Source organism: Streptomyces sp. NPDC037421, assembly GCF_055602105.1.
In genome coordinates this window covers 580,833-638,503 of sequence record NZ_JBVJWV010000001.1, presented here as the reverse complement: position 1 = coordinate 638,503, position 57,671 = coordinate 580,833, and the positions used below count along the sequence as shown (strand labels likewise).

Sequence of the window (57,671 nt, the reverse complement as noted above, 5' to 3'; positions counted from 1 at the left end):
CTCGACCATGACCTCGTCGGCGGCGAGCGGGAAGTGGTCGTGCAGCAGGCACAGGCCGAAGCGGTCCAGGTTCCCGTGCTTGTCGAGGACCTCGACGAGGTCCCGCACGAACGCCGCGTCCGAGGGCCGCAGACCTTCGGCTTCCTCGAAGCGGGGGAGCGGCTTCCTTGCGATGGCTTCCTTCGGCTGGGTCATGACACGTCCCGTGGATCGTGGGCAGGAACCCCCGATCCCATCCTCGGCCGTCGACCGGTGTTCTGCAATCCGGATGGCGGCGGCCGGGCGGGTGAGGGCGGGGTTTCACGGCCCGCGTGTCCGGATGGAACGGGGCCCGGGGCGTGATAGGGGTCCCATGACGGGGTGCTGAGCGAGGCGATGCGGCGGACGGGGCGCGATCGTGAAAACCCGGTGGTGTTGTCTGTTCCTCCTGCTGATGGCTGTGGTCGTGGGGTGGGGAGGAGTGGCACAGGCGCGCGGAGCGGTCCCTGACCCCTGCCACAGGGACCGGCTGAAAGCCCGCAACGTGTCTGCCAAGATCGATTTCGATTACCACGATCGTATTTACGCCCAGGTGACCTCGAATTTGACCGTCAGTGTCTCGGCGGATGAGTGGCCTCTTGCCGGATTTCTGGCCAGCAGCGAGGCATCGCTTGAATATCAGACGGCCATGCGCTGCCTGCTGCGTGACGATGACGAACAACCTCGGAATCGCGAGTGGCGTTACCGTGATCCGCTGGTATTGGTGCGGGGCAAAACGGTCACCGTGGATTATGAGGCGACTGCCTGGATTGAACAGAATCGAGGATTCCGGCTCGGTCCATGGGATATTGGCGTCGATCCGAAGGGCGAAAAATGGGTCGTTCATCTTCTGCCGCCCAAGGCGCTGCTGAATGCCAAGTGGGGGCAGATCGAGGTCAAATTGAAGGGGCTCGAAGCCCATGACATCTTTCCCAAGGTGGCATCTGCCGACTCGGTCCGCTTGGTATGGTCCGATCCAAAGCCCGTCTGGGTACAGGTCTATGTGGATCCGCCCTGGCAGCGCTCGTTCAACGTGGGTGAGAGGTGGGGGTCGCTGGGATGGGCGGGTGTCGCCTCCTGGTGGGTGTTCACCTGGGGTTTGATCGTGCTGGCCGTCTACCGCACCGCGCGAGCGCAAGCCTCCGTTCCGTCCGGGCCGCAGGGGCGGAGCGTCCTCGCCCGGGTGGTTCTGCTCTGGGTCGTTTTGAGCGCCGGGGCAGTGGTGGCGCTGTATCTGTCGACGTCGCACCCGGCCGCGCTCAGTCAGTCCTGGCGTTACCTCGCCGCCATCGCGCTTGGTCTTGCTCTGGTGTGTGTGGCCCGACCGTGGTGTCGCATCGAGCCTTCCCCTACCGCGGAGAAGCCCGGAGTCGAGGGCGGGGGGAGCGAACGCCGTCAGGCCTGGGCCGTGATCGTGACCGCTTCAGGCGTGGCGGTGTTCGGCTTCTTGCTGGTCGTCGCCGTCCGGTTGCCGCGGGCCGACACTCCCCATTTCGTCGGGTTCGTGCTGCTGGCGCTCGCTGTGCTGTGGCTGTGGTTCGCCGCGATGGCGGCCTGGGCTTGGCGCTTCGCGCGGGAGGGGGACCTGGTTCCGCGCTCCTGGAGCGCCGCGTGGGACAAGGCGCCGGTCCGCTGCACGGTGGCAGTGGGGGCTCTGCTGGCGGCTGCGGCTGCGGCCCTCGTCGCCTCCTGCTGGTGGACGCGCGAGCGCCAATGGCGGCGCGCCTACTGGCTCATCGATCCGTCCGGGACCGTCCGCAACGAAAAGCGGCTCCAATTCGTACAGGAGGCCGCCTACATCGGTCTCACGTGGGTCTACGCCTACGCCTGGCTGCTGGCGGGTCTCGCGCTCGTCGCGTTGCTGCACCTCCGTGTCAAGGCTCGGCGAGAGCGGCCTGATGACGGGAATCAAGGGATCTCGATCGGGCCGGCCGATGCCGATCTCCTTCTGACCGCCGCGGTCTTCGCCTTGGCCGTGGGGTTGAGACAGGTCGAATTCGCCGGTTCCAACGTGCTGTTCGGTCTCTGGCTCCTGATGATGGTCGCCTCCCTGTATGCCGTGGTCGCGGCCGGTCGGCGGGTTTCCGTCCTGGGGCGAACGGGGGAGCAGTTCTGCATTCGGAGGCTGGGCACGAGGCGGCGTCGAAACCTATTGCTTGTGAAGGCCCATGAATTCCGCAACCTGCATCATCAGATCTACCACTTGGACCGTGGCCGTGGAGAGGGGGGCCTGAAACGCGAGGAGCTGGAGACGAAGCTGGAGGGGATCCATGCATGGCTGTTCGACGGGTGGGGCCGGGGGCGTCCGCCGGCCCAGATCTCCGTGCTGGACACCGCTCTCAGCTGGGGACCCGGTCAGGACTGGTGGGACAACGCCAAGCATGCCGCGCGCCTGGCCTTCTGCTTCGGGCTCCCGGCCAGTGTCGCTCTGGTCTGGCTGGGATACCTCGGGGACCCCCGTATCCGGATGGCGACGTTCCAAAGCCCCAACGGGTTGCTGGAGATCGCGGCGAAGTTCCTCGCATGGCAGGTCGCATGGGCCGGTGCGGGCCTGGCCCTGGGGGCGCTGTGGCGTCTGCTGCCCGGGCGCCGCAGCCCGGTCCGTGCGCTGAGCCTGACCGCCGCCTACGCCATCCCCATCTGCGTCGGCGCCTTGATCACCCAGATCACCGACACGGAACTGGGATACGTCTTCCTGCACGTCGCGCTCATGCTGCTGGTCCTGACGCTCACCAGCATCTGGATGGACATGGCGACCTTCAGCGAGGAGATGAAGTTCTGGCCCAGTCGCGTCGCGTTGCTCCTGTCCGTCTACCAGCTGCGCGGCCTGTCCACGCAGGTCGCCTACCTGGCCGCCCAGCTGGCGATCGTCGTGGGCGTGTGGCGCAGCCTGGCCGGCAGCGACTCCCGGCCGAAGTAGGGCCCGCCCCCTCAGTCCAGCGCGTCCCGCAACCGCTCCTCCACCGTCTCCACCAGCCCCGCGATCACCCCGTCCGGCGACGGGCTGTAGTGCGGCACCGCCCACCGCGTGATCCGGGCGTCGATCAGCGCGGGCCGGCCCGAGGCCAGGGCCGCGCGGAAGGCCTCCTCGAACTCGGCCAGGGTCTCCACCCGGTAGCCCTCCGCCCCGCACGCGCGCGCGTACGCCGCGAAGTCCGGGTTCCGGAACTCGACCAGCGCGGACTCGCCGTACGTGACCAGCTGGAAGAGCTTGATCAGCTTGAACTGCCCGTCGTTGAAGATGACCCAGATCACCGGGATCTCGTTCTCCACGGCCGTCATCAGCTCGAAACCGGACAGCGAGTAGCACCCGTCGCCGCAGCCGACGACCACCGTCCGGTCCGGATGGGCGACCTTCAGGCCGATGGCCCCGTTGACGTGTCCGGCCATCGGCCCGAAGGAGCCGGCCTTGCGGAAGTTCTGCCCTTCCTCCAGCTCCACGTAGTACCCGAGCCACGCCAGATGGGCCCCCGCGTCGGCGAGCAGCACCCCCCGCGGCGGCAGCATCCGGCCGATCGACTGGGCGAGCTGCCCCGGGTGGATCCCTCCCGTCAGGTGGGTGATGTGCCGGGCCTCGTAGTCCCGCCCGTCGACCTCCACCGGCGGGACCTCGCCGACCCTCCGCTCCAGCGCGTCGGTCAGCGCGGCCACCGCCGGCCGAGCGTCGGACAGCAGCGCGTGGTCGGGCGGGTAGGCCTTGCGGAACTCGCCCTCGGAGATGTTCACGTGGATGAGCACCTTGCCCTCGAACAGGTCCGGGCGGTAGTTGAACGTCGCGTGCTGGTTGAGGGAGTTGCCGACGCACAGCACCACGTCCGCCTCGCGGAAGGCCTTCCACGCACTGGAGTGGCCGCTGTCCGCGAAGACGCCGACCGCGAGCGGATGCCCCTCGGAGACGATGCCCTTGCCGTCCAGGGTGGTGAGCAGCGGGATCCGGAAGCGTTCGATCAGCCGCTTGACCTCGGGTCCCGCCCCGCTGCGCACCGCGCCGAAGCCGACGAGCGCGACGATCCGCCGGCCCCGTGCGAGGGCGTCCGCCAGTACGTCCGCGATCTCCTCGACCCGCGCGGGATCGGGCAGCACCGGCGCCACGTCGAGCCCGACCGGCCGGAAGTTCCGTACCTCCACGCCCCGGTGGGTGAGGTTCTCGGGTACGTGGATGTGCACCGGTCCGGGCCTGCCCTCGAAGGCGGTGTTCACCGCCTCCTCCAGGACGTCGCAGGTGTCGGCGGCATCGGTGAGCAGGAAGGACTTCTTGGTCGTGGCGGCGAACATGGCCTGGGAATCGGGCGTGCGGTTCAGCCCCGAGGTCTCGTTGAGCGAGCCCCATCCGCGCCATTCCATCGAGGCGTACCCCGAGACGGCGAGGACGGGATAGGAGTCCGACATGGCCACGGCCAGCCCCGAGAACAGGTTGAACGCGCCCGGCCCGGCCGTCGCGAAGCAGAACCCGAGCCTGTTGGTGTACATGGCGTAGCCGCAGGCCATGAACGAGGCGGCCTGCTCGTGGCGCGTGATGACGGGCCGGATCAGCCGCGAGTGCTTCAGCGCCAGCATCAGGCCGGCCGCGTTCTCCCCGGCACCGCCGAAGGCCGCCCGCACCCCGATGCCCTCCAGCCCTTTGACGATGGCCTCGTAGACCCTCATCGCCTCTCCCTTCCGGTGGGGCTACCCGTCCCAGTGCGCGGCGTGCCGGCGGTGAGCCTCGGTTAGCCCGCCCCGGAAGAACCGGTCGTAGTACTCGGATTCGACGTGGTGCGTCTGCAGCCAGACGCCGGGCACGTGGATGGCGTCGGTGTGCGCGGGGAAGCGGCCGTGGGTCTCGTGGATGTACACGCAGATGTCCCGTGCGCAGTCGATGACCTGCCGGTCGTACTCGCTCGCCTCCGCGAGGTAGCGCTGCGCGTAGTCGTCCTTGTAGACGCGGCCGAAGAGCTCCTTGTCCGCGTAGACGCCGTCCTTGCCGAACTTGGACCGGACGACGGAGTCGACGGCTTCCGCCATCGACGGGTAGTGGGGCGGGCAGGCGGCCTTGATGAGGTGTTCGCCGCCGGCCCGCAGTCCCACCGGGTGGGCGCGCAGGGCCGCGTACTTCGGCAGCGGTACCTGCCAGCGCAGGACGTCGAGGGGGCGGAACCTCGGGGTGACGAAGTCGAAGCCCAGCATCCGGCCGTAGGCGCGGGAGAACTTGGGGTCGCCGAGCATGATCTGCGGGCTGATCGTGGCGTGGATCCAGGCGCCGAGCCCCATCGCGTCCGCGACCAGCATCATGTTCTGGAGCAGCAGGTCGGCTTCGATCTGGGTGCGCATCGGCCCCAGGGCGCCGAGCGGCATCTTGATGCCGGGGTTGAGGAAGCCGTTCTCGACCCACTTGCGCACCCCGGCCGGGCGGTAGAAGTTGCGGTCGTCGACGAGGGTGGGCCGGGCTCCGTCGGGCTGGGTGAGCAGGTACATCAGGGCGTTGACGTACTGGTGGGAGAGGTCGACCACCGGCAGGAACAGGGTGGTGCCCGGCAGGTTGGACAGGAACCGGTTGGAGTCGAGGTAGGCGGGGAAGTCGCGCATCCCCTCGGCGACGTCCAGCCGGTGGTCCAGTACCCGTACCTTGGCCAGGCGCGCCCGCTCGACCAATGTGTCCGGGTCGAAGGGACGCCCCGGGGCGGGCGGCAGTTTGCGCAGGTAGTACGTGCCACTGTCGTTGATCATGAAGAAGTGGGTGGCCTGCGCGTTGTCGGGGCTGCCCGCGGTCCGCCCGGTCATGTTCAGGTTCGGCTTCGCCATGATCGGTTTGTGGTCGCGCGGGTCCTCGAAGGGCCGGTCGGGCATGGTGAGCCCGGAGGAGCCGGTGAGCGCGATCAGCACCGCCTCCTCCAGCTCGTCCAGCGGCCGCGGCCGGTGCGGGGAGCTGTAGCTCATCGACCCGGCGGGTACGGAGGCCCCCCGGCTGACCCGGTGGGTGCGCCGGCCGAAGACCGTCTCCAGCAGCGGCCGGGCGAGCAGCTCTTCCAGGCCGGGGTGGCGGCGGCCGGGGCCTTCGGGTGCGGACATGGCCTCTCCCCGTTCAGCCGCGGCCGTCGTGGTTGCGGACCGGCTGGACCGGGCGCCAGGGCGCGAAGGCGCTCGCCCCGCGCGGCAGGACGCCCGCCAGCTCGGGGCAGTGCCGCAGGATGACGCTCGTCATGCCGTTGCGGGCGATCCAGTCCATGCCGAGCGGCGTGTAGATCTCGGGCCGGAAGTCGACGGTGAGGAAGCGGTCGCTCTGCAGCCGCCGGCTCGCCATCAGGATGAAGACGCGGAAGGCCGTGTCACTGAAGCCGAACCCCGCGGGCGGGTTCTCGGCGAAGAGCCCCACCACCGTGTCGACGTCGTCCACCGAACGGTAGACGTCCCGCAGCCGCGCGACCGTCTCCGGATCCTGGGACAGGTCCTCGAACCGGCGGATCCGCGGCTTGTGCAGCCCGGCCCGGAAGTCGTTGTAGCGGGGGACGCCGCGGCGGCGGGTGCGCACCAGGTCGACCACGGACAGGTCGATCACCTCCCCGTCGCGCCGGAACGCCTGGAGCGAGCGCGGGAAGTTGTGCAGGGTGATGGCTCCCGGGTTGGCGATGCCCAGCGAGTAGAGGGAGTCCACCAGACCGGTCTTGCGGATGAGCGGCTCCGCCGCGGCGCCCTGGAGGTCGTCGAAGCCGAGGGTGTCGAGCCGGCGGCCGAAGCGGTGGTCGACGAACTCGTAGTCGTCGGGGATCAGCGGGTGCATCCGGTAGACGGTGACGAACTCCTCCGTGAGGGCGTACGGGGCCCCGTGGTGCTCGGGCAGGGTCCTGGGGATGCCGCCCTTTCCGTTCGCCTCCAGCAGCCAGACGCCCAGCTGGTCGAGCCAGTTCTTCGGAGGCCCCTCCCAGTTCGTCCGCATCCCGATGTCGAGCGTCTTGGTGGCGAGGATCGCGGGAGTCCACTCCACCGTGTGGATCTTGGCGATGAGGGCGGAGACGACCAGCCGCGCCGTGTGGTAGATCCGGTCCTCGTCCAGGTGCGGGTACTCCTGCCGCAGGGCCTCGCACACCGCGTTGTGCTCGCGGGCGAAGAGGGTGTGCACGGCGCTCAGGCCGAGCCACCAGTTGTCGCTGAACCCGGTGACCGGCAGGCCGTCCGCGCTCGTCGGCAGGTGCCCCCGCTCCAGCCGCAGCCCGGCGCCGCCGCCGGGCTCGCGCAGGGACGTGGCGACGGCCTGGTCGCCCCCATACACCTCCGAACCGTCCCACCAGTGCGACACGCCGCCGGCGAACACGATCGGCGGCCGCCCGCTCCCGGCCGCGTCCAGCGGCTCGTCGTCACCGAAGCGCATCACCTTCTCGCGCGGTCCGCCCGGGGTGTTCTGCCAGTCGGTGCCGGGCGGCAGCGGCACCTCGACGCTCCTGGTGCCCACCGGGAACCGCTTGTGGTTGACCCAGTCGTGCACCTGGAACTGGATCCAGGCCGCGGCGATCACGTTCAGCGACTTCGCCGGGATGAAGGCCTCGCGCCGCAGCAGCTCCCTGCTCACGGTCACCGGGTTCGGGGTGTCGAACCGGTCCGGCCGGTACACCGGCGGCATGGAACGCCCGAAGGTCGCGCCGACGGCGCCCATCCGGGGCTGCGACAGGTCGTTGTGGCTGCCGTCGTAGCTGCGCCTGACCAGCAGCTCCTCGTCCACGGGCGGCTCCACCGGCCCGGCCTTGGGCGGCGCCTCGTGCGCCTCGGTGTCGATCAGGTTGTGCCGGCGCAGCGTCTGCCGGAACGCCATCAGGTTCAGCAGCGCGACCGGGGTGGGCAGCCGGTGCCACGGGACGACCCGGTTCACGGAACGGAAGGCGGCCCGCAGCGGGGTCCCGAGCAGGGCGTTGCGGCGCGGCTCCACGGTCACGAAGCGGCGGCCCAGACGGTGCGCGCTGCTCGCCTCGTAGGCGAGCTTGCGGGCACGGTTGAGGTTCCCCAGCGGACGGAAGCCCTCTGCGGTGTGCCACGGGTTGAAGGCCAGCAGGTCGACCCGGGCCTCGGCGGCGCGCGCCTCGGCCGTGTGGACGTCCTGGCGCGGGACGGTCAGCGTGGCCACGGGCACCACGGGCGCGTCCCGCTCGCTCCACTCGGCCGCACCGTCCTCCACCGGGGTGCGCCGCGGGTCGACGTAGCGCTGTACGCACAGCTCGAAGACGACGTCCCCGGCACCCAGCCTCCGCGCGAGCTCGCGCCGCAGGCCGTCGGGACCGGCCGGCGGCCCCGCCGGGGCCGGGGCGGCGCCCGGAGCGGGCCGCAGCTGGTAGCGCACCGGCCCCGCGCCGCCCCACAGGATCGCGCCCCGGCTCCAGTACGTCTCCAGCGCCAGGCTGGACACGGTGCGCCTGGTTCCCGCGATCACGTTGCGCCGCATCCGGCCCGCCGTGGACCAGCCGACCGCCAGGGGCAGCTTGACGAACAGCGCGAACCCCTGCGCGGGCCGCGACTCGGCGCCCGCCATGGCCTTGGCGAAGGCCACGAACTCGCGCGCGTCGCGGGCGTGGGAGACCGGGAAGCTGGTCATCAGCAGATCGTGGGCCTCCTCGGGCCCCACCTCGACGCGCAGCGCCGCCCCGCGCAGATCGGGCGCGGAGTCGGGCCGGCGGACCCCGCTGGCGTTGGACAGCCGGACCGTCACCGGGTACTCGGCCCCGGGCCGGGCGAACCCGGTCCGCAGCGGCTCGGGCAGGTCGTCGCGGAACCGCAGGCGCCCGTTCTCCACGCCGAGGACCGCCTTGGCGTGGAAGGTCCGCTCCAGGGCGGCGGCGCCGCTGCGCCGCTTCACCTTGAGCTGTACGCGCAGGAGCTCCTTCGCCAGCCGCTCGAAGGCCAGCCGCTCGGTCTCCGGGCTGCCGCCGACGTAGCGCTCGTACCGCTCGACCTCGTCCATGCGTGCCTCTTCACGAAGGGGGCTTCCGGGGGCTTCCTTGCACTCCCCACGACGTTTCCCTACGCGCGCGGCGGTGTCGTGCGGAGCGGGGCAGACGGGTTCCCGGCGTGGCCCCTTCGGGTGGCCCGGGCCCCGCCCGAAGGCGCACCGGGGGCACGGAGTGGCGTCCGCGCGTCCGGGAGGGGCAGGCTGTACTCATGAGAGCGCCCTTGCGCTCGCCCCCGGGACCGGGAGCCGGCGGTCACCACCAGGTCCTCTTCGTCCTCGCGGAGTGCGTGCCCTTCGCGATCGCCCTGCTGGTGCTCCTGATCGAGCTCACGCCCGCGCACGTCGTCTACACGGGGCCCCTGCTGGTCGCGACACCCGCCCTGGCGGCGGTGACGACGGGCCCCAGGGGCACGCTCGCGGCGGCGGGCGTGGCCGTGGTCGTCAGCGTGATCACCGCCACCCACAACCACGCCTGGGGCGGCCAACAGGTCTACACCAATTTCCTCGCCCTGTCCCTGGTCACGGCGGCGAGCTTCACGACGAGCCGCGCCGCCCGCACGCGCCGGGAGAGCCAGCTCAACCAGGTCCGCCGGATCGCCGCGGCCGCCCAGGAAGTGCTGCTGCGGCCGGTTCCGGACCGGCTGGGCCCCGTACGGGCGGCCAGCATGTACCTCGCGGCCGAGACGGGCGCGCAGATCGGCGGCGACCTGTACGACGCCGTCCAGACCCGGTACGGCGTCCGGATGATCGTCGGGGACGTCCGGGGCAAGGGACTGCCCGCCGTACGGGCGGCGGCGGTCGTCCTGGGCGCCTTCCGGGAGTCCGTGCACTACGAGGAGGACCTGGTGGAGGTCATCAACCACTGCGCCGCGGCCCTGCGGCGCGACGCCGCCCTCGCGAGCGCGAGCGCGAACGCGGAGACGGATCCGGCCGACGGAGCGGACGCCCTCCTGGAGGGGTTCGTCACCGCACTCGTCGCCCAGATCCCCGACGGACCCCACATCGAGATCGTCAACCGCGGCCACTGCCCACCGCTCCTGCTCCACGAGGGCAGGGTCCGCCCCCTGACGCCCGGCACCCCGCTGCCACCGCTCGGCCTGGAGGAATTCATCACCGGACCCCCCCTCCGGACGGAGAGCTACCCCTTCACCCCGGGCGACCGCCTCCTGCTGCACACCGACGGCGTCCTGGAGGCCCGCGACCGGGACAGCGTCTTCTTCGACCTGGCCGGCACCATGTCGGCCCTGCGCCACCACCCCCGCCACGCCTTCCTGGACGCCGTACGCCAAGCCCTCCTGCGCCACACCCAAAGCCGCCTGTCGGACGACGTGGCGCTCATCCTGGTGGACCGCCACGAACCCGACGGCCGGTGAGCGCCGTCAGCGGCCGATCAGCTTGTGCAGGCCCACGGTGGCCGCCCCGAAGCCGGTCAGGGCGGCGAGCAGGGCCCCGGCGGCATTGCCCGTGGACAGCGCGGTGAGGACGCCGACGACCGTGCCGATGAAGGCCGCCGTCAGCAGCACCAGGGCCGTTCGCTGGCTCACCAGGGGCTCCGTGTCCGGAGGCGGCGGGGGCGGAGTGGTCATGCGGATTCCCTTTCACGGCCGCTGCGGACGGTATAGGCGTATCTGGGCATGGCGAAGAGCTGGCCGAGGATCCATCTCCACCGCTCGCCGCGCGTCGGGAGGTCGCCCAGGTAGGCGGCCTGCTCCTCCAGCCATTCGGCCCGCTCCTCCGCGGGCAGCAGCAGGGCCCCGAGCTGGAGCACCCGGCCGCCCGGCTCTCCCGTGCCGTTCGCCCGCTTCCCGGGCCCCGCCGGGACCATGTCTTCCTGCGGTGCGTCGGTGCCTCCAGGCCCGCTGGTTTCGCCTTCCCCGCCCGGGTTCGGCTCGGCGGTCATGGTGACGTCGCCGGAGTCCTGGGGCAGCGCGGCGCGGAAATGGGCCGCCTTCCGGGCCAGTTCCTGGGTGAGGGCGATGTTGTCGAGGAGCATGATCCCTTGCCGGACCACGAGGCCGAGGACGACGGCGCTGCCGGCGAGGAGGACCGTGCGGTCGACGCGGCCGCCGTCGAGGACGCCGTAGAGGATCCCGAGGGTGCAGGCGGCCGCGGCGAGGTACGGCGCGAGCGCGGGCAGTGAGGCACCGACCGGGCGGGCCTGCGTCCGGACCCCGGGCAGCGGGGGAGGAGCCCCGGCCGTGTCCGTCCGCCGGGAGCCCCGGAGCGCGTTCGCGATGAGGAGCGGGCCGCCGAACCAGGCGGTGTCGTGGAGGGGTGTCGTGATGAGCAGGTCACCCACCCCGATCGCCGCCAGCGCGGCAGCGGCCGTACGGGCGGCCGGGCGGCCGCCCCCGGAACGGCGGACGTGCAGGGCGAGCGCCATCCACACGAGGGCGGTGTCCAGCAGTGGACCGGCGGGGGCGAGCACGGTGTGCTGGACGGCGCCGGCCGGGGACAGGCTCCGGTACAGCGTGAACAGGGAGCCGCCGACCAGACACGCGTCGAGTGCCAGGCAAACCCAGCCGTTCCTGGTCAGGGGCCGTTCGGCCAGGAGGAGGAGCCCCGCGGCGGCGGGCGGTGTGAAGCACAGGAACAGCGGGCCGGAGGGGTCCGGCCCCGCTGTGCTGCCGCCCGGCGCGGTCCCGTACCAGCCCGAGACGAGGTGGCCGAGGGCCGCGATCGTGAACGACAGGGCGAACAGCAGCCAGGCGGCCCGGTAGCGGCCGTCGTGGCGCCGTCCCTGGCGGAGGCAGGCCGCGGCGGCGGTCGCGGCGACGGCGCTCAGCGTGAAATCACCCGTGACGAGGGCGAGTTGCCGAGAGCCCCAGCCCGAGGCGGAGCCTGCGGCGTGGCCGGCGCAGGCGGTGGCGAGAAGGAATGGCGCCACCCGCCCGCCGGGCCGTGCGGTGCTCACGGCGCTACGGCGGTCACTCACCGGTGCCTCCGGCCAGTCCGGGGCGGGCGAGGCCCGGCAGCGACGTCGCCGGCGCCGCGGCGCTCGCCTCGGCGAGGGCCTGAGGGGCGAGGACGGCCCCCTTGGGGCTGATGCGGTAGAAGCGGCGGCGGGGGCGGCCCTCGGCCTCGGCGATGGCGTCCTGTTCCCAGTACCGCTCCACCCAGCCCGCCTGGCGCAGCCGTTCGAGGATGGGGAACAGCGTGCCGTTGGGCAGGTCGGTGCGCCGCGACAGCTCCAGCCCGTACAGCCCCTCGGCGAGCACCACCGAGCGCTGCCCGGTGTCGGCGCCCTGGCCGAGGAGAGTGCGTAGCAGGGTCTGCGTGTGCAACGTCAGCTTCACGTCCGGCATGGCGGCAATCTACTTAGGTAGAAGGCAGGCCGTCTACCTAAGTAGAAACATCCGGCAGTCTGAACTGGCGTACTAAGAACGCCAGTTCACCAGGCACTCTCCCGGCCGGCCGTGGTGAACCAGCCGAGGGAGCCCATGGCGCGGCCGCTCTCGACGCCGGGCCGGTAGTGGTTGAAGTAGAGGAGCCGCAGGAGACGGCCCCGGCTGTTCGCCCCGGTCTTTTCGAACGCCTTCTTGAGGTGGTCCCTGACCGTGTGCGGGGAGATGCCGAGCTGCCGGGAGATCTCGGGGTCGGACAGGCCGTAGACGACGAGCCGCGCGACGTCCTGCTCGCGCGCGGTGAGGTCGTACGCCTCCATCAGGATCCCGAGGGTGTGCTCGGGGCGGCCGGGCTGGATGATGACCGCGACGCGCCCGGCCGTGTCCATGCGCGAGGCCGTGAGCGACACCCACCGGCCCGCCCCGGCGTGCACGCGCACGGATGCGTCGCCCGTCGCACGGGCCCTGCGGGACGCGTGGAGGACCGGCTGCGGGATCCGGCCCGGCCCGGTGGGACTGCCGCCCAGCCGGTCGAGCCACAGCTGCCCGGACGGGGTGACCCCGTCGATGCCGCCGTCGGGCTCGAAGGTGAGCAGTCCGGGGGCGGCGGGGTCCTGCGAGTCCGCGGCGGCGGCGTCGTGGCGGAGGTACGAACGGCGCAGCCCTTCGGCGACGGCGGGCGCGAGCGACTCGACGGCCGCGACCTCGTCCTCGCCGAACGGCGCCCGGTCACCGCCCCGGTGCAGGACCAGCGCGCCCCACACCGTGTGGCGTCCGCGCAGGACCACGCGCATCTCGTCGCCCATCCCGGTCGGACGGTAGACGTCGCGGTAGCGGCAACTGGCGTGCGGGCGCCGGTGGGTGGCCTGCCACAGCCCGGCCGCGAGCCGGCCGGTCCTGACCAGGTGGGGGAAGTGGTTGACGTCCTCCTCCCCGTACTCGATGTCCAGGAGCCTGGGCAGATGGGTGTGCGGAACCCCCTTCTCGTGGAAGCCGCCGGTGTGCATGAGCGTGGCCGGGTCCAGGGTCAGCCCGCACACCCCGTCCGCCGCGACGACGGCGGGGATGATGTCGTTGAGGCCGCTGAACAGGGTCATCGGATCCGGCAGCCCCAGGCACAGCCTCTCGATCCTCGTCCGGGCCCGGCGCAGCGCGGCGCCGCTGGGTAAACCTGAGTTCGATCGGGTCACGCGGGTCTGTTACCACGTCGCCTCACCCGGCGAAACCCCCGACTTCTGGGGATCCAACGCCACCAGGACCCGTACTAGCTTTCGTTGCACGCAAGTCCGAGAAGAGCCCGACGAGAGTCCAACGGGAGGACACATGCAACTGCGCAGCAAGGCACTCGGTTTGGCCGCCGCGACCGTCACCGCCGCCGGCCTGGCCCTGGTGCCCGCCACAACGGCCTCCGCCGCTCCCGCCGGAACGCAGAGCCTGGCCTCGTGCATCGGGCACTACGCGAACACGGCGTACTGGATGGACTGCACCGGCGGTTCGGAAACGAGCTGGGCCCGCATCGCGGGCCTCTGCGGTCCGACGTCCGGGATCGCGGTGTGGAACTGGTCGAAGTGGTACCGGATCAACCCCGGCGAGAGCTGGACCTTCGGCGGGGAGTGCAACGTACGGGTCTGGGGCCAGCGCGTCGAGGTGCGGCCGTACTGACCGCGCGGCCCTCACGGATCCAGGGGAACGGACGGCAGGCGCCCCTCCGTGAGGGCCGAGCGGAGCGCGGCGTGGTCGATGACGCTCTGTTCGGCATAGCGGGCGGCGAAGACGGCGACGGCCCGGTCGAAGCTGTCCTTGCCGCCGAGGTAGGCGGCGATCGCGATCCGGTCGCCCGTGCGCGCGTGGGCTCGGGCAAGGACGCTGCCGCACAGCGCGGCGTAGCCCCGGAGCATGCGGGGGCCCATCGAGGCCACGTCTGCCGAGCCCTTCATGTCGCGCAGCTGTCGCCAGTAGAAGTGGCGGCCCTCCGGCCCGGTGGCCCAGCCGAGGAAGATGTCGCCGGCCGCCTGGAGCATCCGCTGGCCATGGACCACGCGATGCCCGGCGTGCTCGTGCGGGGAGGCTCCGAGATGGGGCTCCAGCACGGACGCGGTGGCTTCTTTGATCTGGAGGAAGAGCGGGTCGTTCGTGTCGCGGCCGGTGAACAGGGCGATGAAGCAGCGGGTGCCGACGCTGCCGACGCCGACGACCTTGCGGGCGGCGTCGTGGAGACGGAACCGGTCCAGGAGCGTCCGGCGATCCTCCGGAAGGGTGCGGCGGTAGTCCCTGAAGACCTGGTGCAGGGCGTCGTCGTCGACGGTGCCCAGAGGTTCGAGCAGGGGTGGGTCGTGACGGATGCGGAGGCGGCCGTCGACGACCTCGGTGAGCTTTCCGAGCGCTTGGAGACTGGTACGGCGCCGGGCTCGTGCGAGGCCGGCCCGCACCCGCTCGCGGTGGCGCACGCGTACCAGCGGCAGGACGTCGTCGGTGTCCACCCGTTCGTACCAGACGGCGAGTTCACCGAGGCCGGCCAGGCGGCGCATGTTCGTCCTGTACGACCGCACGCAGGCGAGAACGGCACGCCGGGCCGACGCGTCGCCGTGGCCGTTGTCCAGCGAGGCGAGGGCGACGCTCGCCGCCAGCCGTCCGACGTCCCATTCGAAGGGGCCGCGCAGCGTCTCGTCGAAGTCGTTCAGGTCGAAGAGCAGCGTGCGTTCGGGTGAGGCGTAGAGCCCGAAGTTCAGCAGGTGGGCGTCGCCGCACAGCTGAACGGTGAGACCGGTACGGGGTCTGGCCGCCAGGTCGGCCGCCATGACGGCCGAGGCCCCGCGGAGGAAGGCGAACGGTCCGGCCGCCATGCGGGCGTAGCGGAGCGGAAGGAGTTCCGGTACGCGGTCGGCGGCCTGCCGTTCGAGGATCTCCACCGGGTCGGCCCGGTCGACGGCCTCCCAGACGCCGTGTGCCGAGCGCGGGACGCGGTTTCGTGCGGCCCGGCCACGGTCGGCCCGTTCGGCGGGCGAGCGGGGGTTCACCGCGCGGGGGCGGTGCCGCCGACGAAGGCCGGCCGGCGGGTCGGTCCGGTGGCGGTGTTCTCGTTGCCGGTCATGGTCGATCGTCGCCCCTCGGTCTCCTCGGCCGACGCTGCACGGACCCTCCAGGGGTAGCACTGCCGGACGGCGCGCCTTCCGGTCTGCGCGCCTCTCGGCCGACCGCCGCCCGCGCGATCACCCGGTCGGCGCATCGCACGGTGAGCCGACTGAACGCGCGGAACTGCGGCGCCACCTGTCCAATGACCGGGAAGCGGCCTTTCGCCTCGGTCGTCCTCAGGGAGCGCCATGAGTCTGCCGTCCGGGCCGCCCCCGGCCCCGGGACGGCGCCGGGAGGGCCACCCGCGAGAGACGACCCCGGAGGAGGCAGGATGCCCGGCTCCGCTGACGGCCCCGCCCGCCCCGCGGCACGGGAAACGCACCGGCGCGGCGCGCTGTTCCACCGGCCCACGCGCGCCCTGCGCAGGGACCTGGCCCAATTGCTGTGCGCGGTGACCGGGCTGGTGCTGGGCCTGCTGTCACCCCTGGTCACAGCGGGTCCCCTGGTGGCCGCCGGGCGCGTGGTCAGCGTGTTGTTCACCCTCGGCTTCGGCGTGGTCAGCCTGGTCAGCATCATCTACTCGATGCTGTTCCTGGTCGTACAGTTCTCCGCGAGCACGTTCACACCCCGCCTCGGCCTGTTCCGCGACGAGCCGATCGTCTGGCGGGCGTTCGCCTTCACCGTCGGCGTGTTCGTCTTCTGCATCACCTCGGGCCTGGCCATCGGCACCCGCGAGAGCGTCTCCGTCTTCGTCCCGTGCGCCGCCATGATCCTCACTCTGGTAGCCCTCGGCCTGATGCGGACGCTGCAGATGAAGGCGTTCCACTCGATCCAGCTCGGCCACGCGCTGACCGCGATCACCGACCGCGCACACCGTCTTCACGACGGCCTGTACCCACACCCGTACGCCCCGCACGGGACCGCCGCCCCGCAGTCCGGGGCGACCGGCGCGGGCGTGGCCGTCCGCTGGGCCGGACCGCCGGCCGTGCTCCAGGGGATCGACGTGCCGGCCCTCATGGCCGTCGCGCGGGAGAACGACTCCACGGTCGCCTTCCGGGTCGCGCCGGGTGCGACCCTGTCGGGGGGCATGGTGCTCGCCGAGGTGACGGTGCCCGGTCCGGCGGAGGCGGAGCTGCGGGCGGCCCTGTCGACGGGGGTCGAGCGGACCTTCGGCCAGGACCCCGAACTGCCGTTCAGACTCCTCGCCGACATCGCGCTCCGCGCCCTGTCTCCGGCGGTGAACGATCCGGCCACGGCCGTGGAGGCCTTGGAGCGCCTTGAGGACCTGCTGACCCGCCTCGCCGGCCGCGACCTGGACGTCGGCCGGTTCCACGACCACGCGGGACGGCTGCGGGTGAGCGTCCCGGTGCCCGGCTGGGGCCGGTACGTCCGGATCGCCGTCGACGACGTGGTCATCGCCGCCGCCGGATCCCCGATGGCCTTGCGAGCGATGCGCGACATGCTGCGAAGACTGGCGGAGCGTACCCCCCAGTGCCGTCGTGCCGTGGTGGAAGACCGGCTCCGGTGGGTCGAGCGGACCGGCGGCGAGACGTACCCGCTCGTCTGGACGGCGGCCGAAGGCGGATAGCCCCGTGTGGCGAGCCCCGGAGAGCGAGCCGAGAATGAGACTGCCGGACCAGGTCCATACGATGTCGCCCGCAGGATCCGCGGCGATCCCTGCCCGGGCTGCCCCAGCCCGCAACGGCAGTCACAGCGAAGAGGTGACGCGCGAGCTCGAAGAGCGGCGTCACTCCGTGCACGCCGGGACGCGCAGTTCCCTCCTGGCGTGCCGTAAGGACCCAGGTGATCGCAGATGTGCCGATGGCTCGCCTATTCGGGGACACCCATGCTGCTCGACACCATCCTCTACAAACCCGCCCACTCCCTGATCGACCAGAGCCTGCACTCCAAGCTCGGTGTGGAGACCACGAACGGCGACGGGTTCGGTGTCGGCTGGTACTCGCAGGACGACGCCACGCCGGCGCTGCTCAGAGACGTCGGCCCGGCCTGGAACAACCGCAATCTGCGGGAGATGGCCGACCACGTCCGCGCCCCCCTGTTCTTCGCGCACATCCGCGCGTCGACCGGCACGGCGGTGCAGCAGTCGAACTGCCACCCGTTCCGGCACGGCCGCTGGATGTTCATGCACAACGGCGCGGTCTCCGGCTTCCACCTGATGCGCCGGGACCTCACCATGCTCGTCGACCCCGCGCTGTACGCCGACATCGAGGGGACGACCGACTCGGAGGTGATGTTCTACCTGGCCCTCACCTTCGGCCTGGACCAGGACCCGCCGGCCGCCGTGGCCCGGATGGCGGGAACGGTGGAACGCGCCGGGCACGACCACGGAGTGGAGTTCCCGCTCCAGATGACGCTCGCCATCACCGACGGCGAGAGCATCTGGGCCTTCCGCTACTCCAGCGCGCACGCGTCCCGGTCGCTGTTCTACAGCAGCCGGGTGGACGCACTGCGCAGGCTGCACCCCGACGTCGCGTTCCTGAGGGAGATCTCCGAGGAGACCCGCCTGATCGTGTCCGAACCCCTCGGCGATCTGCCCGGCGCGTGGAACGAGGTGCCGGAGAGCACCTACGGCATCGTCCAGCCGGGCGCTGACGCGATGTACCCCTTCGTCCCAGTGCCTGCATGACACGGCCACCTGCCCCATCGGCCGGCGGGCCGCCGCCGTCCGGCCGGGCAGCTCCCGGAACCCCTGTGGAGGGCCGATGCGCCCCTACCCGCCGATCGCCGAACACGGTCTGATCGGGGACCTGCAGACCTGTGCCCTCGTCTCGTCCGAGGGAGTGCTCAACTGGTTCTGCTCACCACGCTTCGACTCACCCAGCGTCTTCGCGAGCCTGCTCGACGACGACCGCGGCGGCTGCTTCGCCATCACGACCGACGCGGCCCGCCGTCCCCGAGGCGAACCGCCGGACAACGCCGACGTCGTCACCCGCCAGCTCTACATGGCCGACACCGCAGTCCTCATCACCCGCTCCCTCACCCCCGAAGGCGTCGGCGAAGTCATCGACTTCATGCCAGTCCACGAGCCGCACACCGCCACCGACCGGCACCAAGTGGTGCGCATCATGCGGGTGGTACGCGGCACCGTGCGCTTCGACCTGGAGTGCCGCCCGCGCTTCGACTACGGCCGGGCGTCCCACCGGCTGACGTACGACGGCGCCACCGCCCGCTTCGACGGGCCCGGCATCACCGCGCACCTGCAAGCCCTGGGCCCCGTGACCCTGGAGGCCGACGAGACGGACGTGCGGGCGGCCGTGACCCTGTCCGAGGGCGAACGCGCGGCCGTCCTGCTGACGGTCTGCGACGCGGGCGGCGCGGCCCCACCGCCCGCGAGCCCGGGTGACGTGGTCAAGGCGTTCGACGCCGTGCGCGGGTTCTGGCACGGCTGGATCGGACGCTGCGCCTACCGCGGCCGGTGGCAGCAGATGGTCAACCGCTCCGCGATCACCCTCAAGTTGATGACGTACGCCCCCACCGGGGCGCCCGTCGCCGCCGCCACCACGGGCCTGCCCGAGCAGGAGGGCGGCGAGCGCAACTGGGACTACCGCTACACCTGGATCCGTGACGCCTCGCTCGCCGTGCGTGCCATGCGCGACCTCGGCTTCACCGAGGAAGCACACGCGTTCCGGACCTGGCTCATGCGGCGGGTGGGGGACGGCGGAGCTCCCAACGGCGAACCCCTGCAGATCATGTACCGGGTCGACGGGGATCCGTACTTGGGCGAAGAGGTCCTCGACCACCTGGAGGGCTGGCGGGGCGCGGCCCCGGTGCGCGTGGGCAACGGCGCCGCGGACCAGCTGCAGATGGACATCTACGGGGAGGCCGTCCACGGACTCTCCCAGGCCGGCGCGGCCGGAGACCTGTTGGGCTTCGACGACTGGCAGCGCTGCGCAGCCCTGCTCGACTGGCTGTGCGAGAACTGGGACCGCCCCGACGAGGGCATCTGGGAGACCAGGGGCGGCCGGAAGGACTTCACCTACAGCCGCCTCATGTGCTGGGTCGCCCTCGACCGCGGCATCCGCCAGGCCACGGCCACCTCCCGGCCCGGGGACCTGCCCCGCTGGACCGCCACACGGGACGCGATCCTCGAACAGGTCATGACCCTCGGCTGGAGCACGGAACGGCAGGCGTTCGTCCAGGAATACGACAGCACCGTCCTGGACGCCTCACTGCTGCTCATGCCCCTGGTCGGCTTCATCACCCCCAAGGACCCGCGCTGGCTCTCCACCCTCGACGCCATGGACCGGGAACTCGTCTCCGACAGCCTCGTCTACCGCTACGATCCGGCGGCCTCCCCGGACGGCCTCCAGGGCTCGGAAGGCACCTTCTCGCTGTGCACCTTCCTGTACGTCTACGCCCTCGCCAGGGCAGGCCGCCTCGATCAGGCCCGCTACGCCTTCGACAAGATGCTCACGTACGCCAACCACGTCGGGCTCTTCGCCGAAGAGGTCGGTCTCACCGGCGAACAGCTCGGGAACTTCCCCCAGGCCTTTACCCACTTGGCGCTCATCACCGCAGCACTCGCTCTTGACTCCGAACTCGACCGAGCCGCGGGCGTCGCCTGACGCCCGCTCTCCGAGGGGGTGCGCCGCCTTGGTGCTCGACCTTCTTTTCATCGGCTTGGCGGTCACGCTGTTCCCGTTGCCCATCATGGCCTTCGTGCTGGTGGTGTCCGCACCCCGGGGGGTGCGCAAGGGCCTGGTGTTCATCCTCGCCTGGCTGGCGTGTCTCGTGGCCGTGATGGCGGTCGTCCTCCTCCTCACCGACGGGCGGCCGCCACCGCCCCGCTCGGTGCCGTCGGCCGCGGCACTGGTGGCCACCCTGGTCATCGGTGCGGGCCTGGCCGGGTACGGCGAGCACAGGCGCCGCCGGAGCCGCCGGAGCCGCCGGACGACGTCGTCGGCCCCACGGCCATCTGCGGCTCCCGCCCCGTCCACGACCTCCCGGACGCACAACGCCACCGGTTGGTCCGCGGCAGCCCTCGCCGTGCTCCTTCAGCCATGGGGGATGGTCGGTGCCGCTGCCGCCACCGTCGTACGGGCCGACCTCTCCCACGGCGCGTCCTTCCTGGCGCTCACGGCCTTCTGCCTCCTGGCCACCTCCACCCTGCTGGCCATGGAGCTGTACATGGTGTTCTCACCCGAGCAGGCCCAGCACTCCCTGCTGCGCCTGCGCGCGTGGCTGGAACACCACAAGGAACCGGCGATCGTCGTCACCTGCCTCCTCCTGGGCCTGTGGCTCGTCGGCAGAAGCCTCTACCAACTGACCAGTTGACCCCACGACCGTGCCGCCGTGCCCTCGGCGGCCGTCCCCACAAGCCCGGCCATGGGCGAGGAAGCAGGCGAGCCATGACAGAGCCCAGCGCCCGACCCACCGGCTCCGGCAGCGGCCGGCAGCCGCAGGAGGCCGACCGGCTGCGCGAGATCCTCCGTGCTCCCGGCTACCTCAAAGTGCTGGCCTTCGCCGCTCTCATCGGCATCCCGGTCTCGCTGGTCGCGTTCTGGTTCCTCGTGGGACTGCACGAACTGGAACACCTTTTGTGGGCGGACCTTCCGCACGGGCTGGGCCGGGACGCCCCGCCGTGGTGGTGGGCGCTCCCCCTGTTCCTGGTCGCGGGAACCGTCGTCGGTCTGGTCGCCGCGCGCCTGCCCGGCGCCGGCGGACACGCCCCCGCGTCCGGCCTCCACGCCGGCGGGACTCCGCCCGCCTCCCTGCCGGGCGTCCTGCTCGCTGCGGCCGCGAGCCTGCCCTTCGGAGCCGTTCTGGGACCGGAGGCCCCGCTGATCGCTCTGGGTGGCGGCCTGGCCCTGCTCTTCCGTGACCTCACGCGTGCTCCGGCCACCCCGCAGAGCACGGCGCTGCTGGGCGCGGCCGGTGCCGCCGCCGCCATCGCGGCGATCTTCGGCAACCCGCTGATCGCGGCCGTACTCCTGATCGAGGTGGCGGGGGTCGGCGGGCCGCAGCTGTTCGCGGTCATGCTGCCCGCCCTGCTCTCCAGTGGAGTGGGGGCCCTGGTCTTCACCGGCTTGGGACGCTGGACCGGGCTGGAGACGGGAAGCCTCGGCCTCACGCTGTCCACGCCCGTCCCCCGCCTGGACGCGGCGGACGTGCTGTGGACGGTACCCCTCGCCCTCGCCCTCGCCCTCCTCCTGCACCCGGTCCTGAGGGCGGCCCTGCGGGTCGCCGCGTACGTCAAGGGGGGCGTGCTCTCGCGCACCGTCCTGTGCGCCGTCGCGGCCGCGGCATGCGCAGCCGGGTACGCCCTGGTCACCGGCCGCACCCCCGCAGACGTCGCCCTGTCGGGCCAGACCACCCTGGGGCGGCTGGCGGCCGACCCGCACGCCTGGGGTGTGGGCGCGCTGCTCGCCGTCATGCTGTTCAAGGGGGCCGCGTACACCCTGTGCCTGGGCAGCCTGCGCGGCGGCCCCGTCTTCCCCGCCCTCTTCCTCGGAGCCGCCGCCGGAGTCCTGCTGGCCCCGATGCCCGGTCTGGGCCTCGTACCGGCCATGGCGGCGGGCATGGCGGCGGCCACGGCCGCCACCCTGCGGCTGCCGGTCAGCAGCGTGGTCCTCGTGGTCCTGCTGCTGGGCAGCTCCGCCATGATGCCCATCGTCATCCTCGCGGCGGTGGCCGCCTTCGTCACCACCGAACTGCTGCCCGCCGGCGAGGGAGCGGGCGCGGACGTGTGAGCGGCCGGCGGCGGATCGGTCATCGCGACGCGCCCGTGAACCGGGGTTCGAAGGAGTGGACAAATCTACGGTTACCGTGAGTGCGGAGTGATCACTCACAGTTAAGGAACGGGTGCGTGGACCTCGCCGACATCACGTCCGTCCGTATCCACCCCGCCATCGGCATCGCCCGGCTCGGCAACAGCCCCGACGCGTTCTTCGTCGGGCCCGAGGTGCCCGGCGCGCCTCCTGATCCCGGCGGCGGCCGGTTCAAGGACCCGCTCGGGCGGATCAAACGGCAGGCAGCGCGGTTCCGGTGCTTCGGGTACGACGCGCGCGGTGAGCGCTGGAAGGAGCTCACCGACACACCCGGGCTCGTCGCCGTCCACTGGACCGTGCACGTGGTGAACCGCAAGGGCGCCTCCCTGCGGTTCACCGGGGACACCCCCCCGCAACAAGGGTGCGGAGCCCGGAGGCCTCGTCATCGATCCGGGCGCCCGGACGCTGCGCGGCCCCGGAGAACGGCACCGGCTCGACGGCGGGGCGTTCGCGGGCGTGGACGTACCACTCGGAGAGGTACGGACCGACGAGCAGGGGCGGCTGCTGGTCCTCGGGGGGAGCGGAGCCGCCGGGTCGCCGACGGGCGCTCCCTGCGACGACTTCGCCGACAACGACGGCTGGTACGACGACACCTGCGACGGGCCCGTCGAGGCCGTCGTCCACATCCGCGGGCGCGACCCGATCCGCGCCGAACGGGCCTGGGTCCTCGTCGCGCCCCCGAAGTACGCCCCCGGGCTGGAAGACGCGGTCACCGTGTGGGACCTGCTCACCGACCTGTTCGCGGAGGGCCCCCCGGACGGCGGCCGGCCGCCGTCGTACGTACGCGACATCCAGCCCGTCCTGCGCCGCGCCCGGACCATGGGGGCCGTCAACCGGGACGCCGGGGGCCGCAACCACGCCGGCTGGCCGGAGCCGCTCTACGGGCACTACGGGCGGCGGAAGATCGTCGGCTGGCTGCGGCCCCCCGGGTACGAGAACCCCAAGGACCAGGTCGGGAACTCCATGCCCAAGCTGGCGGGCAAGCCGCGACCGCACCTCACCCGCCGTCAGTACGCCGCCCTGGTGCGATGGCGCGACGGGGACTTCGTACGGGACTGGGGTCCGGATGCCGAGCCGGCCGGCGGGCAGGGGGAGATCACCCCGCGAGGACTCGACCGCGCCGCTCTCGAAGCCTGCGTCGGCACCGTCTTCGAACCCGGGATCGAGGCCGGGCGCATCTTCCTGAACCTCGACAACTGGGCCGGGCCGTACGGCGGCTTCCGCTTCCACCCGAGGACCGGGCCGGGAGACGTCACCGCCCGCATGGCCGTGCCCTGGCAGGCCGACTTCTACGCGTGCGGCGCGTTCTGGTGGCCGGTCTCCCGGCCCAACGAGGTCGTCGTGCCCGGCGCGGGATACCAGGGCTGGCAGCGGGGGGTCGCGAACATCCGGCACATGGTCGACGTCTGGGACCGGCTCGGGTTCGTCGTTCACGACCCCCGGCACGGGTACGTCGAGGCCGAGCGCGACGAGCCGCCCGAGGTCCCGCCGCCGCCCCTCGCCGCCGGGCAGTGGAACAGCGCCCTCGCCGGCCCCGGGCCGGGCGGCAACGGGCACGCCGGGATCTGGCAGCAGGCCGGGCAGCTCGCGGAAGCCGACCTCGTCGGATACGGGCGCGGCGACCTGCCCCCGGGGGGCGGCCACCTGTGGCGGCTCCGGCTCACCGAAGCCGACCGGAGCCTGACACTGAGGCTCCGCACGGCCGACCCGGCCGCCCTCGCGGTCACCGTGAGGACCCCCTACGGCACCGTGCTGGAGGCGGACGACCCCCGCCTGCCGGTCGCCCGTGAATGCGCCGCCCTGGAGCTGCGGTGCCCGCTGCCGCTGGAGGCCGCGCCCCAGAGGTTCGCCCGCGAGGGGCTGTGGGAGGTCCACGTGCGGGCCACGGGCGAGGGGCCGGCCGCGTACCAGTTCACCGCCCGGACGGACGGCGACATCCGCATCGGCATCGCACCCGACGGCTCCACCGTCACCGTCGAAGGCGGCCGGGTGTCCGCCGCCGTCCTCTCCGTGCCCGGTGACGAGCCGAACGGCACGCCCCTCGACGCGGTCGGTGAGAGCACGTTCGCCCTCCCCGCCGCCGCGGCTGACGGAGCCGCACGGCGGCTGACCGTGAGCGGCGTATCGGAACTGGGCTTCCCCTTCACCCGGGACCGGTTCCTGCCCCACGACCATCACGAAGGAGTCCAAGGAGTCCGATGAGTCCGACGAGTGTCACCACCATCCAAGCCGAGCCGACCGTCGCCGGCCTCCTCGCGCAGGAAAGGCGCGATGTGGCATGGCTGCAGGACTGTCTCCAGCTCGCCGTCCGGATCGAGTTCGCGACCATCCCGCCGTACCTGTACGCCTACTGGTGCGTCAAGGATCCGGCCACCGACCTCGCCGACGCCCTGCTCGGCATCGCCTGGCAGGAGATGCTGCACATGGGCCTCGCCTGCAACATGCTCGTCGCGGTCGGCGGCAAGCCCGACATCGCGCGCAACGTGCCGAGCTACCCCGCCAAGGGGCTGCCCGGCAACGTCCTGGAGGACCTCGACATCCAGCTCAAGGGCGTGTCGGGCCGTGAAGAGGACGAGAACGACGCCCTGCGGCTCTTCATGAAGATCGAGGAGCCGCGCAAGCCGCTGGCCACCCTCACCGCGAGCCGCACCATCGGCGAGTTCTACCGGGACATCAGGACGGCGTTCGAGGACCTCTTCCGGAACAACCCGAACCTGCCCGGAGGCGGCAGGCAGGTCTCCGGCCGCATCGGCGGCGACGTGCTCTTCGAGGTCAGGAAGCTGAAGCACGCCCTCGACGCCATCGACATCATCACCGAGCAGGGCGAGGGCACGAGCAAACGGCCCACCGGCACCGACGACCCGGCCGACCTGGCGCACTACTACCGCTTCGGCGAGCACTGGTACGGCAGGCGGATGCGCAGGCTGCCGCAGCCGGTCGACGGCAAGGAGTGGGAGTTCAAGGGCGACCGGATCCCGCGCGTCGCCGTGCACCCGCTCCGGCCCGTACCCGGCGGCGGCTGGGGCGGCGAGCCCGGGCCGTCGATCCGCAAGGCCCTGGACGCCTGCAACAAGGCCTTCACCAGGATGGTCCAGGAGCTGCAGGACGACTGGACCCCTCCGTCGGACCACCGGCGCGGCGGCAATGCCCCCGAACCGATCGGCGCCATGGTGGCTCTCAACCAGCGGGTGCGCGAACTCATCGCTCTCCAGGTGCGGGAGCCGGGGACCGCGAAGTACGGGCCTGAGTTCCTCATGGTGCCGACGGAGGTGGACCGGTGAGCGAGCTGGACCTCTCCTCCGTCAAGCACGTCCGCATCCACCCCGCCATCGGCTTCGCCCGTGTCGGCAACAGCACGGACCCCGACGGCTACTTCCTCGGACCGGAGGTCCCCGGCGTGCCGCCGGAGCCCAAGGACGGGAAGTTCAAGGACGCCCAGGGCCGCGTCAAACGGCAGGCCGCCCGCTTCCGCTGCTACGGATACGACGAGAAGGGCGAGCGCTGGGTCGAACTGACCGACAAGCCCGGCCAGGTGTCGATCACGTGGACGGTCCGGCTCGCCAACCTCAAGGCCGCTGCCAAACAGTTCGTCACGCAGGGCGCCGAGACCGGCGAACTGCGCAACAAGGGCGTGGCGCGCGACCAGCTGGTCATCAAGCCGCAGGCGCTCTCCCTCGACCGGCCCGGCCGGACCGCGGTGTTCGAGAAGAAGCGGATCTCCTTCGGACAGCACTCGGCGGAGGTCGGCCTCGGCGAGATCCGCACCGAACCGTCGACCGGCCGTCTGCTGGTGCTCGGCGGAAGCGGCGCCGCGCGGAGCCCGGAGGGCAAGGAGCTCAGCAGCCCGTTCAACAACGACGGGTGGTGGGACGACACCTCGGACGGCCCCGTCGACGCGGTCGTCACCATCAACGGCAAGCCCATCCCGGCCACCCGGGCCTGGGTCGTGGTCACCCCGCCCAAGTACGCACCCGACCTCGACAACCCCGTCACCCTCTGGGAACGGCTGCGCGACCAGTTCTCCCTGGACGACGAGACGGCCGTCCCGTCGTACACCGAGGACATCGCACCCGTCCTGCGCCGGGCCCGCTTCATCGCCGCCGTCAACGAGGAGGCCGCCGGCATGCACTCCGGCTGGCCCGAGCCGATCTACGGCTACTACACCCGCCGCAAGATCTACAGCTGGCTGCGCCAGAGCACGCTCGACAAGGACGAGAAGAAGATGCCGCAGGTGCACAGCTACGAGCGCAAGGGGCAGGATTTCGGCACGCTCACGCCGTCGCAGCTGCGCGACCTGCGCAAGTGGCGCGACGGCGCCTTCGTCCGCGACTGGCCGGACGGCGGGCCCCGTCCGCCCCACCGCACCGTCACCCCGCGCGGCCTGGACCGGGCGGCCCTGGAGGCGTGCGTGGGGGAGTCCTTCACCCCCGGCATCGAAGCCGGTGCCTTCTTCAAGGACCTGAAGAACTGGGCACAGCCGTACGAGGACTTCCGCTTCGCCCCCGGCCTCACAGCGGGCGCGGTCACCGAACGCATGGCCATCCCCTGGCAGGCCGACTTCTGGGCGTGCGCCGCGAACTGGTGGCCGGTACCCCGCCCGAACCAGGTCGTCCCGGCCGACCGGCCGGAACTCGGCTACCAGGGCTGGACCCGGAAATGGGCGGACGACATGAACGACATGCCCGCCTACTGGAGCAGACTCGGGTTCGTGCGGCCGGACGGGCAAGGCCACTTCCGGGAGGTCGAACGCGCCCCCAAGGGCGCCTTCACGGTCGATCCGCTGCCCGACGGCCAGCTGACGACCCTGTGGGCCGAGGACCGGCCGACCGCCGTCGGAGCACTGCCCGAGGACCTCGCCGGCATCGACCTCGCCGCGTACGGCCACGCGGAGCTGCCGCCCGGCGGCGAGCACGGTTGGCCGGTCCGGCTCACGGACGAGGACCGGATGGTGGAGATCGCCGTCCGCACACCCCGGCCCGCCGACCTGACGGTCCGTGTGGTCACCCCGTACGGGTCCGACGTGGCGCAGGACGACGTCCGCATGACCGGGACGGTGTTCCCGGACGCGGTCGTGGTGCGGCTGACCCTGCCCGTCGAGGTGATGCCGGCGCGGTACGCCCGGGAGGGTCGCTGGCACATCGTCCTCGGCACGTCTGCGGCCGCGGGCGCGCAGCCCCTGCCGTACCGGCTCAGCGTGGCGATCGATTCGGGCATCCGCTTCGACGGCGCACGGGTGACGCCGCCGGCCGTCGCCGTGCGCGGCAGCCGCGCCCACCACGGTGATGGCGCCGGGGACACCGCGGCCGCGCGAACGGCCGAATCGTCTCCCGCAGGGCAGGGGCCGGCGGGTGAGCGGCGGATGGAGAGCCTGGCGCTCGTCGCACCCGACGGAACCGAGACACCCGTCGAGCACGCCGAAGGCGCGGCGGCGCCCGCCGCCGCCACGGTGCTCGCCTCGGCACCGCCCGGGACGCGGCTGCGGGCCATCGGCTACTCGCGGCTCGGGCACCCCTTCGTACGGGAGCGGTTCCTGACGGGGAACGAGCCCGCGTGACCGGCGCCGACCTCGTGGTGGTCGGCGGCGGGCCCGCAGGTGCGGCGGTCGCCCGGGAGGCGGCCGCCGCCGGGGCGCGCGTCGTGCTCGCCCACGACGGGCGGACGCCCTGGCGGCCGGTCGGGCAGCAGCTCGCACCGGCCGCCAGGGCCGTGCTGCGCCGCATGGGCGTGGACGGCAGGGCGGCGGCCCTGGCCAGGCCGGTGCACGCCACCCGGAGCGTGTGGGCGGACCCGTCGGCGGTCGACGAGGCCTCTACGCTGTTCAGCCCGTACGGGCCGCCCTGGGCGGTGGACCGGCGCGTCCTGGACGGCCTGCTGCGGGTGGCCGCCCGGGAGGCGGGCGTGCGGGTGGTGCGGGCCCGGGCCCGGGTCGAGCCGGCGGCCGGCGGCGGCTGGTGGGTACCCGGCGTGTCGGACGGTCCGGCGCCCGTGCCCGTGGTGGTCGACGCGACGGGCACGGCCGGTGCGGTGTCCCGGGGACGGCTGGCCCGGCACCGGGTCGACCGGCTGCGCTGCACGGTGTGGCGGGCCCCGGCCGCCGAGGCCGGCGCGCAGCCGTGGTCGCTGGTCGAGGCGGTGCCGTACGGCTGGTGGTACACGGCCCCCGGCCCGGCCCACGAAAGCGGCCTGACGGTGCTTCAGGTGCAGGAGGCGGGCGGTCACACGCCCGGCGTACCGCCGCCGCGTACCGCCGCCCGGCTCCGCCCCGGCCCGCTGCCCGGCCCGGCCGCGGAGCGGGTCGCCACCGTGGGCCGCGCCGCACCGCCCTGGGCGCCGGGCGTGGTGGCGGCGGGTGACGCGGCGCTGTCGGTGGACCCGCTGTCCTCGTCCGGGCTGCGGCACGCCCTGGAGCTGGCCCGCCCGGCGGCGCACGCGGCGCTCGGCCTGGTGGACGGCGACGAGACGGCGGCGGCCGGGTACGCGGAGCTGGTGGCCGGGGCGTTCGCCCGGCACCTGGCGGAACGCCGCGCCCACCACGCGGCGGCCGCGCACTTCGGCCGCGAGCCCTTCTGGCGCCACCGCTCGACCACGGGCGCGGGCGACTGACACTCCACCCGCGAACCGGCCGGAGGCCGCCCACACCGTGAGCGGCCTCCGGCGCTCCCCGGCGCACTCCGGGGTCTCACGGCGGGCATTCGGGCGACGGTGAAACGATCAGCCAGCTGATTCCTCCAGCTCCCCCCTCCATCTCACCCCCCGTGCTGCCATCCTTCCCCACGGTGACGACGCGGGTGGTCCGAGGCCGCCCATGGTGACAGGAGGACCTGGCTTCCATGCACGGCGACTTCCCACGGCTCAGGCGGACGCTCTCACTGTGGTGCGGCATCGGAGCCGTGCTCGGCGGTTCGCTCGGACCGGCCGCTCAGGGCGCACACGCGCGCACGCCGCAATTCCAGGAACGCGCTGCGGCATGTGCGGCCCCGGGGCCGGTCGCCCATGCCTCCGCCGGCCTCGACTTCGGGGGCAAGGAGCTCGGTACGGCGAGTGCGGGCCGCACGGCGGCCTCCATCACGGCCGCTCTGGCCACCGGACCCCTCCCCGCCGGAGCCCGGGTGGTGGGGAGCCGGGTCCTCCTCCCCGACGGCCAGGGGTCTTTCGCGATCGGCGTGGAGCCCGCACGCATGCCGGGCACGCTTCCCTACGCGCCGGTGGCGACCTTGCACCTGCTCGGGCCGAGCGCGGCCGTGGTGCGGGTCTCCGACCGGGCGACGGCCGACCTGATCCGGCTGGCGGTCGCCGCCCGGCTCACCGAGGCGGCGGTGATCGTCTCCGACCGGTCGGAGAACCGGAGGCCCGATGTCACCAGCGGACTGAACGAGGGCGTGCTCACCACCGCCGACAGCGCCGGCCGCATCCCGCTCAGCCCCAGGGACATCGGCCGGGTCGCGGCGCTGAGGATCCTCGGCGACCAACTGCCCACCGCCACGGCCCGGGTGAAGGCCACCGCGCTGGGTTCCGCCGTCGCGATGGGCCTGCTCGACGAGGAACCGGCCCGCCCCGTGCACCGGGTGGAGGGCAACACGCCGCTGGTCGGCACGGCCGCCGCGGCGGCGCGAGCCGCCTCCGTCCGTGCGCTGTCGCCCGGCTCCGCGACCGCTGTCGACAAGGTGCTCGAACTGGCCCGCCAAGCCGGATCACAGGCGAGCCTGAAGGACATCCGCGTCGAACGGGACTGCGAACGCCGCGTGCTGCGCGAACAAGCCGACGGCGTGATCGCCCAGCGGACGGCCGCGGACGCCGAGCTGACGAAATCCCTGAACGCGCGCCATCCGCAGCTCCCGGTCATCCCCCACGTGATCGTCGGCGGTGGCTGGGCGGCCACGGTCGACCACCTCACGCTGCCCCCGGTCGCGAGTGCCGGCGGCGATGTGCCGCCCGTCCTGACGGTGGCCGCGGGCTACGGAGTGGTCAACGGTCTCGGGGAGTTCCGCCTCACCCAGCCCGCCATGGACAACGAGCTGCCGGGTGCCCCCTTCCAGCCCGGTGACTTCGCCGAGGACCGCAACGACTTCGTGATGTCCACCGCCTTCGGGCGGGCGGTCGGTGTGGCCCGGGCCCTGGCCGGCATGCCCACGTACCAGGCGGACGTCACCGGGATCGAAGCCCGGCCGGACGGGTCTGCCGCGGCCAACTGGCCTGCCGGAGCCCGGTACCGCCTGACGACCGGCGACCGGCGGACCCTGTACGCCCGCTCACTGGACCTGGCCACCGGTCTCGGCCCGCCCAGGATCCCGCAGGCGGTCGGCGACCAGCTGGCCGGCCGGACCTTCGCCGATCCGGGTACGGGCTACCAAGTGGCGTTCGGCCCTGCCGGTGACACGCGGATCCTCGATCCCCAGGGCGAGCCGTACACCGGGCAGCTGCCCGCGAACGCAAGCTGGCTGCTCGGCGTGCAGAACGTCGAGGGCACACCGAAGAGGCTGTACGAGCCGTTCCTGCTCGATCCCCTGGGCCGGCCCACCGAACGCCGCGTGATCGACCCCGAGTCCCGTCACTCGGTGGATCCGCAGACCCGTACGGCTTACGCCCCGGACGGAACGGCCGTCGACCCGGCGAGTCTGGATCCAGGCCTGCGGGCCCGGCTCGGCTTCCGGCCCGGAGGCTACCGCGACCCCAGGATCGTCACCGACCCCGACTCCCCCTATTCGGTCCACCCGGTGACCGGCGCCGTCACCGTGACCGCGAGCGGCGAGCCCGTCGACCGCACCGCCCTCCCGCCGCAGACGCTGGGCCGCCTCGACGCCCTCGTCCGGGCACACCGGGTCCAGTTCGGGGGGCAGAACACCAGCGCCGACTACCGTCCGGACGACGACCTGCTCGTGGTCGGCGGCGGCGCGGGCGGGGCCTCCGAGGTCGAGCAGGCCCACTACGTCACCCGCCGGGTCACCTGGGGCGCCCGCGCGGCGCGACTCGGTGCCGACTACCCCAAGGGGCCGGAAGGCGCCCTCGACCCCAAGGGGCTGCGCGCCGAATGGGATTCGGCCGCCCCGGACCGGAAGGCGGAGATCCAGAGGGACCTCAGCTTCGTGAGCGGCGGCTTCAACCGGCGCAACACCCTGCCGGCCATCGGGGCCTTCTCCCTGCCGGTCTGGGAACCGACTCTTCGTACGACCGACCTGCCCGTGACCGTCCGCTACACCACCACGGGCCGGTTCGGCACGACCGATCTCCAGGGCCGCCCCTCCACCTTCAGCCGTATCGTCTACACCATCGGCCAGGAGGCCGACTACCCCGGCGGCGCGGCCGCGTTGCTGGGCTCCGGCACCCGGCTGGCCGCGGTGCTCGGACCGGACGGCACGGAGGTCAACGGCCTCAAGGACGTGCCGGGCACGCTGCGGGTCCTGGGCGCGGCCGGTGTCACCGCCGGCGTTCTGCGGCTCACCGGGGCGGACCAGCCGGTACTGACCGACAGGATCAGGGCGCAAGCGGACGTCCTGCCGCCGGACGCCCGTGCCATTCACCCCAGCATCCGCTACCACGCAGGGCGGATCGCCGAGATGAACCGCACTTTCGGGCGGTGAGCGGTACGGAGCGGTGGCGGAGCGGGTGAGCGAACCACTGCGCCAGAGCGAAGACCACCACAGCGGGCCGCTTCCCGCAGTGCGGGTGCGATGAGGACGGCGGCCCAGGAAGACGAGGAGCGCGAGCAGTGACAGGTACGGCCGGAACACGTGACACCCGGCAGAGCCGGGATCAACCCCTCGAGGACCCCGGGCCCGGCGTCGGGACCGGTCCGGTGGTCAACAGCTACGACGAGTGGTCGCCCCTGAAGGAGGTCGTACTGGGCTCGGGTCTGAACCACGACGCGCACGAACTCGACTTCTCCTTCCGTCTCTTCTTCCACGACGAGGCGCACGGCGCCTTCTACAGCCCCGCCTACGGAGCACCGGGTGCGGTCAGCGTCCGCCGGGAGGTGAAGAAGAGGTACGTGGAGGAGCTGAACGAGGACATCGAGGGCATGGCGGACGCCCTGCGGCAGGGCGGTGTCACGGTGCACCGGCCCATGCCACTGACGGCGGCCGGTTCGGTGCGGACGCCCGCCTGGGAAGCAGGGGTGATGCCCGCGCTGAACGTCCGTGACCAGACGCTCGTCCTGGGCGAGGAGATCATCGAGACCCCGCCCCAGGTCCGTGCACGCTACTTCGAATCGCACCACCTCAAGCCGCTGTTCTACGAGTACTTCCGACGCGGCGCGCGATGGACGGTGATGCCGCGCCCGGTCATGACGGACCGCTCGTTCGACACCTCGTACGTCAGCGGCTCGACCACCGCCTCCATGCAGTACATCGCCGACCCGCACCCCTCGCGGCTGGACGTCGGCACGGAGATGATGATCGATGCCGCGCAGTGCGTGCGTTTCGGACAGGACGTGCTGGTCAACGTTTCCACGCAGAACCACCAACTGGGCTTCGAGTGGCTGCGGCGGCACACCGCCGGCCGCTTCCGGCTGCACCGCGTGTACCGGCTCGCCGACAACCACCTCGACAGCATCGTGCTGGCCCTGCGGCCCGGTGTCCTGCTGGTTCGGGACCCCTCGTTCGTCCCCCGGCTGCCGGAGCCGTTGCGCCGCTGGAAGATCATTTTCCCGCCGAAGCCGGACCTGAACTCGTTCCCCGACTACGAGGCCGACGACCTCGTCCTGACCAGCCCGTTCATCGACCTCAACGTGCTCTCGCTTTTCCCGGACACCGTCATGGTCAACGCGCTCTGCCCGGAACTCATCCGCACGCTGGAGGAGCACGGCTTCACCGTGGTGCCGGTCCGTCACCGGCACCGCCGACTGTTCGGCGGAGGCTTCCACTGCTTCACCCTGGACACCGTCCGCGAGGGGTCCGGTCCCGAGAACCACTTCGACTGACGGGCGGGCCGAAACCCCGCGGCACGGCCGGCCCGGTGCAGGTGAAGGCATCGTTCCGGGCCCTTGAGGCCTTACCGCCGACCGGGTCGCGTTCGGCGCGAGCCGGTCGCACGGTGAGAGCGACGGCGGCGGTGATACGCGAACGTCAGGGCCAGCAGCAGGGGACCCCAGAGGGTGAACAGGCCGCTGACCGTCATCGCCAGCACGTCCCAGCCTTCGGCGTACGGGAAGCCGTCGGCACCGCCGAGGCGGAAGGCCCCGAACACCCAATGGACCATCAGGGCGGTGAAGAAGAGGCCACTGATTGTCGCGGGGAGGATCACCGCGAAGGGCGGTATGCGTCTGCCGCCGAGCTTGGGGATCCAGGCGGGCACGACCTCTCCCCACCGGCGGACCAAGCCGAAGCTGAGCAGTGCGAATGCCTCGGACAGGACGCTGAGTCCGACGACGTAGGGGATGTTCCAGGGTGAGGGCGGCAGGACCTCGCCGCCCATGCCGTAGCCGAAGGCGATGGGCAGACGCCATAGGCAGACAGGCAGTGCGACCAGGGGCATCGCACGGGCTGTAGCGGCTGCCCACCGGGGAACCGGCCGTTCTGTCGCCGTTGTATCGATGTGCGTCGTGTGGGTTGTCATGCCCTCACTGTGTCTGGGCAGCCCACCGGCCTGGATCGACTCTGCGGATGATCCATCTCCCCCTGACGGGCGAATGCGTGTGGTCCAGAAGGTGGACTCCGTCGCTGCGATCACCCACGTCATGGGCAGGTTTCACGGAATCACGGCCAGAGCCGAATTCAACCAGCCTCATCGAGACCGCCACGCGGGGCCACCGCAGGACAGGGCGGTTGGCGGCCCCGCACTCATCCGCGATGGTGAACGCGCCGGCACGTCTCGGACACTCGGCCTCGTGCGGTGTCTGCGGTGAACTGTGGCGTCCGGATGGCTTACACGCCGGGTTTCGCGGGTGCTCCGAGGGCGTGGACCGCCCCTACTGGAGGTGGGCCTGTGACCACCGCCCGAGTCCTCCCCGCAGACAGGAGCCCGCGCATGACGGCAAAGCGCTACAACCGCTTCACCTACCTGGCGATCGGTGATGCCCCGACCAACCTGTACACCTTCGACGTGCTGACCGGCGATGTGGCCAAGACGGCGGTGGCACCGTACAACGACGGGTACGACGCCCTGGCCTACAACTGGTCCAACGGCCTTCTCTACGCGATGAGCAGGAAGGAGTCCAGTACATTGCTCGTCATCGACCCGATGGCGAAGACGGTCACCCGCAGAAGGTCGCCGGCCTGCCCGAGAACAACTGGGTGCTGGGCGCCGTGAGCCCGGACGGCAAGAAGATGGTGATCAGCGGCCTGCCCAGGTCCAAGGGCGCGGTACTGGACCTGACCGCCAGCCCCGTCACGGCGACCGTGCAGAACCCTCCGGGGACGGGCGGCTGGTACGACTGGGCCTACCATCCCGTCGACGGCCGCCTCTACGCGGTCGACGGGAAGAACGGCGCCCTGCTGTTCGCCGACCCGGCCGAGAACCCTCAGAAGGTCGTGCTCAAGGAAAAGGTCTTCCCCGTGGCGCAGGCCGGTGCCTCCGGGTTCGCCAGCTACTCGGCCGTCTTCTTCGAGGAGCGCGGACGGCTCTACGCCTTCGACAACGCCGGCAACGTCTACCGGCTCGACCTGCGGGCCTCGACGCGGGAAAAGCCCATCGAGGGCGCTCGCGTCGGGACCGCCGAGAAAGTGGGCCGGGGGAAGATCGACGTCGAGAAGCTGGACATCCGGGACGCCGGGGGCGACGTCACCGAACAGAGGGTGGACCCCGCGTACGAGGGGATCGAGGTCGATCAGAAGCTCCGCCAGGACAACCCCTGGGAGGAATCGATCGACGGCAGGAAGATGTGGGTCTACAGCTTCAGGGTGACGCTCACGGCCAAGCTGACGAAGACGGAGTCGCAGCCCGGCAAGGCCGTTCCGGTGAAGAAGTGGCGGATCCTCTTCGACGAGGTCCCGGGCTCCACTGTCAAGACCGGAGGGGCGAAGGTCACCAAGTCCACCCAGGACCACCGGTTCGTCCTGGACACCCCCGGTGACGACCACCTCATCGAAGCGGGGAAGAGCCTCGACGTCGACCTGCTGATGTACGTCCCCAAGGAGAACCCGCTCCCCAAGCCCCCGCGACTGGGCAACCTCGCAGCCCGACGCCTGGCCTGACCCGGCACGCGCGGCCGCGTCCCCCGCCCGAGGGGACGCGGCCGCGTGGCTCGCCGGCGGCGGATCCTCCGGTCGCGCCACCCGCCGAAGGGCCGTTTCGGAGCGAGGCGACCCGGGGCGGCCCTGCGATCGTTCACGCGAATTCTCGGCGAACGGCCGACGCCCTCCTGGCCGGAACCGGAAGGTGCTCGCTCTGGCGCAGGTGCTGCTCCGGACCGAGTCCGAACAGCGCGAAGCTTCGGCGCTCTGACCCTGCCGGCTCAGCGTTCGCGGGTTCGGAGACCGTGCTGGTCGAGGATGGCCATCAGCTTCCGCTTGCGTTTCTGGTCCGTGCGCAGGGCGGCCAGGTAGGTGGCGAACTCGGCTTCGGAACCCAGCGCTTGGTGACAGGCGCGGGCGCTGAGCAGCAGCTCCGCGAGGCGTTCGTACGTGCTGTCGCCGGTCTGCTGGCGCAGCGGTTCGATCCAGCGGAGGTAGACGGTCAGGGCGTCGGCCGGTCGCCGGTCGCGGATCCGGTCGGCCAGGGCAAGCCACTGCCGCTGGTCGGCGTAGCCGTCGGTGGCTGCCTGCCAGGCGGCCTGGAGGTCGTCGTCGTCCATGAGCGCGTCGACCAACACGGAGCCGTTGTACCCGCGGCCGTTCTTGGGCTGGGCGACGGCCCTCAGTACCTTCAGGGCGTCCGCGCGTTCGGCACCCTCCCAGGTTCCGGCAGCGCGGGCCGCCGTACGCAGATGCCGGTAGGCGGCCCGCGAGGGACGGGCGCGCAGCAGGTTCCGGCGGACCGCGACCATGTCGGCCAGGCGGTGGGCCCGCTCATAGCGCTCGCAGAGGAAGGCGACCAGATCGTCGTCGGGTCCCCATCCGGAGACGGTCTCCTGAAGACCGCGTTCCGCCCACTCCAGGGCCTCGTCCGTGCGGCCCGCCGCTTCGAGCTCGGTGGCGATCACCAGGTGGGTGTGGCCGTTCGGGGCGAGGTCCGCCGCGTGGACCTCCACCAGCGCGTCCACACTTCCGCCCTCGGCCTTCAGGAGGCGTTCCATGAGGTACTTCTCCGACCAGCCCTTCGGGTTGGCCCGCCAGGCGGCCACCACCAACGCGCGTGCACGGGCCAGGCCCGGGTCACCGAGCACCTCGCGGTAGTCGAAGAGGTCGATGTCGGCAGCGTCGTTCACCTCGTCCAGCAGGCACCGCACAAGCCACTCGGCGGTCTCCACCGGGTCGGGCCGGGCGGTGCGGCAGGCCTCCAGATGAGCTTCGGCCAGCCTCGTGGCGACCTCCCCGATGAGGCCGTCCGAATCGTCGATCTCGCCGCACGTGCGGCCCAGAGCCTGGAAGGCCTCGCGGGCCACCTCCACCGCGTCCGCCGACCGGCCGCTCGCCGTCAGCGCGCGCAGTGCGGTGACGGCCTCTGCCGCCTGCCGGCCGTAGGCGTGGGCGTCGGCGTATTCGACGTACCCGTAGCGGGCGAATGCGCGGGTGTCGAGGAGGCTCAGAATGCGCTCCCGGACGATGCCGGTGTCCTCGCCGCCAGAGGCGGCACGCAACTCCAGGCGGCGCCGCAGCTCACGGTCGCCGGCGAGTTGCTCCCGTACCAGGGCGAGCAACTCCTCCCGTGTGCGGGACTCCAGCCAGCCGTCCAGCAGCCGGGTCCGCGAGGCGGCGGCCGCCCGCTGCTGCGGTACGGATCCGGCCTGCCTCAGGACGGTCAGGCCGACCGCCACACAGTGCTTGCAGAAGTTGCGGTCCTGGCCGTACGGGCAGTCGCACCAGCCGGTGAGCCCGCCGTCCTCGTCTTCGGTCAGCCGCACCTCGTAGGCGTCGGTTCCGTCGACGGCGGCGGAGATCGCTTCTTGTCCGATCTCCAGCCGTGAGACTGCGGACACATAGCCGAGTCCCCGCTCGAAGGAGCGTGGCCCCGCCAGTCGGTGCAGGTCTTCCTCGGTGAAACCCAGAGCATCTGTCACGGCACTCATTCCATCGGACGGGAACCCCGGCCGCCGTGCTTCGCGGAGAATTCGGGCGTCGCCGGGCTCGGGGTGCCGAGGGCAGGCTGGGTGGCCCTTGCGTGCTTCTTCGCGCGCTGCCACGTCTTCGAGAACCCGCCGGACGGCTGGATGCAAGGCGGTACGCCGCGAACGACGGGGGCCGAACCACTGACCTTGAAGCCGTGGTGTCTCGAACGGTGTCGTTCCGATGTGCTCGAAGTCCTGAAAGACCCGGGGAAAGCTGACCGGACATGCGAATCGTTGTAGTCTCCGGAGACCGCCCTTGACCCGCGGATTGTGGGCAGGGAGCAGACAAAACCGGGAGTTTCCGCATGCTTCGCACCATGTTCAAGTCCAAGATCCACCGGGCCACCGTGACGCAGGCGGACCTGCACTACGTCGGGTCCGTGACCGTCGATGCCGATCTGCTCGACGCCGCCGATCTGCTGCCCGGGGAGCTCGTCCACATCGTGGACATCACCAACGGGGCGCGGCTGGAGACGTACGTCATCGAAGGCGAGCGCGGGTCCGGGGTGATCGGGATCAACGGGGCCGCCGCGCATCTCGTGCATCCCGGGGACCTGGTGATCCTGATCAGCTACGCGCAGGTCGAGGACGCCGAGGCGCGGGTGCTGAAGCCGCGGGTGGTGCACGTGGACGGGGACAACCGGATCGTGGAGCTGGGGGCGGATCCGTCCGCGCCGGTGCCCGGGACGGATCAGGAGCGCGGCCCCCATTCGGTGGCCGTCTGAGCTGAGGGAGTGGGGCCGTGGCGATCGAGCTGGTGGACGAGCGGAAGGCCGGGCGGCTGCTGGCCGTCGAGGACCGCAGGGTGGTCGGGTTCATCGCGTACTTCGTGCTCGCCGCGGAGCCCCACGCCCTGGTCGCGGTGCACACCGTCGTCGAGCCCGGGCACGAGGGCCGGGGGATCGGCGGGGAGCTCGTGAAGGGGTTCTACGGGATGGCGGAGGCCGAGGGGGTGGCTGTCGTGCCGCTCTGTCCTTACGCCGCCGCCTGGGCCGGGCGGCATCCCGAGCAGGCGCCCGCCGCCCCGGCGGCCGTCGTCGAGGCCGCCAGGGCGCAGTTGGAGCAGGACGCCGATCTCTGGTGAGCGGGCTGACGCTGCTGCACACCTCACCGGTGCACGTGCCCGTTTTCGATGCCCTGGGGGAGCGGGGACACCCCGGTGCCGTGTTGCGGCACGTGGTGCGGCCCGGGCTGCTGGAGCGGGCCCGGGCAGTGGGGCCGGAGGGCGTGCGGGCGGAGGTGCGGGAGGTGCTGGCGGGGGTCGCAGGGCCCGTGCTGGTGACCTGTTCGACCATCGGGGCCGTCGCCGAGTCCCTCGCCCCCGAGCTGGGGTTTCCCGTGCTGCGTGTGGACCGGCCGATGGCCGCCCGGGCCGTGGCGACGGGGTCGCGGATCGTCGTTCTGGCCGCGCTGGAGTCGACCCTGGCGCCGACCCGGGACCTGCTCCTGGAAGAGGGGGCCGGGGACGTGCGCGGCCGGGTGGTTCCCGGGGCCTGGGAGCTGTTCGAGGCCGGGGACGAGGGCGGGTACCTCGGTGTCGTGGCGGCGGCCGCCGACGGCGTGACCGGTGCCGACGTCATCGTGCTGGCGCAGGCCTCCATGGCCGGGGCCGCCGGGCTCGTGCGGACCCGGGTGCCCGTGCTGGCCAGCCCGGCCCTGGGGCTGGCCGCCGCGCTCGCCGGGGGGCGTACCGGCTGAGATCGGGGGAAGGTGGGCCTTATGGTGCGAAACCTTGAGCAGACGCAGCCGCCCGTGCCCGACCCCGAGCCGGCCCCCGCCCCGTTCCCGCCGCTGCCGGACCCCGGGCCCGTGCCGCGCCCGGTGCCTCCCGTACCGCCGCCGTTCCCCGAGCCCGACCCGGTACCCCCGCCGCCCGGGCCCGCGCCGATCCCGCAGCCGGGGCCGCTGAGCTGACGGCCGCGCCTCAGTCCGGCAGGTCGCGCAGCAGCCGCGTCGACGGCAGCGCGGGGCTCAGGTAGGCGTGCTCGCGGCGGTGCTCGACGACGGCGAGCATCTCCCGGAGCGTGCTCCGCGCGTCTTCCCGCAGGCCCGCGTGATGCTGGGCCTGCCCCAGCAGGCCCAGGTGCAGGGGGAGCCGCAGGCGGGTCCGGGAAGGGCGCAGGGCGGCCAGGGCGGACCGCATCAGGGCGATGCCCTCCGCCTCGCGCCCCGAGTGCGTCAGGGCCCAGCCCTCCGGGAGGCGCAGCATGGCCTTCCAGTAGCGCAGGCCGTGCTCGTCGGCCAGCCGCGCCCCCTCGCCGCCGCAGGCCAGGGCGGTGCCGACGTCGCCCTCCCAGGCGGCCAGGACCGCGTCCACGTAGAGGGCGAAGGCGCGGTCGGAGGGCCGGCTCTCGTACGCGGTCAGGCGGAGCAGCTGCCGGCGCCGCTCGGTGGCGGTCGCCCGGTCGCCGGCGAGCCAGTGCGTGAAGGCGTCGTAGGAGCGGCACGAGACGCGCGGATCGTGCTGGAACGTACGCGCCAGCGAGTGGCCCTCGCGCGCGAAGCGGTCCGCGGCCTCCACCGCCTCCTCCAGTTGGGCGAGGGCTTCCGCCAGCCGGCCGCGGACGTGCAGCACGATGCCCTCGCCGTAGGCGGCGCCGAGCACCGCCACCGGGTGACCGGTGCGCCCGGCGATGGTGCGCAGCAGGCCGGAGAACCGGCGGGAGTCGTCGTACCGCCCGGTGACCAGCAGGGACGCGCACAGGGCCCACAGCACCGAGGGGTCCTCGGGGGTGTGCGTCACGGCGCTGAGGGCGCGGCCGCGGCCGAGCAGCGCCTCCGCCTCGGCGTCGCCGTAGCCGCGGGTGATGGCCAGCACCTGGCCGAGCTGGACGTGCAGCCGCTGCTCCAGGGCCGGGGTCGCGTCGTCGCCGGGCGGCAGCCGTCCGGTCACCCCGACGGCCCGCCGCAGCCACGTCTCGACCTGCTCGTACGCGAGGCGCTGCTCGGCCTGCTCGGCGGCGCGCAGCAGCCGGGGGAGGACCTCGCCGGCCGGCAGCGCATCCTCGGCGTGCCAGCTGTGGTGGGCGAGGCGCTCGGTCTCCTCCTCCCCCATCTGCCCGTGCCCCCGCGCGCACAGGCCCGCGGCGACGCAGGCGTGCAGCCGGACGCGCTCCTCGTGCGGGAGTTCGTCGAGGAGCGTCTCCTGGACGAGCGCGTGGGTGAAGTGGAGCCGGTCCGGGGCGTGCGGGTCCGCTTCGAGCAGCCCGGCGCGGACGGCCGCGTCGAGGGCGGTGGCCACCGGCCCGTCCTCGGCGGCGGTGCGGTGGAGCAGGTCGGTGTCGACCTCGGTGCCCATGACCGCGCAGAGCCGCAGTACGCCCAGCACCGGCTCCGGCAGCGCGGTGAAGCGCTGGCGCAGCGCCTCGCGCACGCCCATCGGGATGCCGGCGAGGAACACGTCCGCGGCGCCCGGATCGTGCAGGCGCCGGACGTCACCGCCGAGCAGGGAGAGCAGCTGCTTCACGAAGTACGGGTTGCCCTCGCTGCGCCGGTGCAGCGCCTCGACCACCTCCGCCCGCACCCCGGGTCCGGCCTGCGCCTCCACCAGGGAGGCGACGGCGCTGCGGGAGAGGCCGCCGAGCCGCAGCGTCTCCGTCCCGGGGCCCCGCAGGGTCTCGGTGAGGGCGTGGCGCAGGGCCGCGTCGGACTCGGCCTCGGCGTCGCGCGCGGTCAGCACGATGCTGAGCGGATTGCCCTGGCGCCGTACGGCGAGCAGCCGCAGCAGCTCCAGCGAGGCGGTGTCGGCCCAGTGCAGGTCCTCCAGCAGCAGGACGAGGGGCCGCCGGGCGGCCAGGGTGAGCAGGACCTCGCTGACCGCGTCGTGGGTGAGGAACCGGGCCTGGGCCCAGTCGGCGTCGGGCCCCCGCCCGGTGGCGGGCTGCGAGCGTTCGGGCATGAGCGGGGCGAGCAGGGCGCCGAAGGGCTCGGACGCCGCGCGGAAGGCGTCCGGCCGGGTGACCGAGAGGCGGCGCAGCACCTGGGTCCACAGCCAGTACGGGGGTACGCCCTCGCCCTGGAAGCAGTGGCTCCAGACCACTTCCGGGTTGCCGGTGACGGCTTCCAGGCGCGGGGCCAGCTCCAGCAGCAGACGGGTCTTGCCCACGCCGGCCGGGCCGAGGACGCAGGCCACGTGCCCGTGGCTGGTGAGTGCACGCGCGGCGGCGGTTCCCAGCCGGTGCAGTTCCCGGTCCCGGCCGGTGAAGGGGGAGGAGGGGGAAGAGAGGGAGGAGGGCGAAGGGGAGGAGGGTGAAGGGGAGGAGGGGGGTGTCGGCGCGGGGGAGACGGGCTCGGGCCGGGCGGGGTGCGCGGCCGCCGGCGGGCCGTCGCCGAGCTCCTGGCGCAGGATGGCGTCGCGGACGCGCCGGAGTCCGGCGGCGGTGTCCACGCCGAACTCGACGGCCAGGTGGGCGCGGGTCCGTTCGTACAGTTCGAGGGCCTCGGCCTGCCGCCCCAGGCGGGAGAAGGCGGTCATCAGGTGGCCGACGAGGCGTTCCCGCGCCGGGTGCAGGGCGGCCTCCTGGCAGAGGCCGGCCGCGACCTCCTCGGCCGCGCCGAGGGCGAGCCCGGCCTCGGCACACCACTCCACGGCCGACAGCCGGACCTGCTCCAGCCGTGCGCCCTCGTCGCCGAGCTGCGGATGGGCGCCGAACTCGCCGTAGGGGTGGCCCTGCCACAGCTCCAGCGCTTCGCCGAGCCGGAGCCGCGCGGAGCGGTGCTCGCCGCGGTCCAGCAACCGGCGCCCCGACGCCACCAGTTGCTCGAAGCGGCCGACGTCCACCTGCTCGGGGCGCAGCCGCAGGACGTAGCCGGGGGCGAGGTGGCGCAGGACCGACCCGGCGCCCTGGGCGGCGGCCGGGTCGAGGACGCGGCGCAGGTGGGAGACGTGGCTCTGCAGCGCGGCGGCGGGCTGCCGGGGCGGTTCGTCCCCCCACAGCTCCTCGATGAGCTGCTCGGTCGGCACGACCCGGCCCAGGCGTACGAGCAGCAGCGCGAGCAGCGCGCGCCGGCGCGGGGGGCCGAGGGGGAGGTCCGTCCCGCCGTGCCGTACGGACATGGGTCCCATGACGCGCAGCAGGAGCCCGGCGGGACGGGCCGGGTCCGGTATGAACGGCCGCTCCGGCGTCCGAGTTGCGTCCATGTCATCCCAACCGTTCTCGCGCTTGCGGCCGCCTGCCGGAGGCTGCGGGCGGACGAAATGCCCGGACCATCCGGTTGTGATCTTGGCACGGCGGAGGGGCCGCACGGAGATCGACAGCCATATCCCGCCAGCGGACGGCCAGGGGAGGGCAAGGAGACGGCAAGCGGACGGCAAGGGGACGGTCAGCGGACGGCAAGGAGTGGCGGCCGGAAGGACAGGTGACGGCAAGCGGCGTGGTGCATGATCGCCTCCCCTCGAACGACAGGTGAGGTCACGATGTATGACGTCGCTGTAATGCATGAACACCCGCTGATCGCGTGGGCGGTCGGTCACGCGTTGTCCGAATTCCCCGACATGCGGGTGCACGTGCTGAGCGCGGAAGCCGACGCGCCGCCACGTGTTCCCCTGCCGTTACCCGACCGCTTCGACGTGCTCGTCACCGACCGGCCCCCCGGGCCCACCTCCCCGGCCGGGGCGGGCGCGCCCAGCGCCGCCTGCGTCCTGCTGCTCTGCGCGGCCGTCAGCGAGCAGCCGTGCCCGGGGGTCACCGCATGCCTGCCCGAGCGGTCGGAACCGACGGCCCTGGCCTCCGCCGTGCACCTGGCGGCGCTGGGCGCCCGGACGCCGCCCCGGCCGGGGGCGCAGGCGACGGCCGCCCTGTCGGCGCGCGAGCGGCAGGTGCTGCGCCTGGTCGCCGACGGGCTGACGCACGACCAGGCGGCGCGCCGCCTCGGGATCAGCCGCCACACCGTGGACACCTACGTCAAACGCGTCCGTGCCAAACTCGCCCTGGGCAACAAGGCGGAGCTGGTCAGGGCGGCGATGGTGTCCGGCCGGAACTGACGCCGACGGCCGACGGCCGGCTGCCGGGGGCCGGAGCCGGTGGCCGGCGCCGGCGGCAGGCGGCCGGGCTCACCGGAAGGGGTCCGCCTCCTCGGCGAACGCGCCGTGCTCGGCCACCGCCATCCCCTGCGCGTACCCGATGCCGGCGGCCGCCAGCTCCGCCGCGAGGCCCGCCGAGGGGCGTACGTGGTCCTCGTACGCGACGCCTTCGGGCAGCCGCAGCAGCCCCGGGGCCGCCACCGGCACGCCGCTCAGCCGGCCCGCCCCCGCGACGCGCTCCTCGATCTCCCCCCAGTAGCCGGCCATCTTCGCTCCGCCCACCACCCCCGTGCACCCGAGCGGCGAGAGCAGCGCGATGTTGGAGGAGTTGTCGAGGACGAACGCCTCGTCCACGCGCTCGCAGTCCGCCGGTCTGCCCGCCCCGTCGAGCTTCCTGGCCCCGGTCCGCAGCCCGAACAGGGCGGCCGGCCAGCCCTCCGGCCCGCCCGCCCCGCCGCCCGCGGGAGCGTCGCGGAAGAACGCGACGAGCAGGTTCAGCGGCAGGTAGAGCGTCCGGCCGGGCACCGCGAGCCCGGCCGCCCGCTCCACGGCCGACATCAGCAGCAGGTACGAGAGCGCGCGGTCGGCCCCCCGCAGGGCCAGCCCCGCCGCCTCCCGGTCCACGCCGACCGCCCGCTCCGGCACCCCGCGCAGCGGCGGCTGCCCGGCGACGGCCACGTGCTTGGCCTTCTTGTTGCGGGTGAACAGGGTCTCCCGGGCCAGTGCGCCGTCCCGGTCCAGGAACCACCAGGCGTACGGCCGCCACCCGAGGTCCGAGAAGTTCACGTGCGTCAGGGCCACCCGCAGGTGGAAGGCCGACGGATCGGCGCGCTGGAGGTGGCGCACGTACCAGGAGACGCCCGCCCGGGGGAAGAACACGTTCGGGCTCGCGTGCGGCAGGCTCACCAGGACGCGCGGCGCCCGCGTGAACGCGCTCAGCCCGGCGTCGTCCAGCCCGAGCGCCCGCAGCGCCTCCACCCTGCCGGCGTCACCAGGGCCGCCACCACCACCCGTGACGAGCGCCTCGCGCCCGGACCGCAGCCACGCGGCGAACTCGGCGCGTACGCGCCCGCCGTCGAACACCATGCCACCCTCTCCTTCGGAAGATCCTCGCCGGTCCGCCGCGCCCGGCCTCATGCCCACTCCGGCCGCCGCACCAGCCACACCACCGTGAACAGCGCCGTGCAGCACGCCAGTACGAGGAAGGCGACGCCCACCCCGCACGCCCCGGCCAGCGCACCCGCGGCGAACGAGAACGCCGCCTTGGCCAGCGACGCCACCACGTTGCGGACCACCGCGAACTGGCCCACCTCGTGGTCGCCGGGCACCTGGTTCGTCAGCACCTGCATGCAGATGACGTGACAGGTGACGGCAAGGGAGAGGCCGAACGCGGCCACCGCCACCACGGCGGCGGTGTCCACCAGCGCCAGCGCGAGCGCCAGGACGGCCGTCACCGGCAGCGCCCAGCCGAGCACCCGCCGGGAGGAGACGCCGCCCGTCGACAGCAGCACCCCCGCCAGGAAGCCCCCGGCGATCGTCACGATGTTCAACAGGGCGTAGTAGGAGGGCCGTCCGGGAGCCACGGAGCCCGCCAGCGGCACCAGGACCGTGTTGAGGAACTGCAGCGCACCGCTGCTCGGCACCGAGAACACCAGTACGCCGACCAGGGCGGGACTCCACCGCAGGGGCACCGGAGCCCGCTCCCCGCCCCCGGCCGGCTCCCCGGCGTCCGGGCGCGGCTGCGCACGGTCCTCACAACCCCGGGTGCCGAGGGCCAGGGCGCCCGCGCTCGCCGCGTACGCCAGCGCCGCGCACAGCAGCCCCTGGGTGATCCATCCCTGGGCGAGCGCCACCCCGGCCAGCCCCGCGCCGCAGACCTGCCCGGCCAGCGAGGCCGACTGGGACGCCGCCAGCAGGCGCTTGGCCTCCTCCCGCTCGAACGCCCCCCGGACCAGCCGGTTCAGGGCCGCCTTGTTGAACATCTTCGCGATGGAAAGCACGACTTGGCTGACCGCGATCACGGTGACGGACAGCGCCGTACTGCCGCCGGAGACGAGGTGCTGGACGGCCAGGAGCACCGACACCAGGGACAGCGCCGAATTGGTGCTCCGCGCGACCCGGCCGGCCCGCCCCCGGTCCGCGGACCTCCTGAACAGCAGCCCCAGTACCGCCGCGGGGAGGTAGCCGAGGACCACCATCACACCGATGAGGAAGGCGTTGCCGGTCAGTTCGTACGTCAGCCAGAGCAGCACCACCGCCTGCCCGCCCTCGGCGAAGGACGACAGGGTGAAGAACAGGCTGAAGAGCAGGCGCGAGGGGCGGCGCGGCGCAGCGGACTGGAGCGGTTCGAGCAGCCGCGGCGGCGGCTCGGCGGAGGGCGGCATGGGCAACGGCCTGTCGTGTGGGAGTGGTCGGGGGTCAGCGGGCCGTGAGCCGGTCGACGCCGGCCACGGCGGCGTGCGCGGCCGCTTCGTCGGGGCACGAGAAGAACGCCAGCCGGGAGAAGGCACAGGAACTGCCCAGCCGCGCCTGCGCGGCGGCCCGCGGGCTGCCGGGAGAGACCCGCACGACCCCCGGCACCGCCAGCAGCTCGCGGTCCCCGGGGACGCGCCGGCCGCTCCCCGGGACGGGCGCGGCCACCCCGATCACCCCGCTGAACCCGCCCGGACCGGCACCGCCCGGCGCGCCTTCGCCCGGCGGCCTCTCCAGCTGGATCCGTACGAACTCCGCCCACAGGTCCACCCCGTGGAACAGGCGCAGCGACTCGGCGACCCCGCCCCCGGCCGGGCGCAGGGCGATCTCGTTGAACAGGAGCCCGCCGGCCGCCCGGAAGAGCTCCAGGTGGAAGACGAAGTCGGGCACGCCGAGCGCGGCGGCGCAGCGTTCGGCCGCCCGGAGCGCGGGCTCCCGCCGGGGATCGCCGGGAGGCAGGTGCAGGCTGGCCCGGGTCGTCCCGGCGGCGCTCAGCACCGGCCGGTCGTAGGCCGACGCGAGCGCCGCGCGCAGCACCCCGCCGCGCACCACCCCGTCCACGTGCAGTTCCGCGTCCACCTCGACGGCCTCCTCGACGAGGAAGAGCCCGTCCGCTTCCACGGCGAGCCTGCGTGCCTCCCACGCGGGCAGGCGGCGCACCCCCTTGCCGGAGGAGCCGGACAGCGGCTTGACGACCACCTCCCGCGGCAGGGAACCGAGCGGCGCGGCGGCGAAGTCACCGGAGAGCCAGCAGCGGGGCGCGGGCAGGGCCTGCCGGACGGACCGCTTCATGCGCCACTTGTTGGTCACCGTCAGGGCCGATTCGAAGTCCAGGCCGGGCAGCCCGTACCTGCCGCGCAGGAACGCGGCGAACGCGACGTTGCTCTCGGAGGTGGCCAGGACGTACCGGAACGGAGTCCTCGCCATGATCCGGTCGACGATGCCGAGGGTCTCGCGGTCGTGGTCGAAGGAGGGCACGGTGAGCGCCGCGGCGGAGGGCTGCTCTCCCGCCGGGCACACGGCGAGGTCCAGGTACTCGATCTCGTCGGCGAAGGCGGCGCGGGCCGCGTCGAAGAGCGGCTTGCCGGTGCTGAGTACGAGGGCACGGGTGCGCGCACGCGTGCGGGCGCGGGCCTCAGACACGGCCGGTCTCGTTGAACGCGACGATCCGGCGGATGAGTCCGCCCAGCCGGGCGTTGTCGGGGGCGGACACGAGGGCGTGGCCGGCCCGGCCGTACGAACCGGTACGGCCCTGCGGGGGCCCGTCCGGGTAGTGGAGCTCGTGGAACGCGAAGTGCTTCTCGAAGTCCGCCCGGGTCAGCTCCACTCCCGGGAAGCGCCGCAGGTACACGTACCCGAAGTACGCCTCGGGCGGCTTCGGCGAGAGCAGCGCGGCCGGGTCCTCCCCGAGGGCCAGGCCCACCGTGAGGTCGTACAGGTCGACGCCGTGGGTCAGCCGCACGATCTCGGGGTGGTGGGCGCCGGGGGTGCGGATCGCGCACTCGCCGAACACCAGCTCGCCGCCGTCCTCGAAGGCCTCCAGGTGGAAGACGCAGTCGGGGGCGCCCAGCCCGCCCAGAGCCCGTTCGGCCAGCTCCGCCGCCCGGTCGGGGAACGGGGCGTTCTCCTCCCGCGAGAGCACCTGCGAGGCCAGTACGGCGCCGGTGTTGGTGTTCATGGGCCGCTCGTGGAACCGGGCGACCGCACACCACAGCAGCCTGCCCCCGTACCAGACCCCGTCGACGTTGAACTCCCGGCCGCCCACGAAGGACTCCGCGACCCACGCCGCGTCGGCCCGCCCGCGGAGCGGAGCCAGGTGCCGGGCGAACCGGGCCTCCGAGCCGACCGGCGCCGCACCGACCGAGCCGGCGCCGTTCGCGGGCTTGAGGACGAACGGGGCCCCCAGCCCGTCCGCCAGCTCCCCGTACGCCGCGTCCGGGCCGACGTACACGCAGCGGGCCCGGCCCACGCCGGGCGGCAGGGCGGCCTTCTGGAGGTACTTGTCCCGGAAGCGCAGGGTCCGGGCCCAGTCGCGGTCGCCCGGCAGCCCGAGGTGCTCGCGGAGCAGGGCGGCGGTGAAGACGCCCTGCTCGTGGCCCGTGACCACACCGACGACCCCGTGCAGTCCGGCACCCAGCACCACGCGCAGGACCTCCTGGGCGTCCTCCAGGTCCGCGACCCGGGCGAAGCGGGTACCGCGGAGCGCCCCCTTCTCCTTCACCACCAGGTGGAAGGCCTCCAGGCCGCGGCGGGCCACCGCCTCGGCGATGCCCTCGCGGTATCCCAGGACGATCACGGTGCCCATGGTTCAGCCTCCAGGTTCCGTTGGTAGAGGTCGTGGGTGTCCGGCCGGAACGGCGCCACGCGCCGGAAGCCCCGCTTGGTGAAGAAGGCGGTGTTGGCCGCCAGACTGGTGCGCAGCGCGATCCGGATCTCCCGGCAGCCGGCCGCCGCGGCCCGGCGGGCGACCGCGTCGACCAGTGCCGAACCGATGCCGCGGCCGCGCAGCCCGGGCTCGGTCGCGAGGAAGCAGAACGTGTAGGAGCCGTCCTCGGGGTACTGCAGGACGCAGCCGGCGGCCCGCCCGCCGGTGCGGGCCACCAGCCAGTGGGGGAGTTCGCCGTGCACGGCCCCGGCCGTACGGCCGAGCGCGGTCGGCCGGAACTCCCCCGCGTAGGGGGCGTAGGCGGCGGCCAGCACGGCGAGGATCCCCGGCACGTCCGCCGGGCCGGCCGCCGCCACCCTCAGGCCGGTGGGGTCACCCACGACTCTGGGCGGCGGGCGCGGTGCGCGCCGTGAAGAGCTCGCTGTGGTACGGGATCGCCAGCGCGCCGTGCTCGTCGGCGTGCCGGCGGACGAGGTCCCGCAGCAGGTCGAGCAGCAGCTCCCCGTGGGCTTCGATGCCGCGCTGCACCTGGGTGGAGGACTTCGCCATGCCGACGAAGTCCTCGGCCGCCACCGCCGTCGTCCAGTCGGCGGTCCGCACCTCGACGGTGCCGCCGGCGGGGGCGAACACCTCGCGCAGCTCGGCCGCGAAGTCGAAGGCCCGGTAGTGCCGGCTGTAGCCGGGGCTCAGCTCCTCCAGCAGGGTCTCGTACGCGTCCAGGAAGGTGCTGGCCCCGAAGTCCCGGTTGTTCTGGATGATCGCGACCCGGCCGCCCGGATTCAGGCAGCCGAGCGCCGCGCGCAGGAAGCGCGGCCGGTCCATCCACTGGAAGGACTGGGCGGCGATGACCAGGTCCACCTCCCGCGCCCGCTCCAGGAAGGGCTCGGCCGGCCCCACCGTCCAGGCCACGGACGGGAACTTGGCCCGGCCCCGCGCCACCATGTCCGACGACAGGTCGACCGCCTCGTAGCGGGCGCCGTCGCCGAGGAGGGGGACGATCCCCTCCAGGGCGATGCCGGTGCCCGCTCCGGCGTCCACGACGTGCAGCCCGGGCCGCCCGGCCGCCGGTCCGGCGAGCTCCTGGAGCAGGGCGGCGGGATAGCGGGGGCGGTGCCGGTCGTAGTCGTCGGCGAGGGTGTCGAACTTCTGCTTGTCCGTGTCCATGCCAGGTCACCTGTTTCCGTGGTCCGACGGGCTGACGTGCCCCGGAGCGGCGGCTCCGGGTGCGTGGCGCGAGGGCGGGCGCCGCAGGCCGAGCTTCTCGCGCAGGGTGCCCTGCGCGTAGCGGTCCTTGTACACGCCCAGCTTCTGCAGCTCGGGCACGACGTGGTCGACGAACTCGTCGAGTCCGCCCGGAAGATGGGGCGGCATGATGTTGAAGCCGTCGGCGGCGCCGGCCTCCAGCCACCGCGCCATCGTCCGCGCCACCCGCTGGTACGAGCCCACCAGCACCAGGTGCCCCCGGGCGACCGTCAGCCGCTCGTAGAGCCCGCGGATGGTGAGCCCCTCGGACGCCAGCTTCTCGATGAGCAGGCGCCGGCTCCGGTTGCCGTTGGAGGGCGGGAGCGGGGGCAGCGGACCGTCGACGTCGTACCCGGACAGGTCGAACCCGCCCACCAGGTCCGAGAGCATGGCCACGCCCAGCCGGGGATGGATGAGCCGCTGCAGCCGCTCGAACTTCTCCCGGGCCTCCTCGTCCGTGGCGCCGGTGAAGGGGCACAGGCCCGGCAGCACCAGCACGTCCCGGTCCACCCGGCCGTACGCCGCCTGCCGCCGCCGCAGGTCCCGGCGGAACTCCACCGCCGCCGCCAGGTCCGGCTGGGCGGTGAACACCGCCTCGGCGGTCCGTGCCGCCAGCTCCATCCCCTCCGGCGACGACCCGGCCTGCACCACCAGCGGGTGCCCCTGCGGCGGGCGGGACACGTTCAGTTCGCCGCGGACCCCGAAGTGCGCGCCCTCGTGGCCCAGCGCGTGCCGGCGGGCCGGGTCGTAGAAGACCCCGCGCTCCTTGTCCCGAGGGAAGGCGTCGTCGTCCCAGCTGTCCCACAGCCCGGTGACGACGTCGAAGAACTCGGCGGCCCGGCGGTAGCGGTCGCCGTGCTCGGGATGCTCGTCCAGCCCGAAGTTGCCGGCCGCCTCGCTCTTGGACGAGGTCACCATGTTCCAGCCGGCCCGCCCGCCGCTGAGCAGGTCGAGCGACGCGAACTCGCGTGCGACGTTGTACGGCTCCTTGTACGTCGTCGAGGCCGTGGCGACCAGCCCGAGATGGGTGGTCTCCATCGCGAGCGCCGACAGCAGGGTCATCGGCTCGAAGACGACCACCCGGCTCCCGTAGCCCTCCCGGTCGTCGTTGAAGACCGACGGGGTGTCCGACAGGAACATGAAGTCGAACAGCCCGCGTTCGGCGGACCGCGCGAGGGCGACGTAGTGGCCGATGTTCTGCGCGCCGTCCGCCACGGCGTCGGGATGCCGCCAGGCGGCGGCGTGGTGGCCCGTCCCGTACGACAGGTAGGCGCCCAGGACCAGTTGGCGCCTCTGCGACTCGCTCATGAGGGCCCGTACTCCTTTCGTGTGAGGGGAGGGCGGTGGTCAGCCCTGGAGCTGGAAGACCTCGCGCAGCTCGGCGATCTCCTCCTCGAGAGCCCGGGTCGACCCGTGCCGCGAGATGTGCGCGAAGCTCTGCGCCATCGCCGTGATCGAGGCCCGCAGCGCCTGGTTGGCGTAGACGGCCAGTGAGAAGCCGGCCCCGCGCAGCTGCGCGGCGTCCACCTCGGGGTAGGTCGTCGGCACGGCGATCAGGGGCACGTCCCTCCGCCGCCAGCTGCGGCCGAAGTCCAGGATCTCCGCGCCGTCACGGGACTTGGAGTGGATGAGCACCGCGTCCGCGCCGGCCTCCACGTAGGCGTCGGCCCGCTCGATCGCGTCCTGCTTCGTGCCCCCGGCGATGAAGGTCTCGATGCGCGCGACGAAGACGAAGTCCGGGGTGCGCTGCGCCTTCTTCGCCACCCGGATCTTGCCGGCGAAGCCTTCCACGGTCTCCTGGTGCTGCGTACCGTCACCGAGCGAGTTCCGCTTGGGGAACACCTTGTCCTCGACGCAGACCCCCGCGATGCCGGCCCGCTCGTACTGTTCCACCATGCGCGCCACGTTCCGGGCGTCGCCGAACCCCGTGTCGCAGTCGGCGAGCACCGGCAGGTCGGTGGCGTCGTTCATGACGCGTGCCGCGGCCAGGAACTCGGTCATCGTCAGGATGCTCTCGTCGGGTACCGCGTGCGAGGCGGAAATGCCCAGCCCGCTGGCCCACAGCACCTGGAAGCCGCTGCGCTGGGCGAGGCGCGCGCTCAGTCCGTCGTGGGCGCCGGCGGCCAGGGAAAGCTCGCCGTCCCGGGCGATCGCCTCGCGCAGCATGGCCCGCTTGTTCATGATGACTCCTCAGGAATGAATGGTGATCGGATGGCTGGCGGACATGCGGGCGAAGTCGACCACCTGCTCCGCGACGCCCTTCAGCTGCCCTTCGACGTGCGCGTCCTCGCACCGCCCGGCCGGACCCAGGCCGGTCCGGGAGCTGTTGAGGGCCACGCCCAGCGGTGTGGGCCAGCCGCGCAGCGTGTGCGTCACCGTGCGCAGGGCGCCGAGGGTGACGACCGCGCCCTGATGCCCCTGGCCGACGGCCAGGCAGCCGACCGCCCGGCCGCTCAGGTACGGCCTGGGGTCGTCCCGCAGTTCCTCCAGGTGGTCGAGGGCGTTCTTGACGAGCCCCGAGATACCGCCGTGGTAGGCAGGGCTGGCCAGCACGACCCCGTCGGCCCGCGCGGTCTCCGTGACCAGCCGCCGGGCCGCCGGCGAGAGCGGAGCCCCGCCGGGGTCGTACAACGGCATGACCAGATCGGGGCCGGCCAGCAGGCTGACCCGGGCCCCCAGCCGCTCCGCCTCGGCCAGGACGGCCCGCAGCGCCCGCTCCGCCGTCGAGCCGGGGCGGTTCGAGCCGCCGATCCCGACGATCCTCACGACGCCGCCCCCGGCCCGCCGGCGGCGGGGGCCGCTTCGAGGAGCGGCGCCGCGACGGCGCGCAGGAACCCGCCCCGCCGTACGTAGTCCAGCTCCCGGGCGGTGTCCACGCGGGCCGTCATCCGCCACGCCGCGACGAGCCGCCCCGCCGGGCCGAGGGCACGTACGACGACCTCCCCGCGCGGCCGCAGCCCTTCGAGGCCGGTTATCTCGTAGGACTCGCGGCCCGTGAGCCCCAGCTGCTTCGGCCCGTGCCCGGCCCGGAACTGGAGCGGGACGATGCCCATGCCCACCAGGTTGCTCCGGTGGATCCGCTCGAAGCTCTCGGCGAGCACCGCCCGTACGCCGAGCAGCGCCGGGCCCTTGGCCGCCCAGTCGCGCGAGCTGCCGAACCCGTAGTCACGGCCCGCCAGGACGATGACCGGGGTGCCCTCGGCGGCGTACCGGGACGCCGCCTCGTGGATGCTGGTCACCTCGCCGCCGGGCAGGTGCAGGGTGTGGCTGCCGGGGTGCGAGGGGGTCAGCCCGTTGCGGAAGCCCGGACTGGCGAAGGCCCCGCGGACCAGTACCTCGTGGTTGGCGCGGCGGCAGCCGTACGAGTTGAAGTCGGCCGGCGCGATGCCGGCGCCGGCCAGGTGCCGGCCGGCCGGGGAGCCCTCCGCGATGGTTCCGGCGGGGGAGATGTGGTCGGTGGTCGTCGAGTCGCCCGCGAAGACCAGGACCCGGGCCCCGCGCAGATCGGCCGTACCCCTGCGGCCGGTGTCGTCGAAGAAGGGCGAGCGCACCAGGTACGTGGACCCGGCCGGCCAGTCGTAGACCGGCCCTTGCGGGAAGTCCAGCTCCTCCCACTCGCGGCCGCCCCGGAACAGGGTCTCCCGCTCCGGCGCGAAGTGTTCGCCGGTCACGTGCGAGAGCGCGACCGCGATCTCCGACGGCGAGGGCCACAGGTCCGACAGCCGTACGCCGCGTCCGCTCGCGTCCATCCCGAGCGGTTCAGCGCTCAGGTCGGTCCGTACCGTCCCCGCGAGGGCGTACGCCACCACGAGCGCCGGCGACGCGAGGTAGGCGGCCGCCGCGTCGGGATGGATCCGGCCCTCGAAGTTGCGGTTCCCCGAGAGGACCGCCGCGAGCCGGGTGCCGTCCCGCCGCACCGCGTCCTCGGCGGCCGGCGCGAGGCCCCCCGAGTTGCCGATGCACGTGGTGCAGCCGAAGCCGGCCACGGCGAAACCGAGCCGCTCCAGCCCGGTCAGCAGCCCGGCGGCCGCCAGGTAGCGCGGTACCGCACGGGATCCGGGGGCCAGCGTCGTCTTGACCCAGGGCGGCACGCTCAGCCCCCGCGCGACGGCCTTGCGGGCCACCAGCCCCGCGATGACCATCGACTCGGGGTTGGAGGTGTTGGTGCAGCTGGTGATGGCGGCGATGCCCACCGCCCCGTCCGGCAGCCCGCCGGCCCGCCGGCGCCCGGACCGGTCTCCGTCCTCGTCGGGGAAGCTGGCCGGCACCTCCTTCAGGGACAGCCGCTCCTGGGGCCTGCGCGGTCCCGCGACGCTGGGCCCTGCCGACGACAGGTCGAACTCCACGGTCCGGGCGCACAGCGGCTCCGCGGAGCCGGCCGCCGGGGCGAACAGCCCCTGCTCCTTGGTGTAGGCCTCCACGAGGGCGACGTCGTGCTCCGGCCGGCCCGTGAGCCGCAGGTACTCCAGCGTCGACGCGTCCACCGGGAAGTAGGCGACCGTACAGCCGTACTCGGGCGCCATGTTCGACACCGTCGCCCGGTCCGGGACGGACAGGGTGCGCACACCGGGCCCGAAGAACTCCACGAACTGCCCCACCACACCGGTCTCCCGCAGGAACCGCGTCATGGTCAGGGCCAGGTCCGTGGCGGTACTCCCGACGGGCAGCGCGCCGGTCAGCCGTACGCCCACCACAGGCGGGCTCAGCAGCGACACCGGATGCCCCAGCAGGGCGGTCTCCGCCTCGATGCCGCCGACGCCCCAGCCGAGCACGCCCAGGGCCCCGACCATCGGGGTGTGCGAGTCGGTGCCGAGGACGAAGTCCGGGGCGAGCAGGCCGTCCGCGTCCGGCATCACCACCCTGGCCAGGTGCTCCAGGTTCATCTGGTGGACGATGCCCCGGCCGGGCGGCACCACCCGCAGCCCGCCGATCTCCCGCTGCGCCCAGCGCAGGAAGCGGTAGCGCTCGCGGTTGAGTTCGTGCTCGCGGGCCATGTTGAGCGCGAGCGCGCCGGGGCGGGCCCAGGCGTTCGCCTCGACGGAGTGGTCGACGACCAGGTCCACCGGGAGCACGGGCCGCGCGCGGCGCGGATCGAGCCCCCGCTCGGCGATCAGGGACCGCAGCGAGGCGAGGTCCGACAGTACGGGGACGCCCGTGTGGTCCTGGAGGACCAGCCGGGTGGGGCTGAAGACGATCTCCTCCTCGGGCCCCGCGCCCGCGCAGGCGGAGACCAGCGCGGCGGACGAGGCCATGGCCGCCGCCGTCACCGCCCCGTCACCGCTCTTCACGGCGGCCCGCAGGACGTTCTCCACGAGGACGCGGACGCTGCGGGGCGCGGCACCGAGACCGGTGAGCCCGTTCTCCTCGGCCGCGGCCAGGCTGACGTACCGGCCCGCTCCGTGCGACGGGGGCAGGGAGCGCAGCAAGTCGTGCATGGTTGACCCTTCTCGCTTCGTCGGGGCCGCCGGCCCGGTGCCGGAAGGGGGAGGGGCACCGGGCCGGCGGGCGGGGGAGGGCCGTCAGGCCGCCGCGGCCTGGGAGAGGGCCCTGCGGTAGATGGCGGCCAGGTCCTCCGGGGGCACCGCGCCGGAGGTGTGGATGGACTGCCGCCGCACCTCGTCCAGGCAGGGGCCGAGCAGCTCCTCCCGCGGCTCGATGCCCTGCTGCTCCAGCGCCCAGGCGATCAGCGCGCGGCCGGAGTGCTTGCCCAGCACGTAGCGCCGCTCGCCGCCCACGTGCTCGGGCGGGAAGGGCTCGAAGGTGGAGGTGTCGCGCAGCATGCCGTTGGCGTGGATGCCCGACTCGTGGGCGAACACGTTGTCGCCGATGACCGGCTGCCACGGCAGCACCGGGTGCTTGGCGGCCCGCGAGACGAGCCGGCTGATCTCCTTCAGCTTGGTCAGGTCGATGCCGAGGTCCCGGTCGTACAGCTTCTTCAGCGCCACGACGACCTGGGCGAGGTCCGCCATGCCGGCCCGCTCGCCGATGGCGTTGACCGTCACGTGGAAGTAGCGCGCTCCGGCCTTGAGTCCCGCGAGGGTGTTGGCGGTGGCGAGTCCGAAGTCGTTGTGGGCGTGGCACTGGGTGTCGATGGGGGCCGCCGCCCCCACCGCCGCCACCCGCTCGCCGTAGGCCTCCGGCCCCAGCAGGCCGACGGTGTCAGACAGGCGCAGCCGGTCGGCGCCCGCCTCGTGGACCACGCCCGCGTACTCCTGGAGGAACGAGATCTCCGTGCGGGCGATGTCCTCGGCGCTGATGGACACGTACGCCCCGCGGTCCTTGGCCATCTTCACGAGGTCCGTGGCGGTGGCCAGCAGCCAGGTGCGGTCCTTGCGGACACTGGCCTTGAGGTGCCCGGCGGAGGTGGGCAGGCCGATGTGCACGGCCTTGAAGCCCATGTCGATCGAGCGCTCGACGTCCTCCCTGACGCCCCGGTGCCACACGACGAGCCGGGCCTCGTCCTGGCGGTCCACGCAGGACTTGATGAAGTCGAGTTCCTCACCGCCCATGGCCGGGATGCCGATTTCGACGGAGGTGACGCCGGCGGCTATGAGGGCGTCGAGGATCTTCGTCTTCGTCTCCTTCGAAAAGGCGACGCCCGGGGTCTGTTCGCCATCGCGGAGAGTGGTGTCCTCAAGGATCAGATCTTCGCGGATGCTCATGGTCGGCTCCTGAATCCTTCCGGCTGGAACGGGGAATGGAACGATCATCCGCAGCGCGCTCCGGAAGGGTCAATCCCCCTCAATGTCCCCTAAAACGGGGACGTGACGGACCGGGACCCCGTCGTGGATCCACGCATTCGCCGGACCCCGGCCCCAGAGCTGTGCGATCGTCAACTCACTCCGCCCTACGGCTGGTTGTCGCCCTTGTCAGCTCATCGGGCCGCCGTTAGGTTGTGCGGTTCCTGATGTCTTTTAGGGGGCTCCCATGGGTGTACGACGGGGCCGGCACCGCCGGTACCAGCCGAGCAGCATCAACCGGGCCTCGCTCGTCGTCACCGCGGGTGGCGCCGGGATCGCGCTCCCCCTCATCGGCGCCACGGACGCGCAGGCCGCCTCCGTGGACACCTGGAACAAGGTCGCCGCCTGCGAATCCACGAACAACTGGCAGACCAACACCGGCAACGGCTACTACGGCGGCCTCCAGTTCAGCCAGAGCACCTGGCGCGAATTCGGCGGCACCGCCTACGCCCCCCGCGCCGACCTCGCCACCAAGGCCCAGCAGATCGCGGTCGCCGAGAAGGTGCTCAAGGGGCAGGGCCCCCGGGCCTGGCCCGCGTGCGGTCCCCAGGCCGGGCTCAGCCGCAGCGGACCGGCCCCCGTCCTCGCCGCCAAGGCCCCAGCGAAGCAGGCGGTCGAGCCCGCGGCCAAACCCGCGGCCGAGCCCGCCGCCAAGTCCTCGGACAAGCCGTCGGCCGAACCGGCCGCGAAGCCCTCGGCCCAGGCGCACAAGGACCTGGTCCAGCCGACCAAGGCCACCACCCCGACGCCCGTCACCATGCCCCGCCCGACCGGCACCTCCGTCCTGCCGAACCCGTACGTGGTCGCCCCCGGGGACTCCCTCTCGACGATCGCCTCCGAACAGCACGTGGAGGGCGGCTGGCAGGCCCTGTACGAGACGAACCGGTCCACCGTCGGCGGCAACCCCAACCTGATCTTCCCGGGCCAGCGGCTCACCCTGAGGATCACCACCGCCCCGCCCGCCCAGAACCCCGAGAAGCCGCCGCGCACCGCCGAGCCGGTCAAGCCCGTGGAACCGGCCGCTCCCAAGCCGGAGCAGCAGAAGCCCGAGCAGGCGAAGCCGGAGCAGTCCAAGCCCGCCGAGAAGCCCAAGCCTCAGCCCGAGCAGTCCAAGCCCGCCGAGAAGCCCAAGCCCGAGCCGGCCGCCAAGCCCGCCGGCAAGCCCGTCTCAGCGGAGCAGAAGCCCGCCTCGGGCGGCGGCGCCTTCACCGCCCCCGTCGACGCCGGCATCGGCACCTCCTACCGCGTCGCGGGATCCTCCTGGTCCAGCGGCTACCACACGGGCGTCGACTTCCCGGTGCCGACCGGCACCAGCGTCAAGGCCGTCGGACCCGGTACGGTCGAGTCGGCCGGCTGGGCCGGGGCCTACGGCTACCAGGTCGTCATCAAGCACACCGACGGCCGCTACTCCCAGTACGCCCACCTGTCCGCGCTCGGCGTCAAGGCCGGCCAGCAGGTCTCCGGCGGCCAGCGGATCGGCCGCTCCGGCTCGACCGGCAACTCCAGCGGCCCGCACCTGCACTTCGAGATGCGCTCC

Annotated in this window: 45 protein-coding genes and 1 pseudogene (2 of these 46 cut by a window edge); 23 read left to right on the top strand and 23 right to left on the bottom strand. The window is 72.9% G+C overall.

Features of this window, described 5'->3' with window-relative positions; all coding sequences use genetic code 11:
• Positions 1–195 carry the 5' portion of a hypothetical protein gene (locus ACZ7IF_RS02800; RefSeq protein WP_470961886.1) on the bottom strand. The gene continues 183 nt to the left of window position 1, outside the view, so the window shows 195 of its 378 coding nt (coding positions 1–195); it begins with the start codon at positions 193–195; its stop codon lies off the left edge, out of view.
• A gap of 238 nt (positions 196–433) precedes the next feature.
• Here ACZ7IF_RS02800 and ACZ7IF_RS02795 point away from each other — a divergent pair, with 238 nt between their 5' ends.
• Complete coding sequence (locus ACZ7IF_RS02795) at positions 434–2,938, top strand: DUF6185 family protein (protein ID WP_470961883.1); 2,505 nt, start codon at positions 434–436, stop codon at positions 2,936–2,938.
• A gap of 11 nt (positions 2,939–2,949) precedes the next feature.
• On the opposite strand, the gene ACZ7IF_RS02790 is transcribed toward ACZ7IF_RS02795, so the two are convergent.
• From ACZ7IF_RS02790 to ACZ7IF_RS02780, 3 genes are read right to left on the bottom strand one after another with little or no spacing between them, the layout of a single operon-like run.
• Complete coding sequence (locus tag ACZ7IF_RS02790; protein WP_470961880.1) at positions 2,950–4,665, bottom strand: thiamine pyrophosphate-binding protein; 1,716 nt, start codon at positions 4,663–4,665, stop codon at positions 2,950–2,952.
• Positions 4,666–4,686: 21 nt separating this feature from the next.
• Positions 4,687–6,066 (bottom strand): hypothetical protein, encoded by a 1,380-nt coding sequence (locus ACZ7IF_RS02785; RefSeq protein ID WP_470961877.1) that lies wholly within the window; start codon positions 6,064–6,066, stop codon positions 4,687–4,689.
• A 13-nt stretch (positions 6,067–6,079) separates the two neighbouring features.
• Positions 6,080–8,941 (bottom strand): peroxidase family protein, encoded by a 2,862-nt coding sequence (locus tag ACZ7IF_RS02780; protein ID WP_470961875.1) that lies wholly within the window; start codon positions 8,939–8,941, stop codon positions 6,080–6,082.
• A gap of 197 nt (positions 8,942–9,138) precedes the next feature.
• On the opposite strand from ACZ7IF_RS02780, the gene ACZ7IF_RS02775 reads away from it, so the two are divergent.
• Positions 9,139–10,302: a PP2C family protein-serine/threonine phosphatase gene (locus ACZ7IF_RS02775; RefSeq protein WP_470961873.1), complete on the top strand. Its 1,164-nt coding sequence runs from the start codon at positions 9,139–9,141 to the stop codon at positions 10,300–10,302.
• 6 nt (positions 10,303–10,308) lie between these two features.
• Here ACZ7IF_RS02775 and ACZ7IF_RS02770 read toward each other — a convergent pair whose 3' ends face one another.
• The 4 genes from ACZ7IF_RS02770 to ACZ7IF_RS02755 form a co-directional block, all read right to left on the bottom strand.
• On the bottom strand, positions 10,309–10,473 hold the full coding sequence (locus tag ACZ7IF_RS02770; protein ID WP_470961871.1) for a hypothetical protein: 165 nt from the start codon (positions 10,471–10,473) through the stop codon (positions 10,309–10,311).
• A gap of 38 nt (positions 10,474–10,511) precedes the next feature.
• Positions 10,512–11,816 (bottom strand): hypothetical protein, encoded by a 1,305-nt coding sequence (locus ACZ7IF_RS02765; RefSeq protein WP_470961869.1) that lies wholly within the window; start codon positions 11,814–11,816, stop codon positions 10,512–10,514.
• Between the two features lie 40 nt (positions 11,817–11,856).
• Entirely contained in the window at positions 11,857–12,234 is a 378-nt protein-coding gene (locus tag ACZ7IF_RS02760; protein WP_470961867.1) for a PadR family transcriptional regulator, read from the bottom strand.
• An 86-nt stretch (positions 12,235–12,320) separates the two neighbouring features.
• Entirely contained in the window at positions 12,321–13,370 is a 1,050-nt protein-coding gene (locus ACZ7IF_RS02755; protein WP_470961864.1) for a helix-turn-helix transcriptional regulator, read from the bottom strand.
• A 226-nt stretch (positions 13,371–13,596) separates the two neighbouring features.
• On the opposite strand from ACZ7IF_RS02755, the gene ACZ7IF_RS02750 reads away from it, so the two are divergent.
• Positions 13,597–13,935 carry a hypothetical protein gene (locus ACZ7IF_RS02750; protein WP_470961861.1) on the top strand — a complete coding sequence of 113 codons (339 nt, stop codon included), beginning with the start codon at positions 13,597–13,599 and terminating at the stop codon, positions 13,933–13,935.
• 11 nt (positions 13,936–13,946) lie between these two features.
• Here ACZ7IF_RS02750 and ACZ7IF_RS02745 read toward each other — a convergent pair whose 3' ends face one another.
• Positions 13,947–15,290, bottom strand: coding sequence for a DUF2252 domain-containing protein (locus ACZ7IF_RS02745; RefSeq protein WP_470961858.1), 1,344 nt, complete (start codon positions 15,288–15,290; stop codon positions 13,947–13,949).
• 386 nt (positions 15,291–15,676) lie between these two features.
• On the opposite strand from ACZ7IF_RS02745, the gene ACZ7IF_RS02740 reads away from it, so the two are divergent.
• The 12 genes and pseudogenes from ACZ7IF_RS02740 (at position 15,677) to ACZ7IF_RS02685 (ending at position 33,048) form a co-directional block, all read left to right on the top strand.
• On the top strand, positions 15,677–16,933 hold the full coding sequence (locus tag ACZ7IF_RS02740) for a DUF2254 family protein (protein ID WP_470961855.1): 1,257 nt from the start codon (positions 15,677–15,679) through the stop codon (positions 16,931–16,933).
• A 225-nt stretch (positions 16,934–17,158) separates the two neighbouring features.
• Positions 17,159–17,992, top strand: coding sequence for a class II glutamine amidotransferase (locus tag ACZ7IF_RS02735; protein WP_470961852.1), 834 nt, complete (start codon positions 17,159–17,161; stop codon positions 17,990–17,992).
• Positions 17,993–18,068: 76 nt separating this feature from the next.
• A complete protein-coding gene (locus tag ACZ7IF_RS02730) occupies positions 18,069–19,931 on the top strand; it encodes a glycoside hydrolase family 15 protein (protein ID WP_470961849.1) in 1,863 nt (620 codons plus the stop codon).
• A gap of 28 nt (positions 19,932–19,959) precedes the next feature.
• A complete protein-coding gene (locus tag ACZ7IF_RS02725) occupies positions 19,960–20,640 on the top strand; it encodes a GAP family protein (protein ID WP_470961846.1) in 681 nt (226 codons plus the stop codon).
• 74 nt (positions 20,641–20,714) lie between these two features.
• Positions 20,715–22,055, top strand: coding sequence for a chloride channel protein (locus ACZ7IF_RS02720; RefSeq protein ID WP_470961843.1), 1,341 nt, complete (start codon positions 20,715–20,717; stop codon positions 22,053–22,055).
• An 80-nt stretch (positions 22,056–22,135) separates the two neighbouring features.
• Positions 22,136–22,745: pseudogene (locus ACZ7IF_RS02715) on the top strand (LodA/GoxA family CTQ-dependent oxidase); the annotation flags it as partial.
• A 207-nt stretch (positions 22,746–22,952) separates the two neighbouring features.
• Positions 22,953–24,335 carry a LodA/GoxA family CTQ-dependent oxidase gene (locus ACZ7IF_RS02710; RefSeq protein WP_470962306.1) on the top strand — a complete coding sequence of 461 codons (1,383 nt, stop codon included), beginning with the start codon at positions 22,953–22,955 and terminating at the stop codon, positions 24,333–24,335.
• Positions 24,332–25,414 (top strand): ferritin-like domain-containing protein, encoded by a 1,083-nt coding sequence (locus tag ACZ7IF_RS02705; RefSeq protein ID WP_470961840.1) that lies wholly within the window; start codon positions 24,332–24,334, stop codon positions 25,412–25,414. The genes ACZ7IF_RS02710 and ACZ7IF_RS02705 overlap by 4 nt, the downstream gene beginning before the upstream one ends.
• On the top strand, positions 25,411–27,687 hold the full coding sequence (locus ACZ7IF_RS02700; protein ID WP_470961837.1) for a LodA/GoxA family CTQ-dependent oxidase: 2,277 nt from the start codon (positions 25,411–25,413) through the stop codon (positions 27,685–27,687). The genes ACZ7IF_RS02705 and ACZ7IF_RS02700 overlap by 4 nt, the downstream gene beginning before the upstream one ends.
• Complete coding sequence (locus tag ACZ7IF_RS02695; RefSeq protein WP_470961834.1) at positions 27,684–28,736, top strand: NAD(P)/FAD-dependent oxidoreductase; 1,053 nt, start codon at positions 27,684–27,686, stop codon at positions 28,734–28,736. Before ACZ7IF_RS02700 ends, ACZ7IF_RS02695 begins: the two co-directional genes overlap by 4 nt.
• A gap of 227 nt (positions 28,737–28,963) precedes the next feature.
• Positions 28,964–31,711, top strand: a complete 2,748-nt coding sequence (locus ACZ7IF_RS02690) for a hypothetical protein (RefSeq protein WP_470961831.1) — start codon at positions 28,964–28,966, stop codon at positions 31,709–31,711.
• Positions 31,712–31,839: 128 nt separating this feature from the next.
• On the top strand, positions 31,840–33,048 hold the full coding sequence (locus ACZ7IF_RS02685) for a glycine amidinotransferase (RefSeq protein WP_470961828.1): 1,209 nt from the start codon (positions 31,840–31,842) through the stop codon (positions 33,046–33,048).
• A 71-nt stretch (positions 33,049–33,119) separates the two neighbouring features.
• Here the strand turns inward: ACZ7IF_RS02685 and ACZ7IF_RS02680 are convergent, their stop codons facing one another.
• Positions 33,120–33,602, bottom strand: a complete 483-nt coding sequence (locus tag ACZ7IF_RS02680; protein WP_470961825.1) for a hypothetical protein — start codon at positions 33,600–33,602, stop codon at positions 33,120–33,122.
• Positions 33,603–34,094: 492 nt separating this feature from the next.
• On the opposite strand from ACZ7IF_RS02680, the gene ACZ7IF_RS02675 reads away from it, so the two are divergent.
• Together ACZ7IF_RS02675 and ACZ7IF_RS02670 are read left to right on the top strand one after the other, a co-directional pair.
• On the top strand, positions 34,095–34,376 hold the full coding sequence (locus ACZ7IF_RS02675; protein WP_470961822.1) for a hypothetical protein: 282 nt from the start codon (positions 34,095–34,097) through the stop codon (positions 34,374–34,376).
• Entirely contained in the window at positions 34,361–35,260 is a 900-nt protein-coding gene (locus ACZ7IF_RS02670) for a hypothetical protein (protein WP_470961819.1), read from the top strand. The genes ACZ7IF_RS02675 and ACZ7IF_RS02670 overlap by 16 nt, the downstream gene beginning before the upstream one ends.
• A 260-nt stretch (positions 35,261–35,520) precedes the next feature.
• On the opposite strand, the gene ACZ7IF_RS02665 is transcribed toward ACZ7IF_RS02670, so the two are convergent.
• Positions 35,521–37,233 (bottom strand): SWIM zinc finger family protein, encoded by a 1,713-nt coding sequence (locus ACZ7IF_RS02665; RefSeq protein WP_470961816.1) that lies wholly within the window; start codon positions 37,231–37,233, stop codon positions 35,521–35,523.
• 344 nt (positions 37,234–37,577) lie between these two features.
• On the opposite strand from ACZ7IF_RS02665, the gene panD reads away from it, so the two are divergent.
• From panD to ACZ7IF_RS02645, 4 genes are read left to right on the top strand one after another with little or no spacing between them, the layout of a single operon-like run.
• Positions 37,578–37,997 carry an aspartate 1-decarboxylase gene (panD, locus tag ACZ7IF_RS02660; RefSeq protein WP_470961813.1) on the top strand — a complete coding sequence of 140 codons (420 nt, stop codon included), beginning with the start codon at positions 37,578–37,580 and terminating at the stop codon, positions 37,995–37,997.
• 17 nt (positions 37,998–38,014) lie between these two features.
• Positions 38,015–38,356 (top strand): GNAT family N-acetyltransferase, encoded by a 342-nt coding sequence (locus tag ACZ7IF_RS02655; RefSeq protein WP_470961810.1) that lies wholly within the window; start codon positions 38,015–38,017, stop codon positions 38,354–38,356.
• A complete protein-coding gene (locus ACZ7IF_RS02650; RefSeq protein ID WP_470962303.1) occupies positions 38,350–38,970 on the top strand; it encodes an arylsulfatase in 621 nt (206 codons plus the stop codon). Before ACZ7IF_RS02655 ends, ACZ7IF_RS02650 begins: the two co-directional genes overlap by 7 nt.
• A 21-nt stretch (positions 38,971–38,991) precedes the next feature.
• The gene (locus tag ACZ7IF_RS02645) at positions 38,992–39,186 is read left to right on the top strand and encodes a hypothetical protein (protein WP_470961807.1); all 195 of its coding nucleotides are present in this window, start codon (positions 38,992–38,994) and stop codon (positions 39,184–39,186) included.
• Positions 39,187–39,196: 10 nt separating this feature from the next.
• Here ACZ7IF_RS02645 and ACZ7IF_RS02640 read toward each other — a convergent pair whose 3' ends face one another.
• Positions 39,197–42,412 carry an ATP-binding protein gene (locus tag ACZ7IF_RS02640; protein ID WP_470961804.1) on the bottom strand — a complete coding sequence of 1,072 codons (3,216 nt, stop codon included), beginning with the start codon at positions 42,410–42,412 and terminating at the stop codon, positions 39,197–39,199.
• A 336-nt stretch (positions 42,413–42,748) separates the two neighbouring features.
• On the opposite strand from ACZ7IF_RS02640, the gene ACZ7IF_RS02635 reads away from it, so the two are divergent.
• Complete coding sequence (locus ACZ7IF_RS02635; protein ID WP_470961800.1) at positions 42,749–43,255, top strand: response regulator transcription factor; 507 nt, start codon at positions 42,749–42,751, stop codon at positions 43,253–43,255.
• 69 nt (positions 43,256–43,324) lie between these two features.
• Here ACZ7IF_RS02635 and ACZ7IF_RS02630 read toward each other — a convergent pair whose 3' ends face one another.
• From ACZ7IF_RS02630 to ACZ7IF_RS02580, 11 genes are all read right to left on the bottom strand, one after another.
• On the bottom strand, positions 43,325–44,380 hold the full coding sequence (locus ACZ7IF_RS02630; RefSeq protein ID WP_470961797.1) for a hypothetical protein: 1,056 nt from the start codon (positions 44,378–44,380) through the stop codon (positions 43,325–43,327).
• A 47-nt stretch (positions 44,381–44,427) separates the two neighbouring features.
• Entirely contained in the window at positions 44,428–45,678 is a 1,251-nt protein-coding gene (locus ACZ7IF_RS02625) for an MFS transporter (protein ID WP_470961794.1), read from the bottom strand.
• Between the two features lie 34 nt (positions 45,679–45,712).
• The gene (locus ACZ7IF_RS02620) at positions 45,713–46,909 is read right to left on the bottom strand and encodes an ATP-grasp domain-containing protein (protein ID WP_470961791.1); all 1,197 of its coding nucleotides are present in this window, start codon (positions 46,907–46,909) and stop codon (positions 45,713–45,715) included.
• On the bottom strand, positions 46,902–48,071 hold the full coding sequence (locus ACZ7IF_RS02615; RefSeq protein ID WP_470961788.1) for an ATP-grasp domain-containing protein: 1,170 nt from the start codon (positions 48,069–48,071) through the stop codon (positions 46,902–46,904). Before ACZ7IF_RS02615 ends, ACZ7IF_RS02620 begins: the two co-directional genes overlap by 8 nt.
• Complete coding sequence (locus ACZ7IF_RS02610; protein WP_470961784.1) at positions 48,059–48,532, bottom strand: GNAT family N-acetyltransferase; 474 nt, start codon at positions 48,530–48,532, stop codon at positions 48,059–48,061. Before ACZ7IF_RS02610 ends, ACZ7IF_RS02615 begins: the two co-directional genes overlap by 13 nt.
• Positions 48,525–49,316 (bottom strand): class I SAM-dependent methyltransferase, encoded by a 792-nt coding sequence (locus ACZ7IF_RS02605; protein ID WP_470961781.1) that lies wholly within the window; start codon positions 49,314–49,316, stop codon positions 48,525–48,527. The genes ACZ7IF_RS02610 and ACZ7IF_RS02605 overlap by 8 nt, the downstream gene beginning before the upstream one ends.
• A gap of 6 nt (positions 49,317–49,322) precedes the next feature.
• The gene (locus ACZ7IF_RS02600; RefSeq protein ID WP_470961779.1) at positions 49,323–50,702 is read right to left on the bottom strand and encodes an LLM class flavin-dependent oxidoreductase; all 1,380 of its coding nucleotides are present in this window, start codon (positions 50,700–50,702) and stop codon (positions 49,323–49,325) included.
• Positions 50,703–50,741: 39 nt separating this feature from the next.
• Complete coding sequence (locus tag ACZ7IF_RS02595) at positions 50,742–51,575, bottom strand: isocitrate lyase/phosphoenolpyruvate mutase family protein (RefSeq protein ID WP_470961776.1); 834 nt, start codon at positions 51,573–51,575, stop codon at positions 50,742–50,744.
• Between the two features lie 9 nt (positions 51,576–51,584).
• Complete coding sequence (locus ACZ7IF_RS02590) at positions 51,585–52,160, bottom strand: NADPH-dependent FMN reductase (protein WP_470961773.1); 576 nt, start codon at positions 52,158–52,160, stop codon at positions 51,585–51,587.
• Entirely contained in the window at positions 52,157–54,829 is a 2,673-nt protein-coding gene (gene acnA / locus ACZ7IF_RS02585; protein ID WP_470961770.1) for an aconitate hydratase AcnA, read from the bottom strand. Before acnA ends, ACZ7IF_RS02590 begins: the two co-directional genes overlap by 4 nt.
• A gap of 84 nt (positions 54,830–54,913) precedes the next feature.
• A complete protein-coding gene (locus ACZ7IF_RS02580) occupies positions 54,914–56,056 on the bottom strand; it encodes a homocitrate synthase/isopropylmalate synthase family protein (protein ID WP_470961767.1) in 1,143 nt (380 codons plus the stop codon).
• Positions 56,057–56,321: 265 nt separating this feature from the next.
• Here ACZ7IF_RS02580 and ACZ7IF_RS02575 point away from each other — a divergent pair, with 265 nt between their 5' ends.
• Positions 56,322–57,671: the 5' portion of a transglycosylase family protein gene (locus tag ACZ7IF_RS02575; protein WP_470961764.1), read on the top strand. The gene runs 66 nt beyond the window's last position; 1,350 of the gene's 1,416 nt are visible here — the first part of the coding sequence; the start codon lies at positions 56,322–56,324; the stop codon falls past the right edge of the window.

What these genes read in the sequence shown, in the direction of transcription:
- ACZ7IF_RS02795 (WP_470961883.1), top strand. Translation starts at nt 434, where the DNA reads ATGGCTGTGGTCGTGGGGTGGGGAGGAGTGGCACAGGCGCGCGGAGCG.
- ACZ7IF_RS02790 (WP_470961880.1), bottom strand. Translation starts at nt 4,665, where the DNA reads ATGAGGGTCTACGAGGCCATCGTCAAAGGGCTGGAGGGCATCGGGGTG.
- ACZ7IF_RS02785 (WP_470961877.1), bottom strand. Translation starts at nt 6,066, where the DNA reads ATGTCCGCACCCGAAGGCCCCGGCCGCCGCCACCCCGGCCTGGAAGAG.
- ACZ7IF_RS02780 (WP_470961875.1), bottom strand. Translation starts at nt 8,941, where the DNA reads ATGGACGAGGTCGAGCGGTACGAGCGCTACGTCGGCGGCAGCCCGGAG.
- ACZ7IF_RS02775 (WP_470961873.1), top strand. Translation starts at nt 9,139, where the DNA reads ATGAGAGCGCCCTTGCGCTCGCCCCCGGGACCGGGAGCCGGCGGTCAC.
- ACZ7IF_RS02760 (WP_470961867.1), bottom strand. Translation starts at nt 12,234, where the DNA reads ATGCCGGACGTGAAGCTGACGTTGCACACGCAGACCCTGCTACGCACT.
- ACZ7IF_RS02755 (WP_470961864.1), bottom strand. Translation starts at nt 13,370, where the DNA reads ATGACCCTGTTCAGCGGCCTCAACGACATCATCCCCGCCGTCGTCGCG.
- ACZ7IF_RS02750 (WP_470961861.1), top strand. Translation starts at nt 13,597, where the DNA reads ATGCAACTGCGCAGCAAGGCACTCGGTTTGGCCGCCGCGACCGTCACC.
- ACZ7IF_RS02740 (WP_470961855.1), top strand. Translation starts at nt 15,677, where the DNA reads ATGCCCGGCTCCGCTGACGGCCCCGCCCGCCCCGCGGCACGGGAAACG.
- ACZ7IF_RS02735 (WP_470961852.1), top strand. Translation starts at nt 17,159, where the DNA reads ATGTGCCGATGGCTCGCCTATTCGGGGACACCCATGCTGCTCGACACC.
- ACZ7IF_RS02730 (WP_470961849.1), top strand. Translation starts at nt 18,069, where the DNA reads ATGCGCCCCTACCCGCCGATCGCCGAACACGGTCTGATCGGGGACCTG.
- ACZ7IF_RS02720 (WP_470961843.1), top strand. Translation starts at nt 20,715, where the DNA reads ATGACAGAGCCCAGCGCCCGACCCACCGGCTCCGGCAGCGGCCGGCAG.
- ACZ7IF_RS02710 (WP_470962306.1), top strand. Translation starts at nt 22,953, where the DNA reads ATGGGGGCCGTCAACCGGGACGCCGGGGGCCGCAACCACGCCGGCTGG.
- ACZ7IF_RS02705 (WP_470961840.1), top strand. Translation starts at nt 24,332, where the DNA reads ATGAGTCCGACGAGTGTCACCACCATCCAAGCCGAGCCGACCGTCGCC.
- ACZ7IF_RS02690 (WP_470961831.1), top strand. Translation starts at nt 28,964, where the DNA reads ATGCACGGCGACTTCCCACGGCTCAGGCGGACGCTCTCACTGTGGTGC.
- ACZ7IF_RS02680 (WP_470961825.1), bottom strand. Translation starts at nt 33,602, where the DNA reads ATGCCCCTGGTCGCACTGCCTGTCTGCCTATGGCGTCTGCCCATCGCC.
- ACZ7IF_RS02675 (WP_470961822.1), top strand. Translation starts at nt 34,095, where the DNA reads ATGACGGCAAAGCGCTACAACCGCTTCACCTACCTGGCGATCGGTGAT.
- ACZ7IF_RS02665 (WP_470961816.1), bottom strand. Translation starts at nt 37,233, where the DNA reads ATGAGTGCCGTGACAGATGCTCTGGGTTTCACCGAGGAAGACCTGCAC.
- panD (WP_470961813.1), top strand. Translation starts at nt 37,578, where the DNA reads ATGCTTCGCACCATGTTCAAGTCCAAGATCCACCGGGCCACCGTGACG.
- ACZ7IF_RS02645 (WP_470961807.1), top strand. Translation starts at nt 38,992, where the DNA reads ATGGTGCGAAACCTTGAGCAGACGCAGCCGCCCGTGCCCGACCCCGAG.
- ACZ7IF_RS02640 (WP_470961804.1), bottom strand. Translation starts at nt 42,412, where the DNA reads ATGGACGCAACTCGGACGCCGGAGCGGCCGTTCATACCGGACCCGGCC.
- ACZ7IF_RS02630 (WP_470961797.1), bottom strand. Translation starts at nt 44,380, where the DNA reads ATGGTGTTCGACGGCGGGCGCGTACGCGCCGAGTTCGCCGCGTGGCTG.
- ACZ7IF_RS02625 (WP_470961794.1), bottom strand. Translation starts at nt 45,678, where the DNA reads ATGCCGCCCTCCGCCGAGCCGCCGCCGCGGCTGCTCGAACCGCTCCAG.
- ACZ7IF_RS02615 (WP_470961788.1), bottom strand. Translation starts at nt 48,071, where the DNA reads ATGGGCACCGTGATCGTCCTGGGATACCGCGAGGGCATCGCCGAGGCG.
- ACZ7IF_RS02605 (WP_470961781.1), bottom strand. Translation starts at nt 49,316, where the DNA reads ATGGACACGGACAAGCAGAAGTTCGACACCCTCGCCGACGACTACGAC.
- ACZ7IF_RS02600 (WP_470961779.1), bottom strand. Translation starts at nt 50,702, where the DNA reads ATGAGCGAGTCGCAGAGGCGCCAACTGGTCCTGGGCGCCTACCTGTCG.
- ACZ7IF_RS02595 (WP_470961776.1), bottom strand. Translation starts at nt 51,575, where the DNA reads ATGAACAAGCGGGCCATGCTGCGCGAGGCGATCGCCCGGGACGGCGAG.
- acnA (WP_470961770.1), bottom strand. Translation starts at nt 54,829, where the DNA reads ATGCACGACTTGCTGCGCTCCCTGCCCCCGTCGCACGGAGCGGGCCGG.
- ACZ7IF_RS02580 (WP_470961767.1), bottom strand. Translation starts at nt 56,056, where the DNA reads ATGAGCATCCGCGAAGATCTGATCCTTGAGGACACCACTCTCCGCGAT.